Source organism: Pseudomonas sp. FH4 (assembly GCF_000510915.2).
In the GTDB taxonomy this organism is placed as follows: domain Bacteria; phylum Pseudomonadota; class Gammaproteobacteria; order Pseudomonadales; family Pseudomonadaceae; genus Aquipseudomonas; species Aquipseudomonas brenneri.
The window spans coordinates 1-56,421 of sequence record NZ_AOHN01000006.1; the positions used below are offsets into that span (position 1 = coordinate 1).

The 56,421-nt window shown below is 60.7% G+C and carries 56 protein-coding genes and 2 pseudogenes (1 of these 58 only partly in view); 31 read left to right on the plus strand and 27 right to left on the minus strand.

Annotation, left to right across the window (positions count from 1 at the left end; all coding sequences use genetic code 11):
• The first annotated feature begins 223 nt into the window (after positions 1-223).
• The 3 genes from H097_RS04070 (at position 224) to H097_RS04080 (ending at position 1,973) form a co-directional block, all read left to right on the plus strand.
• Positions 224-1,093, plus strand: coding sequence for an AraC family transcriptional regulator (locus tag H097_RS04070; protein ID WP_032857576.1), 870 nt, complete (start codon positions 224-226; stop codon positions 1,091-1,093).
• Positions 1,094-1,242: 149 nt separating this feature from the next.
• The gene (locus H097_RS04075; protein ID WP_032857579.1) at positions 1,243-1,572 is read left to right on the plus strand and encodes a hypothetical protein; all 330 of its coding nucleotides are present in this window, start codon (positions 1,243-1,245) and stop codon (positions 1,570-1,572) included.
• 29 nt (positions 1,573-1,601) lie between these two features.
• Positions 1,602-1,973 carry a PH domain-containing protein gene (locus tag H097_RS04080; protein ID WP_029300265.1) on the plus strand — a complete coding sequence of 124 codons (372 nt, stop codon included), beginning with the start codon at positions 1,602-1,604 and terminating at the stop codon, positions 1,971-1,973.
• 94 nt (positions 1,974-2,067) lie between these two features.
• Here H097_RS04080 and H097_RS04085 read toward each other — a convergent pair whose 3' ends face one another.
• Both H097_RS04085 and H097_RS04090 read right to left on the minus strand, forming a co-directional pair.
• Complete coding sequence (locus H097_RS04085; RefSeq protein WP_032857580.1) at positions 2,068-2,295, minus strand: hypothetical protein; 228 nt, start codon at positions 2,293-2,295, stop codon at positions 2,068-2,070.
• On the minus strand, positions 2,292-2,804 hold the full coding sequence (locus tag H097_RS04090; RefSeq protein WP_032857583.1) for a type VI secretion system amidase effector protein Tae4: 513 nt from the start codon (positions 2,802-2,804) through the stop codon (positions 2,292-2,294). Before H097_RS04090 ends, H097_RS04085 begins: the two co-directional genes overlap by 4 nt.
• A 281-nt stretch (positions 2,805-3,085) precedes the next feature.
• Here H097_RS04090 and psrA point away from each other — a divergent pair, with 281 nt between their 5' ends.
• From psrA to phnX, 4 genes are all read left to right on the plus strand, one after another.
• On the plus strand, positions 3,086-4,177 hold the full coding sequence (gene psrA / locus H097_RS04095; protein ID WP_032857585.1) for an iron-containing alcohol dehydrogenase PsrA: 1,092 nt from the start codon (positions 3,086-3,088) through the stop codon (positions 4,175-4,177).
• A 92-nt stretch (positions 4,178-4,269) separates the two neighbouring features.
• Positions 4,270-5,565 (plus strand): MFS transporter, encoded by a 1,296-nt coding sequence (locus H097_RS04100; protein WP_032857588.1) that lies wholly within the window; start codon positions 4,270-4,272, stop codon positions 5,563-5,565.
• A 37-nt stretch (positions 5,566-5,602) separates the two neighbouring features.
• Positions 5,603-6,475: a LysR substrate-binding domain-containing protein gene (locus H097_RS04105; RefSeq protein WP_032857589.1), complete on the plus strand. Its 873-nt coding sequence runs from the start codon at positions 5,603-5,605 to the stop codon at positions 6,473-6,475.
• An 82-nt stretch (positions 6,476-6,557) separates the two neighbouring features.
• Positions 6,558-7,385: a phosphonoacetaldehyde hydrolase gene (gene phnX / locus H097_RS04110; RefSeq protein WP_032857591.1), complete on the plus strand. Its 828-nt coding sequence runs from the start codon at positions 6,558-6,560 to the stop codon at positions 7,383-7,385.
• A gap of 63 nt (positions 7,386-7,448) precedes the next feature.
• On the opposite strand, the gene H097_RS04115 is transcribed toward phnX, so the two are convergent.
• Both H097_RS04115 and H097_RS04120 read right to left on the minus strand, forming a co-directional pair.
• A complete protein-coding gene (locus H097_RS04115; protein WP_032857595.1) occupies positions 7,449-7,832 on the minus strand; it encodes a cytochrome c family protein in 384 nt (127 codons plus the stop codon).
• A gap of 55 nt (positions 7,833-7,887) precedes the next feature.
• Positions 7,888-8,448: a hypothetical protein gene (locus tag H097_RS04120; protein ID WP_191982817.1), complete on the minus strand. Its 561-nt coding sequence runs from the start codon at positions 8,446-8,448 to the stop codon at positions 7,888-7,890.
• Between the two features lie 174 nt (positions 8,449-8,622).
• Between H097_RS04120 and H097_RS04125 the strand changes: the two genes are divergently transcribed.
• Both H097_RS04125 and H097_RS04130 read left to right on the plus strand, forming a co-directional pair.
• Positions 8,623-9,342, plus strand: coding sequence for an SDR family oxidoreductase (locus H097_RS04125; RefSeq protein ID WP_032857596.1), 720 nt, complete (start codon positions 8,623-8,625; stop codon positions 9,340-9,342).
• A 108-nt stretch (positions 9,343-9,450) separates the two neighbouring features.
• On the plus strand, positions 9,451-9,828 hold the full coding sequence (locus H097_RS04130; RefSeq protein ID WP_032857597.1) for a response regulator: 378 nt from the start codon (positions 9,451-9,453) through the stop codon (positions 9,826-9,828).
• Between the two features lie 35 nt (positions 9,829-9,863).
• Here the strand turns inward: H097_RS04130 and H097_RS04135 are convergent, their stop codons facing one another.
• Both H097_RS04135 and H097_RS04140 read right to left on the minus strand, forming a co-directional pair.
• Positions 9,864-11,180, minus strand: a complete 1,317-nt coding sequence (locus H097_RS04135; RefSeq protein WP_032857598.1) for an ATP-binding protein — start codon at positions 11,178-11,180, stop codon at positions 9,864-9,866.
• Positions 11,177-11,887, minus strand: coding sequence for a response regulator (locus H097_RS04140; protein WP_032857599.1), 711 nt, complete (start codon positions 11,885-11,887; stop codon positions 11,177-11,179). The genes H097_RS04135 and H097_RS04140 overlap by 4 nt, the downstream gene beginning before the upstream one ends.
• A gap of 164 nt (positions 11,888-12,051) precedes the next feature.
• On the opposite strand from H097_RS04140, the gene H097_RS04145 reads away from it, so the two are divergent.
• The 4 genes from H097_RS04145 (at position 12,052) to H097_RS04160 (ending at position 16,262) form a co-directional block, all read left to right on the plus strand.
• Complete coding sequence (locus H097_RS04145) at positions 12,052-12,837, plus strand: VacJ family lipoprotein (protein ID WP_032857600.1); 786 nt, start codon at positions 12,052-12,054, stop codon at positions 12,835-12,837.
• Positions 12,827-13,090, plus strand: coding sequence for a hypothetical protein (locus tag H097_RS04150; protein ID WP_032857601.1), 264 nt, complete (start codon positions 12,827-12,829; stop codon positions 13,088-13,090). Before H097_RS04145 ends, H097_RS04150 begins: the two co-directional genes overlap by 11 nt.
• Positions 13,091-13,184: 94 nt before the next feature.
• Complete coding sequence (locus tag H097_RS04155) at positions 13,185-15,104, plus strand: alkaline phosphatase D family protein (protein WP_032857602.1); 1,920 nt, start codon at positions 13,185-13,187, stop codon at positions 15,102-15,104.
• Between the two features lie 153 nt (positions 15,105-15,257).
• Positions 15,258-16,262 carry a diguanylate cyclase gene (locus H097_RS04160; RefSeq protein WP_032857603.1) on the plus strand — a complete coding sequence of 335 codons (1,005 nt, stop codon included), beginning with the start codon at positions 15,258-15,260 and terminating at the stop codon, positions 16,260-16,262.
• A 3-nt stretch (positions 16,263-16,265) separates the two neighbouring features.
• Here H097_RS04160 and H097_RS04165 read toward each other — a convergent pair whose 3' ends face one another.
• Entirely contained in the window at positions 16,266-17,294 is a 1,029-nt protein-coding gene (locus H097_RS04165) for an amino acid ABC transporter substrate-binding protein (protein ID WP_032857604.1), read from the minus strand.
• 148 nt (positions 17,295-17,442) lie between these two features.
• On the opposite strand from H097_RS04165, the gene H097_RS04170 reads away from it, so the two are divergent.
• The 4 genes from H097_RS04170 to H097_RS04185 all read left to right on the plus strand — a co-directional run bounded on the left by H097_RS04170 (position 17,443) and on the right by H097_RS04185 (position 21,576).
• Positions 17,443-18,339, plus strand: coding sequence for a LysR substrate-binding domain-containing protein (locus tag H097_RS04170; RefSeq protein WP_032857605.1), 897 nt, complete (start codon positions 17,443-17,445; stop codon positions 18,337-18,339).
• Between the two features lie 154 nt (positions 18,340-18,493).
• Complete coding sequence (locus tag H097_RS04175) at positions 18,494-19,744, plus strand: aspartate aminotransferase family protein (protein ID WP_032857606.1); 1,251 nt, start codon at positions 18,494-18,496, stop codon at positions 19,742-19,744.
• A 132-nt stretch (positions 19,745-19,876) separates the two neighbouring features.
• Entirely contained in the window at positions 19,877-20,311 is a 435-nt protein-coding gene (locus H097_RS04180) for a helix-turn-helix transcriptional regulator (RefSeq protein ID WP_082445521.1), read from the plus strand.
• Entirely contained in the window at positions 20,308-21,576 is a 1,269-nt protein-coding gene (locus H097_RS04185) for a HipA domain-containing protein (RefSeq protein ID WP_032857608.1), read from the plus strand. The genes H097_RS04180 and H097_RS04185 overlap by 4 nt, the downstream gene beginning before the upstream one ends.
• 32 nt (positions 21,577-21,608) lie before the next feature.
• Here the strand turns inward: H097_RS04185 and H097_RS04190 are convergent, their stop codons facing one another.
• The 3 genes from H097_RS04190 to H097_RS04200 all read right to left on the minus strand — a co-directional run bounded on the left by H097_RS04190 (position 21,609) and on the right by H097_RS04200 (position 26,419).
• Positions 21,609-23,642, minus strand: a complete 2,034-nt coding sequence (locus H097_RS04190) for a c-type cytochrome (protein ID WP_032857610.1) — start codon at positions 23,640-23,642, stop codon at positions 21,609-21,611.
• A 166-nt stretch (positions 23,643-23,808) separates the two neighbouring features.
• Positions 23,809-25,416, minus strand: coding sequence for a 5-guanidino-2-oxopentanoate decarboxylase (locus H097_RS04195; protein ID WP_032857612.1), 1,608 nt, complete (start codon positions 25,414-25,416; stop codon positions 23,809-23,811).
• Positions 25,417-25,534: 118 nt separating this feature from the next.
• On the minus strand, positions 25,535-26,419 hold the full coding sequence (locus H097_RS04200) for a LysR substrate-binding domain-containing protein (protein WP_032857614.1): 885 nt from the start codon (positions 26,417-26,419) through the stop codon (positions 25,535-25,537).
• Between the two features lie 305 nt (positions 26,420-26,724).
• Here H097_RS04200 and H097_RS04205 point away from each other — a divergent pair, with 305 nt between their 5' ends.
• From H097_RS04205 to H097_RS04240, 8 genes are all read left to right on the plus strand, one after another.
• Entirely contained in the window at positions 26,725-27,507 is a 783-nt protein-coding gene (locus tag H097_RS04205) for an ATP-binding cassette domain-containing protein (RefSeq protein ID WP_029300232.1), read from the plus strand.
• A gap of 47 nt (positions 27,508-27,554) precedes the next feature.
• A complete protein-coding gene (locus H097_RS04210; protein WP_032857617.1) occupies positions 27,555-28,328 on the plus strand; it encodes a transporter substrate-binding domain-containing protein in 774 nt (257 codons plus the stop codon).
• Between the two features lie 18 nt (positions 28,329-28,346).
• Entirely contained in the window at positions 28,347-29,060 is a 714-nt protein-coding gene (locus H097_RS04215; RefSeq protein ID WP_032857618.1) for an ABC transporter permease subunit, read from the plus strand.
• A gap of 12 nt (positions 29,061-29,072) precedes the next feature.
• A complete protein-coding gene (locus H097_RS04220; RefSeq protein ID WP_032857620.1) occupies positions 29,073-29,762 on the plus strand; it encodes an ABC transporter permease subunit in 690 nt (229 codons plus the stop codon).
• A 21-nt stretch (positions 29,763-29,783) separates the two neighbouring features.
• Complete coding sequence (locus H097_RS04225; RefSeq protein ID WP_032857621.1) at positions 29,784-30,965, plus strand: aminotransferase class I/II-fold pyridoxal phosphate-dependent enzyme; 1,182 nt, start codon at positions 29,784-29,786, stop codon at positions 30,963-30,965.
• Between the two features lie 87 nt (positions 30,966-31,052).
• A complete protein-coding gene (locus H097_RS04230) occupies positions 31,053-32,789 on the plus strand; it encodes an amidohydrolase (RefSeq protein WP_032857623.1) in 1,737 nt (578 codons plus the stop codon).
• Entirely contained in the window at positions 32,786-33,703 is a 918-nt protein-coding gene (locus H097_RS04235; RefSeq protein WP_032857624.1) for a GTP-binding protein, read from the plus strand. The genes H097_RS04230 and H097_RS04235 overlap by 4 nt, the downstream gene beginning before the upstream one ends.
• Positions 33,704-33,811: 108 nt before the next feature.
• Positions 33,812-34,516: a hypothetical protein gene (locus H097_RS04240; protein WP_032857625.1), complete on the plus strand. Its 705-nt coding sequence runs from the start codon at positions 33,812-33,814 to the stop codon at positions 34,514-34,516.
• Positions 34,517-35,041: 525 nt separating this feature from the next.
• Here the strand turns inward: H097_RS04240 and cyoE are convergent.
• The 5 genes from cyoE to cyoA are packed head-to-tail and all read right to left on the minus strand — an operon-like array spanning position 35,042 to position 39,863.
• Positions 35,042-35,929, minus strand: a complete 888-nt coding sequence (cyoE, locus tag H097_RS04245) for a heme o synthase (RefSeq protein WP_029300217.1) — start codon at positions 35,927-35,929, stop codon at positions 35,042-35,044.
• Positions 35,930-35,940: 11 nt separating this feature from the next.
• Positions 35,941-36,276: a cytochrome o ubiquinol oxidase subunit IV gene (gene cyoD, locus H097_RS04250; RefSeq protein ID WP_032857627.1), complete on the minus strand. Its 336-nt coding sequence runs from the start codon at positions 36,274-36,276 to the stop codon at positions 35,941-35,943.
• On the minus strand, positions 36,276-36,899 hold the full coding sequence (gene cyoC / locus H097_RS04255) for a cytochrome o ubiquinol oxidase subunit III (RefSeq protein ID WP_029300213.1): 624 nt from the start codon (positions 36,897-36,899) through the stop codon (positions 36,276-36,278). Before cyoC ends, cyoD begins: the two co-directional genes overlap by 1 nt.
• 3 nt (positions 36,900-36,902) lie before the next feature.
• Positions 36,903-38,921, minus strand: a complete 2,019-nt coding sequence (cyoB, locus tag H097_RS04260; RefSeq protein ID WP_032857630.1) for a cytochrome o ubiquinol oxidase subunit I — start codon at positions 38,919-38,921, stop codon at positions 36,903-36,905.
• A gap of 3 nt (positions 38,922-38,924) precedes the next feature.
• Positions 38,925-39,863 (minus strand): ubiquinol oxidase subunit II, encoded by a 939-nt coding sequence (cyoA, locus tag H097_RS04265; protein WP_032857631.1) that lies wholly within the window; start codon positions 39,861-39,863, stop codon positions 38,925-38,927.
• A gap of 27 nt (positions 39,864-39,890) precedes the next feature.
• Here cyoA and H097_RS29085 point away from each other — a divergent pair.
• A pseudogene (locus H097_RS29085) lies at positions 39,891-40,105 on the plus strand (hypothetical protein).
• Positions 40,106-40,658: 553 nt separating this feature from the next.
• Here H097_RS29085 and H097_RS04270 read toward each other — a convergent pair.
• Positions 40,659-41,165 carry a disulfide bond formation protein B gene (locus tag H097_RS04270; RefSeq protein WP_032857633.1) on the minus strand — a complete coding sequence of 169 codons (507 nt, stop codon included), beginning with the start codon at positions 41,163-41,165 and terminating at the stop codon, positions 40,659-40,661.
• Positions 41,166-41,402: 237 nt separating this feature from the next.
• Positions 41,403-42,584, minus strand: coding sequence for an NO-inducible flavohemoprotein (gene hmpA / locus H097_RS04275; protein WP_032857635.1), 1,182 nt, complete (start codon positions 42,582-42,584; stop codon positions 41,403-41,405).
• Between the two features lie 155 nt (positions 42,585-42,739).
• On the opposite strand from hmpA, the gene norR reads away from it, so the two are divergent.
• Positions 42,740-44,281 (plus strand): nitric oxide reductase transcriptional regulator NorR, encoded by a 1,542-nt coding sequence (gene norR / locus H097_RS04280; protein ID WP_032857637.1) that lies wholly within the window; start codon positions 42,740-42,742, stop codon positions 44,279-44,281.
• Positions 44,282-44,383: 102 nt separating this feature from the next.
• On the opposite strand, the gene H097_RS04285 is transcribed toward norR, so the two are convergent.
• Positions 44,384-45,295 (minus strand): DMT family transporter, encoded by a 912-nt coding sequence (locus H097_RS04285; RefSeq protein ID WP_032857640.1) that lies wholly within the window; start codon positions 45,293-45,295, stop codon positions 44,384-44,386.
• A 138-nt stretch (positions 45,296-45,433) separates the two neighbouring features.
• On the opposite strand from H097_RS04285, the gene H097_RS04290 reads away from it, so the two are divergent.
• Positions 45,434-46,309, plus strand: coding sequence for an AraC family transcriptional regulator (locus H097_RS04290; RefSeq protein ID WP_032857641.1), 876 nt, complete (start codon positions 45,434-45,436; stop codon positions 46,307-46,309).
• Positions 46,310-46,330: 21 nt separating this feature from the next.
• Here the strand turns inward: H097_RS04290 and H097_RS28595 are convergent.
• The 9 genes and pseudogenes from H097_RS28595 to H097_RS04330 form a co-directional block, all read right to left on the minus strand.
• Positions 46,331-46,417, minus strand: a pseudogene (locus H097_RS28595) (outer membrane lipoprotein carrier protein LolA); the annotation flags it as partial.
• A complete protein-coding gene (dacB, locus tag H097_RS04295) occupies positions 46,398-47,867 on the minus strand; it encodes a D-alanyl-D-alanine carboxypeptidase/D-alanyl-D-alanine-endopeptidase (protein WP_032857642.1) in 1,470 nt (489 codons plus the stop codon). The gene dacB and the pseudogene H097_RS28595, both read right to left, overlap by 20 nt.
• A 69-nt stretch (positions 47,868-47,936) precedes the next feature.
• The gene (locus H097_RS04300; protein WP_032857644.1) at positions 47,937-50,366 is read right to left on the minus strand and encodes a TonB-dependent receptor; all 2,430 of its coding nucleotides are present in this window, start codon (positions 50,364-50,366) and stop codon (positions 47,937-47,939) included.
• A gap of 110 nt (positions 50,367-50,476) precedes the next feature.
• Complete coding sequence (gene ykgO, locus H097_RS04305) at positions 50,477-50,626, minus strand: type B 50S ribosomal protein L36 (RefSeq protein WP_020297337.1); 150 nt, start codon at positions 50,624-50,626, stop codon at positions 50,477-50,479.
• Positions 50,627-50,734: 108 nt separating this feature from the next.
• Entirely contained in the window at positions 50,735-51,712 is a 978-nt protein-coding gene (locus H097_RS04310; RefSeq protein WP_032857648.1) for a FecR family protein, read from the minus strand.
• Positions 51,709-52,287, minus strand: coding sequence for an RNA polymerase sigma factor (locus H097_RS04315; protein WP_032857649.1), 579 nt, complete (start codon positions 52,285-52,287; stop codon positions 51,709-51,711). Before H097_RS04315 ends, H097_RS04310 begins: the two co-directional genes overlap by 4 nt.
• 6 nt (positions 52,288-52,293) lie before the next feature.
• Complete coding sequence (locus H097_RS04320; RefSeq protein ID WP_032857652.1) at positions 52,294-52,620, minus strand: DUF3325 domain-containing protein; 327 nt, start codon at positions 52,618-52,620, stop codon at positions 52,294-52,296.
• Complete coding sequence (locus H097_RS04325) at positions 52,620-54,194, minus strand: PepSY-associated TM helix domain-containing protein (protein WP_032857654.1); 1,575 nt, start codon at positions 54,192-54,194, stop codon at positions 52,620-52,622. The genes H097_RS04320 and H097_RS04325 overlap by 1 nt, the downstream gene beginning before the upstream one ends.
• The gene (locus tag H097_RS04330; RefSeq protein WP_032857655.1) at positions 54,191-54,493 is read right to left on the minus strand and encodes a DUF3649 domain-containing protein; all 303 of its coding nucleotides are present in this window, start codon (positions 54,491-54,493) and stop codon (positions 54,191-54,193) included. The genes H097_RS04325 and H097_RS04330 overlap by 4 nt, the downstream gene beginning before the upstream one ends.
• 245 nt (positions 54,494-54,738) lie before the next feature.
• On the opposite strand from H097_RS04330, the gene H097_RS04335 reads away from it, so the two are divergent.
• The 3 genes from H097_RS04335 to fecA all read left to right on the plus strand — a co-directional run.
• A complete protein-coding gene (locus H097_RS04335) occupies positions 54,739-55,227 on the plus strand; it encodes a sigma-70 family RNA polymerase sigma factor (RefSeq protein ID WP_032857658.1) in 489 nt (162 codons plus the stop codon).
• Positions 55,224-56,168, plus strand: a complete 945-nt coding sequence (locus tag H097_RS04340; RefSeq protein ID WP_032857660.1) for a FecR family protein — start codon at positions 55,224-55,226, stop codon at positions 56,166-56,168. Before H097_RS04335 ends, H097_RS04340 begins: the two co-directional genes overlap by 4 nt.
• 90 nt (positions 56,169-56,258) lie before the next feature.
• On the plus strand, positions 56,259-56,421 hold the start of the coding sequence (gene fecA / locus H097_RS04345; protein WP_032857662.1) for a TonB-dependent Fe(3+) dicitrate receptor FecA. It continues 2,183 nt past the right edge of the window; the window shows 163 of its 2,346 coding nt (coding positions 1-163); the start codon lies at positions 56,259-56,261; its stop codon lies beyond the right edge, outside the window.

Here is a 56,421-nt window from a genome sequence, read left to right on the forward strand (position 1 = left end):
ACTTCAACCACTTGCGCTTTCGATCTCTCGTCAGCGGGAGGCGAATAGTACAGGATTAAAATACGTGGTCAACCCCCGCCTGAAAATTCTTTCCAAAGCGCCTGGGTTGCCATTATGAAACGTCCAAGACAACCCCATCACTACCTCAGCAAGCACGGCTAGGCGCAGGCAAGCCGGGATGGCTGACTCTGATGCCTACCGAAATCCCAGGAGCCTCCATCCAGTGCCTGACTTGTCGAGCAACGCCGCGTACACACAACGCTTCAATGCAGTCCTCACCTATATAGAAGCCAATCTAGAAGGTGACCTGTCCGTGAAGGCGTTGAGCCAAGTGGCGAATTTTTCGGCATTTCACTTCCATCGGCAATTCACCGCCTTCGTCGGCGTACCTGTTTCACGCTATGTGCAGTTAATGCGGCTACGACGCGCGGCGCATTGCCTGGCCTCCACCCGGGGTTATTCGGTACTGGAAGCAGCGTTCGGTGCAGGTTTCGAAAGCCCCGAGGCTTTTTCCAGGGCATTCAGGCGAGCGTTCGGTATGGCACCGAGTGCGTTCAGGAAGCAGCCCAGTTGGCAGGTCTGGAGTTCGGTGTTCACCATCCCTCACTTCTCAAGGAGCATCATCATGCACGTACGAATCGTAGAGTTTCACCCCGTCAGAGTGGCAGCACTCGAACACTGTGGCGCTCCAGGGCTCGTCAGCGAGAGTGTGCGCAAGTTTTCCGAGTGGCGCAGACAGAGCGGACAGTCGCCCGTGCAATCAAGTCGCAGCTTTGGTATTCCTTTCGGCAACCCCGATACAACCCCGCCCGAAGCATTCCGGTTTGCACTCTGCGGCGAAATTAACGAGGCCGTGGCCACAAATGAGTTCGGCGTAACCGAGCGCGTTATCCCAGGAGGACGTTGCGTTGTCGTGCGCCACGTGGGCTCGACGGACCACATTGGCGAGACGATCTACCCGATCTACCGCGATTGGCTACCCACCAGCGGCGAGGAACTGCGGGACCACCCCCTGTTCTTCGATTATCTGAGCGTTTATCCCGAGACCCCGCAGGATCAATGGCAGACTGATATATATGTACCGCTGCAATAACACGACACCCACCTACCGCGATATCCAATTTAATCTATACAAATCAAGCCATTAATGCTTTAAAGAAAGACCTTGAAACTCAAGGTCTTTTTTTCGCCTGCAGAAAAATGATCCCCCCCGCCGCGCCCGATAGAAGAGGACCCAGGACCATGGAATTGACGCTCGAAGCCGTTGCTCTATTCGCCCTCAAACTGGTACATGAGACCGAAGATGGCAGCCCGATTCTGCGCGATGATCTGGTCATGGACGGGTATGAGCGGGAGGTATTTGGGTTGCTGGTGCGCAGTGGCGACCTGCCAACCATCCAGCGCAAGGTAGATGAATGCACCAAGCTGGCCCTGGCGACCTTGGGTGGTGCCAACACGGTGTTGGGCCGCGAGCTGCAAAAGCTTATGACTGACGTCCAGCAAGCCTCGACACTAGAGGAACTGAAGCTCCCACTCGAAGCACTCAAGGACTACCTCAAGGCAATCCTGTAGCCCCTTCCCAGACACACAAGGACCGTCCAATGATCGACTTCAACAACAAAGGCTTCTTCAAACTCAAGCAAAACAACGAGTATGCCGAACGCGTTGCCTCGCTGTTGCTCGATGACGAACAAGTAGTCGATGCCTACAAAGCCATGCGCGACGGCGTAGTGTTCACCACCAAGCGCATCATCGCCGTGAACGTGCAAGGCATCACCGGCAGCAAGAAAGACTTCACCTCCCTGCCCTACAAGAACATCGTCGCGTACTCGGTGGAAACCTCCGGCACGTTCGACCTGGATTCAGAGTTGGAGATTTACTTTTCATCACTGGGCAAAGTGAAATTCGAGTTCACCGGCAAGACCTCGATTGTCGAAATTTCCAGGCTGATTTCCAAACACCTGTTGGGATGATTGGCAGGCAAAAAGACCTTGGAACACCAAGGTCTTTTTACTGCATGCATTACTGATTCAATGGGTGTGCGCAATAAAATGCCAGAACGGCTACCTACCCTCGACGCAAATACCTGCGATACCAAACAACGCCAACGAACGCTGAAGCCACAACCACCACTCCATTCCCCAACAACCAAATCCCAAAGTTGCGACTCTGCTGCGCATCCCCCTCATAAAAAGGCCCAAAGTAAGCCGAAACCGCCACAACCACGCCGTTGAACACCCCCACCGTCACCGCAACCACCAAAACCACAAATAGCGCGCCCTTAAAAGCCTTCATAAAACCTTCCAAAACCAAATCTCCCTGGACTCGTGATAATCCGAGAATGATCCTTCAATCGAGAAACCCAGTTGAATACGCGGATAGCTCAACCAATCCGTCAATCGCCACCCATTCCACAGGTCGATGTGATCACCACTGCGATTGCCAAACGTCTCGTTCCCCCGGCGCCAAAAGTCTTTGAAGAAAATGATGCCTCGCTGCCCGTCTAACACATCCTCAAAGTCTTCAGGGGATACTTTCTTCATCCGTTGCAAGCCGGGAACATTCGCGTTGCTCAACGCCTTGGCCATTTCTTCTGCTGCCAGTACATGCCCCTCACTTTTAGGATGCTGCCAACAATAGCGCATCCCCCTTAACCTGCTGAGATCTACGCCCGACCTACGCAGTGCAACACCGAGATTGATTGCGCATTGATCACTAAAGTTCTTGGCACCGTTAGTTCTGCAAGGTGCTGCATCTCCGAAAATTTGCGGGTGATTTTTCCATAGGGTATTGAACGTAAACATTCAGCGCTTCCATCGCAGATTTTTCACGCGAACTTAGCAAACGCACTGCGCCTAAAGATGGGTCTACATAAAAACCAGAAAAACCCTACTCACGTGTAGGTTCTGAGTGCAGGGCAAATAGGACACACCTGTCACACGTAGATGCAAGCTCGCCCAAGCAAACCGTCTTACCCCCACTATCGGCCCAACCAATCCATCCCCCCAATCTATCGATTTGAGCTCTTTCCCACCCTCCCCGACTATTGGCGCCACTTCCAACAACAAAAAACCAGGAACACGCCATGACTGCCCGATTCCATAACCCGGTAGACACCCGCTTCGGCTGGGGTTGCCTGCAAGACCTGGCCAGTATCACCGCGCAGCAGACCGTCACGCTCGTCACCTTTCCGGAAGCCCGTGCGCTGGGCTTGGTGGAGCGGATCCAGGCACTGCTGGGCGAGCGTCTGGTATATGTGGTCGAGGATGTGCAGCCCAATCCCGATGTTGCGCAATTGCGTGGCACCTACGAGCGTTTCTGGCAACAAGCCGGGAGCTGTGATGTGGTGCTGGCCGTCGGTGGCGGTAGTGCGATTGATACAGCCAAGGCATTGATTGTCGGCACCGAGTCCGGGCAGTTCGATGAGTTGCTGGCGTTGCTGGCGACCGGCCAACCGTTTGTGCCGGCCCATTGCAAGACGTTGATCGCGGCGCCGACCACCGCGGGTACCGGCAGCGAGGTGACGCCCTGGGCGACGATCTGGGATTCAGCCAGCCACAAGAAGTATTCCCTGCACCTGGACTGCACCTGGCCGAAGGTAGCGATTGTTGATCCACAGTTGATGCTCACGGTGCCAGCCGGGGTCACCGTGTCGACAGGGCTCGATGCTTTATCCCACGCACTGGAGTCGATCTGGAATATCAACGCCAACCCGGTTTCTGACACTTTTGCGGTGTCGGCCATCGAGGACATCCTGGAATGCCTGCCGCAGCTGCGGCGCGACCTTGGCAATCCGGAGTTACGCTCGCGCATGGCACTGGCAGCGCTCAAGGCCGGCCTGGCCTTTTCCAATACCAAGACGGCCCTGGCTCACTCCATTTCCTATGAGATGACCTTGCACCACGGTCTGCCCCATGGCATCGCCTGCTCCTTTACCTTGCCGTTGGTGCTGGGGTTGGCGTGGGGGCATGACGCCGCGCGCGATCGCACATTGCAGCGGGTGTTTGGCGATGACCTGGACAAAGCCCAGGCCCAACTGCGCACGTTCCTGCATAGCCTGGACGTGAAAACCGAATTTACCGACTACGGCGTCACGCCCACCGAGGCCGCCGCAATGATCCGCTTCGCCCTGCAAGGTGCGCGCGGCAAGAACTTTATCGGTTCCAGGGCCGCCTAGGCCCAACGCAATTCAGTCTTTCCTCTTGCACCTGTAAAGCGTGCCACCCCGTAGCTGCGGTTTCGGGGGCGAATAACAATAAGGAAAACATCATGAATCGTGCACACACCCTGCCTGTCCCTGCCGTTCGCTCGGCATCGTTCCGTGTTGCCCAGTGGCGCATGCTGCTGGCGGCGATGTTTTGTTACCTGTTTTTCTACACCGGACGCCAGACCTTCGGCTTCGCCATCCCGGGGATACAGGCCGAGTTCGGTCTGACCAAGGAGGTGCTGGGCTGGATCTCGGCCGCCATGCTCTGGGCCTATGCCATTGGCCAGGCAATCAACGGCAACCTGGCCGACAAGTTCGGTGGCCGGCGCATCATGACCCTGGGCGCGGTGCTGTCCTGTGGCGCCAACTGGGTCACCAGTTTTGCCAGTGGCTTTGCCGGGTTGATCCTGCCGTGGGGTATCAACGGCTACTTCCAGGCCTTGGGCTGGGCGCCGGGCAGCCGCTTGATCTCCAATTGGTGGAGCGCCAGCGAGCGTGGCAGGGTCTATGGCTTCTATGTATTCGCCGCCGGCTGTGCGTCGGTGCTGTCCTATGTGACCTCCATCGTGGTGCTGGAGGTGCTGCATCTGGAATGGCGCTGGATCTTCCGTCTGCCGGTCCTGCTGATGTTGGCCGGGGGCATCCTGTTTTATCTGGTGGCCCGTGAGCGCCCACAGGACCTGGGCTTCGAGCCCCTGGCCGATACCGGTGTGGCCAACGCCGAAGACAAGGGCCATGAAGTGGCCCACGGCACAGAAGAAACCTCGGCGCAGCGCTACAAGGCCGTGTTGAAAAACGCGCGCCTGATCATCGCTGCCGTGTCCCTGGGCTTCCAGAACGCGGCGCGCTACGGTTTGATCGTGTGGGTCCCGGTGCATTTCCTCGGCGCCAACTGGAAAAGCGGCGACAGCATGATCGATCCCAAGTGGATCACCGTCGCCCTGCCCGTCGGCATGGCCGTCGGCACCCTGAGCAATGGCTGGGTGTCCGACAAGCTGTTCGGCTCCAAGCGCTACCTGGCGATCATGCTCTATATGTTCCTCGGCGCCGCCACCAGCCTGTGGATGTGGAGCCTGCCGCCCCACAGCGCGGTCGGCCTGGTCGCGCTGTTTCTGTGCGGGTTCTTTGTCTACGGCCCGGCATCCAGCTTCTGGGCACTGTGCCCGGACTTGGTAGGCGCCAAGCGCGCAGGCACGGCCACGGGTGTGATGAACTTCTCGTCTTATCTGTTTGCTGGCCTGGCGGAACCGCTGATCGGCAGTATGCTCGACAGTACCGGCAATACGTCGCTGATCTTCATCGTCGTCACCTCGGCCTGCCTGTGCAGCGCAGTGGTAGCCCTGTTTATCCGCCGTTGATCAACCGGCTCGGCTGAGCCCTGGAACAGGATGGGTTATGTACCAGTACCACAAGTGGCTGCGTTCCTTTCATGCGGTGGCGAAGACCGGCAGCTTCACCCTCGCCGCCGAGTACTTGAGCGTCGGCCAGCCAACGGTCAGCGAGCAGGTGAACGCCCTGGAAAAGCAGTTCTCGGTGGAGTTGTTCCACCGTCGTGGGCGCTTTATCGAGATGAGTTCGGCCGGGCACGCGCTCTACGGGATCACCCAGGGCCTGTTCGGCCAGGAGGATGAAGCCATGCAATTGCTGCACAGCTTCAAGCAGCGCAAGACCGGGATGCTGCGCCTGGGCGCGGTGTCGCCGCCGATTGCAATGAACCTGACGTACGAGCTGATGCAACGCCACCCGGATATCGAGCTGGAGACCTCGTTTTCCCCGGAGAGGGAAACCCTCGACCGCCTGTTCAACTTTGATATCGATGTGGCAATCCTGGCCCTCTCGGAGTTTGACCAACGCTTCGATACGCAGCTGTATCGGCGTTACCCGATCATCGCGGTGGTGCGCGATGACCATCCCTGGGCGGCGCAGAAAGAGGTCCACGTCGAACAGATCAGCCAGGAGCGCTGGGTCATGCGCGAACGCAGCTCACGCACCCGCCAACTGGTGGAAGAGAGCTGCAAGCGCCTGAGTGTGGACCTGAACTGCGTGATGCAGCTCAATAGTCGCGAGGCAATCGTGCATGCCATCGCCAAGGGTATCGGCATTGGTTTTGTGTCGGCGGTGGAATACGCCGAAACACCGGGCACCACGCCGATCACTTTTGTCGACCACCCGTTTTCCATCGACTACCACCTGTGTTGCCTGGGCATCCGGCGCAACCGCCCGATGATCGCCGAACTGTTCGAGGCCAGCCCCATACCGGCTACCTGATTCGCTTCACCCTTTTGCACTCAACCGGCTTACCTCATTTATCGAGGGACGGCCTGCTCATACCCGAAAATGGAGATTGACCATGAACTACCAACCACCTTCCAAGCTGCAAGCCGTGGTCCTGGACTGGGCCGGCACCGTCGTCGACTTCGGCTCCTTCGCACCCACGCAGATTTTCGTCGAGGCCTTTGCCGAGTTCGGCGTCGCCGTTTCCCTGGAGGAAGCGCGCGGACCGATGGGCATGGGCAAGTGGGATCACATCCGCACCCTGTGTAATCAGCCGCAGATTGCCGAACGTTATCGCGCCGTATTCAACCGCCAGCCGAGCGACGAGGACGTCACCGCCCTGTATGAGCGTTTCATGCCGTTGCAGATCGAGAAAATCGCCCTGCACTCGGCGGTGATTCCCGGTGCGCTGGAGGCGATTGAAACCCTGCGTGGCAAGGGCTTGAAGATCGGCTCCTGCTCGGGCTATCCGGCCGTGGTAATGGCCAAGGTGGTCGAGCTGGCGCGACAAAACGGCTACGTGGCCGATCATGTGGTGGCGACTGATGAAGTGCCCAACGGGCGCCCGCATCCGGCCCAGGCCCTGGCCAATGTGATAGCCCTGGGCATCAGCGATGTGGCGGCGTGCGTCAAGGTCGATGACACCTGGCCGGGGATTCTGGAAGGACGCAGTGCCGGGATGTGGACGGTGGCACTGACCTGCTCCGGCAACGCGCTGGGCCTTACCTACGCGCAATTCAAGGCGCTGCCGGCCGAGGAACTGGCGCAGGAGCGCGAGCGCATTACCCAGATGCTTGAGGGTTCACGCCCGCACTACCTGATCGATACCATCGTCGACCTGCCGGCGGTGATCGACGACATCAATGCGCGGCTGGCACGCGGGGAAACACCACAGGGCAGTTGAAATCAGTGCCTATCCTGCAGGAGCCGGCAAGCCGGCTCCTGCAATGGATTTGGTTGTATCCGGCTATTGCGCCTGAAAGGTCTCAAGATACGCCAGCAGATTCTCGATCTTCTCCTGATCGCTGATCCCCCAGAAAATCATGCGGGTACCGCTCACCACTTTCTTCGGGTTCTCGATATAGGCCGCGAGTGTTTCCCGCGTCCACACCACACCTGAGTTTTTCATCGCGTCGGAATACTGATAGTCCGCCGTAGCGCCCGCCAGCCGCCCGATCACCCCATTGAGCTGCGGCCCGAAGCCGCCACGGGCGTTCAGCCCGACACTGTGGCAACCGCCACACGTCTTGGTGAACAACCTGCCACCCGCCTCGGCATCACCCGCTGCCGTCGCCGAAGTGTTGAAGAGCGTGGCCGTGAGTAAAAGGGGCAGCAAGGCAACGAGTTTCATCAGGGGCTCCAGATCGAGGGCTTCAGTCGGCAAAGGCGGCAATTATGCCTGCTGTTTACTTGTCCTCGTCCAGGTTGTTGAAGCGTGCCCGGTCGATCTGCCAAGGCAGGGCAGGCTGTATACGGATATTCTTGTATTTGCCGCGGCTGAAAACGTATGTATGCAGCTCCAGAAAATGTCGGTCGCGCCCAACCTGCTTGAAGGTCACGATAAAGAAAATCAGCGGCTTGCTGGCATCAGCCCAGAGCCGGGAAGCTCTCTCGATGGCAGCAGGCAAATGGCTGTTGGTGCTGTAGGACACGAAGGTGGAGAACACCGCAGGTTCAGATTGTTTTAACAGCTTGGTGATTTCCTTCACCTTTTCGTTATGGGGCTCATCCCACTCCCATTCGACATGGGACAGGACACTTTTGTCAGGGAATCTCAAAACGGCATCGGTGCGCCCGCTCTGTTCGAAATAGGCACGCGCACCGAGCAGCTTGGCACACTGGCGTATCACCACCCCCACATGAATCGTCCAGCCTGCACGGTTGGTGACGGCATCGACCTCCACCGGAAAGTCCTGGTACCACAGGCAATTGAACAGGGTGATGAAGTCGCGTTCGATCCGTTTCATTTTTCGTCCTTGGCTACAGCCGGATAAATATCAAAAGGCCATCACTCTAAATCAATCGGAGGCAGATCGCGCCCTGCCCCGGCAAAACATTTGGATACAGCCATTCAATTGCCATCACTCGCCCCCTCTGTTTGCATGCGCCCTCCCATCAGCACGTCAGTTCAGGAGAAATCGATGAGAACCATGGTGGTCGGTGCAAGCAAGGGGCTGGGCAGGGCATTTATGGAAGGTCTGGGTGGTGTGGGGGATACCGTGGTCGGTGTCTCGCGCAGCCGTCCTGCCAACCTGGTATCCGCGACCGGCGCCGAAGTGCTGTGGGTGGAAGCCGACCTTGGCCAGCCAGCACAGGCCGCGCAACTCATCGAACAAGCGGTGGTGCAGGACGGCCTGGACACGCTGATCTATAACCTAGGCATCTGGGAAGAACGGGCGTTCGACGAGGCCTACAGTTTTCTCAAGGACGAGGATACGCAGCTGGAAGCCATTGTCAGTTGCAACGTCACCGCGCCGCTGCTGCTGATCAAGCGCCTGCTGCCCGTGCTGCTGAAGAGCCCGAACCCACGCATCATCCTTACCGGCTCGACCTCGGGCCTGCCCCAGAGCGGTCGTCCGGAAGTCACGTTCGGCGCATCGAAATTCGCCTTGCGTGGCATGGCCGATGCTCTGCGCGAAGGTTATCGGCACCAGCGCCTGGGTGTGACCTGCCTGAACCTGGGCTACCTGAATACCGAAGATCCGTTGAGCACATCCAGGCAAGAGGCCGAACAACGCGGCGACGGGCAGTTGATCCCGGTACACGATGTGGTGCAGGTGGTGCGTATGGCCTTGAGCCTGTCATCGGCCAGCTTCGTCAAGGAACTGACCTTGCCGGCCCTGCTGGATGAGCGCTTCTGAGGGGGAAAACCAGCCAAATGACCACCCATCGAATATAAAATATCCAATCGAACCTATCCATTCATCGCCCACTCCACCTTACTGACTTCTGATGGTGGAGTAGTGATCATGGCTCAGCCATCGATATTGGTATTGGAAGACGACGAAATCATTCGCTCACTCATGGTGGATGTGCTGGAAGAATTCGGCGCACAGGTCATTTCGTTTCCATCGGCGGATGAGGGGATGATTTTTCTGGAACGCTCCAGTGATCCGGTGGACTTGATTGTCAGTGATATCCAGATGCCTGGACTGCTCAACGGGTATGACCTGAGCCGAGTAGTGGCGCACCGTTGGCCTTCATTGCCCGTGGTCCTGACCTCGGGCAACACAGCGATGGCGGCGCAATTGGGCAGCACCGTGAGATTCCTGCCCAAGCCATGGAGCACTGAGCGTTTGCTCGACTGTGTACAACAAGCCTTGGGGCCGGATTCATCCCTGCATTGAATACGGCTCACATCTGCAATGGATCACCCTCCTCACTACACCGGCAGTATCACCACCACCTCCAACCCGCCGCCCAGGCGGTCCCGCAGGGTCAGGGTGCCGCCATGCTCCAGGACAATCGCCCGGGCGCTGGAAAGCCCCAGGCCGACACCCCCCGTACTTTTGTTGCGTGAACCTTCCAGGCGGAAAAACGGCAGGAAGACCTGTTCGTGAAGTCCGCTGGGAATCCCCGGCCCACGGTCCAGCACGCGAATCACCATTTGCCCCGGCTGTTGCTGCAATTGGATTTCGGGCGCGTGGCCGTAGTGGATCGCATTGTCCACCAGGTTGGTCATCACCCGCTTGAGCCCCAGGGGCCGGCCGAAATACACCAGGCGCGGCGGACCGCTGAAGGCGATATCGATGGACTGGTCACGATAATCATCCACCAGGGTTTGCAGCAACTCGGACAAGTCCAGCGCCGTGGCCTGCTCCAGGCGTGCATCGTCGCGAAAGAACTCCAGGGCGGTATTGATCATCGCCTGCATTTCATCGACATCGCGAAACAGTTTCTGCTGCTGATCGCGGTCCTCAATGAACTCACCGCGTAGCCGCAGCCGCGTCAAGGGCGCGCGCAGGTCATGGGAAATGGCCGCGAGCATCTGGGTGCGGTCCTGGATAAAGTGCTGCAACTGCGCCTGCATGCCGTTGAATGCCAGGATCGCCTGGCGAATTTCCTCCGGGCCCACCGGCTCGATCGGCGGCGCCCGGAAGTCGGCACCAAAACGCCGGACACCCAGGGCGAAATGTTGCAAGGGCCTCGCCAGGCGCCGGGTGGCAATCAGGGTCACCAGCGCGGTGGAAATCAGCACCAGCACCAACACGATGACGCTACGCGGTCCTTCGGCAAGCCCCCAACTGCGCGACGCGGCGCTGAACATCAGCCACGAGTGATCGGTCAATTCCACCAGCAACGCATAGTGCCCACCGGGACCTGCCCAGTCAGCCGGCTCAAAGCCCTCGGCCCGGCGCTCTGGCCAGGCCAGCGCATTCACGAACAGCTCTTTTCCCGTGCTGTAATCATCGTTCTTGACCTGGGGCAAGCCGAAACGCTTGGCATCCACCGCCCAATGCACGCTGAACATACTGTCGCCTGCCGAGCGGGCCAGGCTGGGGCGCTGGGCAGGATCCGCCGTCTCGATCATCCGGACAATCACCGCCACCTTGTCCAGCAGGCCGGTTTCACTCAAGGGTGGTCGGGCCCAGACGCCGGCGAGTAGCGAAAACAGAGTATTGAGCGCCAGGGCGGTGAACATGGCGATCAGGATGGTCAGGGCAATCCAGCGGGCCACCGTGTCGCGAGGACGCTTCATGAGCGACTCACACTGGCGGTAAATTGATAGCCGCCATTGCGCACCGTGCGAATCATCGCCGGGCGTTTGGTATCGAACTCCAGCTTGCGCCGCAGACGGCTGACCTGCACGTCGATACTGCGATCAAACGCATCGTGGCTGTGGCCACGGGCCAGGTTCAACAGCTGCTCGCGCGACAACACCCGCTGAGGATGCTCGACGAACACCAACAGCAGGTCGAACTCCCCGGACGACAAGGGGATCATCACCTGGTCCGGCGAGCGCAATTCGCGCCGGGTAAGGTCCAGTTGCCAGCCGGCGAAGCGAATCAACGGCCGTGAACTGTCGCCCGAGGGGCCCCGGCTTTCACCGGCACGGCGCAACACTGCGCGCACCCGGGCCAGCAACTCACGCGCATCGAAGGGTTTGCTCAGGTAGTCATCAGCGCCCATTTCCAGGCCCACCACCCGGTCGCTGAGTTCGCCCATGGCGGTCAGCATGATCACCGGCGTGGCGTATTGCTGGCGCAGGCGCTGGCACAGTAACAGGCCGTTGTCGCCCGGCAGCATCAGGTCGAGGATGATCAGGTCTGCAACCTGCTGTTCCATGGCCGCCCACAGTGCTGTGCCATTGGCTGCGGTCCGTACCGCGTAGCCATGTTGCAGGAAAAATTTCTTCAGCAGTGCGAGGACCTCAAGGTCATCGTCCACGATTAAAAGGTTGCTCACCGGCTGGCATCACTTGGCTTGGTCGAGGCGACATTCAAAACCATTCGCAGCGACTCGTCACATATTTCAATCCTGCAACAAAGCGTCATCGCAGTCATAAAGCAGACATCTTCAGGCAAGCTGCGAATGCCAGCATCGGCCTCCCTTTTTCGGAGACTGTGTTTATGCGTGCGCTGACGTATCCCCGCCACCTGGCTCGCCAGGCTGCACTGTTGATGACTGTTTCGTACCTGACAGGCTGTGCCAGCCCCGCGCCACAGGCGAACGTGCGCTGTGCGCAGGTTGATTACCCGGTGTACGACCCCGTCGAGCCGTTCAATCGCGGGGTCTTTGCGTTCAACCGGACCGTCGATGACTATGCCTTGGCACCTGTCGCCCGTGGCTATCAACACCTGCCGGATTTTTTCCAGCAGGGTGTGCATAACTTCTCCAGCAACTTCAGTGAACCCAAGGTGTTTATCAACGACCTGCTGCAAGGCAACCCACAGCGCTCCGTCAACACGCTGGGACGATTCGCGGTCAACACCACCGTGGGTCTGGTGGGCCTGTTGAATGTCTCCGACTCGCTGGGCATTCCCCGCCACACGGCCGACTTCGGCCAGACATTCGGTGTATGGGGCATCGGTAACGGGCCAATCGTCGAACTGCCGTTACTGGGTACCGGCAACAGTCGAGATGCTGCCGGTAAAGTGCTGAGTTTCCTGGTGGCGCCACTGGGCGACAGCGACACGGTGCAAACCCTGGGCACCATCAGCCTGGTCGGCGACACCGTAGACACCCGGGCAGCCCTGCTGCCACTGACCGACAGCCTGCAACAGTTGCCCGATTACTACAGCGCATTGCGTAACGTCGTGGCTGAACACCGCGCAGCCTATGTGCTGGAAGGCAAGGAAGGGGCGACAACACCCACCGCAACCTCATGCACACAAGGCCCAGGCGATGATTTCTGATGCCAGCTCCATGCTCCTGCAGCAGAAGATACACAAACGGGGTGATCGCGCGCTGATTTGTCGGGAAACCCGTTTGCAATTGTCTGCCGACCAACATCAACTGGTGCTCAGCCGGTATGTGGAACAGTACACCCCACAAGGCGTACGCTGGATCGAACGCCAACACCGCGTGGCGGTGAGCGATGTGCTGCGCTGGCTGATTGCCCAGGGAGAGTCGTCGGTCAGCAGCCTAGAGCGGGCAAACATGCTGTAGTGATCAAGGCTGCCCGCCCCTGTTACTTTGACAAAACGCCGACATCCATTGCGCTATCCTCTGCCGTCCTTTCCCGCATAGAGCCGTGTTCTTCATGTTGCAAGCCGCTTCACTACCCGCCGTCCTCGCCGGCCCCTTGCTGCGTCGCCTGGAGCCGGGGCGCCTGGTGTTGTGGCTGGTGGGCAGCCGGGCACTGGCCTTGACCTTGCGGCTGCAGTTTCGCCAGGACGAGTGCCAGCAGTCCCTGGAGATCGATCTCGACGCCACCCGCTGCCGGGTCATTCCCGTGGGCCGCGCAGCCTTTATCCACCTGATCGATGTACCGCTGGCCACGCCGCTCCCCCAGGACGTGCCCATCAGCTATGACTTGCTGCTCAACGATGGAACCGGCATCGCCCAATGGGCGCCGCACCTGCTGTATGCCAATGCCCGGTGCCCGGATTTCATCCTGCACAGCCGTATTCGCCAGTTGCTGCACGGTTCTTGCCGCAAACCCCACCATTACGCCGATGAAGGCCTGCTGTGCGCGGATCGCCTGTTGGCCGAAGACCGCAGCCTGGAACAGCGTCCCGCCCTGTTGATGATGAGTGGCGACCAGGTGTATGCCGACGACGTAGCCGGGCCGATGCTGCGTGCCATTCATGGGCTGATTGCCCGTCTGGGTCTGTTCGATGAACACCTCGATGGCGCGGTGGTGGACGACAGCACCAGGCTCTACGATCACCCCGCCAGCTACTACCATCGCGCCGATCTGTTGCCGGCCCTGGAAAGCAACGAGACCTTGCGCGAACGCTTTTTTGGCGGGGTGAAGAAACCGATCTTCACCAGCAGCACCGCCGACAACCACCTGGTGACCTTCGCCGAAGTCATGGCGATGTACCTGCTGGCCTGGTCGCCGACACCCTGGACCCTGATCACCCCGCAACCGCCCGCACGGCTGGCACCTGAGGAACAGGCCCGCTACGCCCGCGAGCAGGTGCCTGTGGATAAGTTTCGCGACGGCCTGGACGGTGTCGCCCGGGTGTTCGCCCACGTTCCGTGCCTGATGATCTTCGATGATCATGACATCACCGATGACTGGAACCTCAGCGCCCAGTGGGAACAGACCGCCTACGGCAACCCATTCTCCAAGCGCATCATCGGCAACGCCTTGCTGGCCTACATGCTCTGCCAGGGCTGGGGCAACAACCCCGATGCCTTCGCTCAACTGGTGGAAAAAACCCTGGCCCTGGCCGCGACGGTCCAGGACCACGACAATCACCTGCACGCACCCACCCAGGACCAATTGCTGGAAGATCTGCTGCAGTTCCAGCAATGGCACTACGTGCTGCCCACCACTCCCGCGCTGGTCGTCATCGACACCCGCACGCGGCGCTGGCGCAGTGAGTTCACCCTCAAACAACCGTCCGGCCTGCTGGACTGGGAAGCCTTGAGCGAACTGCAACAGGAACTGCTCGACCATCCGTCAGCCATCATCGTTTCGCCCGCGCCGATCTTCGGCGTCAAGCTGATCGAGACGGTGCAGAAAGTCTTCAGTTGGTGCGGCTACCCGCTGTTGGTCGATGCGGAAAACTGGATGGCTCACCGTGGCGCCGCGCAAGTGATCCTGAATATCTTCCGCCACTCACGCACCCCGGGTAACTACGTGATCTTGTCGGGGGATGTGCATTACTCGTTCGTCTACAAAGTGCTGATCCGCCATCGCAATGCCGGGCCGCAGATCTGGCAGATCACCAGCAGTGGCATCAAGAACCAATTCCCACCCCGCCTGCTGGAGTGGTTTGACCGCCTCAACCGCTGGCTCTACTCGCCACGCTCGCCCTTGAACTGGCTGACTCGGCGCCGCCGCATGCAAGTGGTGCCGTATATCCCGGCACACGCCGAAGCCGGCGAACGGCTCTGGAACAGTGCGGGCATCGGCCAGGTATTCTTCAACGAGCAAGGGCAGCCCGAGGCAATCTACCAGCACAATGCCAATGGCTTGCCACCCACCCGCATGATGGAGCCGCAATAGCCTTGAGCCCCCGGAAATAGTGGCTTTTAGCCACAAGCCTGTAGGCTCTTTCTATGCGGCCAAACCTCGTTGTACAGTACGTCCAGCCACGGAGTATCGGCGTTAACACCTGACTGGCCAGAATGAGCCAGCATCCTCGCAGGGAGCGCGCAGATGGTCGATATGGATCCGTTGAAGAATGAGCTTTTCGACGTCAATGCTGACTTGGCCCATGCCATCATGGAACTGGTCAGCGATGGCGTTTGGGACTGGAATGCCAACACTGGGTTCGTCTATCGCAACCCCGGCTGGTACGAGATGCTCGGCTACGACCACCACTCCCTGGAAAACACGGTCTTCACCTGGGAAAGCGTGATCCACCCCGACGATTATCCCCATGTGATGAAAGTCTTCGACGACTACATCTGCAGCCGCACCACCCACTATCAAGCCGAATACCGCTGCCGCAAGAAGAACGGCACCTGGCTGTGGATCGAAGACCGTGGCTACGTGATCGCCCGCAATGCCGACGGCTCGGTGTGGCGCATGGTCGGCGCCCACCGCAGTATTCATGAGCGCAAACGTTCCATGGAACAGCTTGAGCGGCGCAATCAATCCCTTGAAGCACTGGTGGCCGAACGCACTCGCGAACTGTCGCGGGTCAACCAGCAATTGCGGTTGCAACTGGACGAAAACCGCTCCCTGGCCGAGCGCGATACCTTGACCCGTATCGCCAACCGCTACCGCCTGGAAAAAGCCCTGCTGGAAGAATGTGAGCGCGCCCAGCGGTTTCGCCTGCCATTGGCGGTGATTGCCATGGATGTCGATGACTTCAAGTCGATCAACGACCAGCACGGACACGCCGTAGGCGACAGCACCCTGTTACAGGTAGTCGAGCGCCTGGAACAGTGCGTGCGCCAGGGCGACCTCCTGGCGCGCTGGGGAGGCGATGAATTTATGGTGATCCTGCCCAAAAGCACGGTGGAGACCGCCAGGATCCTGGCCGAGCGCATCCGCCTGGCCATCCTCGACTTACCCAGCGTGGGCGAGTTCAAGGTGACCTTGAGTCTGGGCGTGGTACAGCGCCTCAATGACGAGACACCCACCAACCTGATGGCCAGGGCAGACCAGGCGCTGTACCGGTCCAAGGCCGCGGGCAAGAACCGGGTGTCACCATGACCGCTAGCGCACCGGTGGCGCGTACTGGATGCCACCGTTGTTCCACAGGGCGTTGAGGCCGCGCGGGATCTTCAGCACGCTGCCCTGGCCGATATTGCGCTCGAACACCTCGCCATAATTGCCCACTTGCTTGACGATCTGCACCACCCAGTCCTTGCGCAACTTCAAGTCCTTGCCGTACTCACCGTCGGCACCCAACAGACGGGCGATATCAGGGTTTCTGGTGGTCTTGGCCTGTTCTTCGACGTTTTGCGCAGTGATGCCCATCTCTTCGGCATTGAGCATGGCAAATAGCGTCCACTTGACGATGCTGAACCAGTCATCGTCGCCCTTGCGCACCAACGGGCCCAGGGGTTCCTTGGAGATCACTTCCGGCAGCACGATGAACTCAGCCGGATGCGCCATCTTGATCCGCTGGGCGTACAAGCCCGACTGGTCAGTGGTCAGCACATCGCAGCGTCCGGCTTCCAGGCCCTTGGCGCTTTCATCGGCGGTGTCGAAGGTGATCGGGGTGTATTTCATGCCATTGGCGCGAAAGTAATCAGAGACGTTCAGCTCGGTGGTGGTGCCGGCCTGGATGCAGATGGTCGCGCCATCCAGTTCCTTGGCATGGGCCACCCCCAGCTTGGTGTTCACCAGAAAACCGATGCCGTCGTAATAGGTCACGCCGGTAAACACCAACCCCATTCCGGAATCCCGGGAGCTGGTCCAGGTGGTGTTGCGCGATATCAGGTCGATTTCCCCTGACTGCAACGCAGTGAAACGCTCCTTGGCAGTCAGTTGGGTGAATTTCACCTTCGAGGCATCGCCGAACACGGCTGCGGCGACGGCGTGGCACACATCAACGTCGATGCCGGTCATCTTGCCCTGGGCGTCCGGCACGCCGAAGCCTGGCAAACCATCGCTGACGCCACATTGGATAAAGCCCTTTTTCTGGATCGCGTCCAGGGTCGCGCCCGCATAAGCTACGCCGGCCAAGCTCATGACGGCAGCAGCGGTGAGTGCCGCCAGGGTGGATTTAAGATGCTTCATGCAAGGCTCTCCGTGTCGGTCGTTCTTATTTGGCGCCGCAAACCCGGGCCAGTTTATTTATAGTGTTGCCGGTCAGTATCAACGGCTTTACACCTGGGTCACAAACGACGTTTAGGCAAAGGCTCCTTCCTGTTTGGAATGAACTCCCATGATTTCAAAACGCTTGACCCCTTCGATGACAGCCCTGCAATGCTTCGACGCTGCGGCCCGTCACCTGAGCTTCACCCGTGCCGCCGAGGAACTGCACCTGACCCAAAGTGCGGTGAGCAAGCAAGTGGCGCAACTGGAGGAAATGCTCTGCCACAAGCTGTTCGAGCGGGTGCGCCAGCGTCTGTACCTGTCGCCGGCGGGCTCGTTGTACCTGGCGGAAGTACACAAGATCCTGACCCAGGTGGACATTTCCAGCCGTTACATCCTCACCTACGGCGGCGAGACCGAAGTGCTGCGCATCGCCACTCAACCGACTTTCGGCGATCGTTGGCTGGTGCCCAAGCTCAAGGACTTTGCTGCCCGCCACCCGAACATCCATCTGGATATCCGCAACGAGCTGGAACCCTTCGACGTGCTGCAGGCCAAGGCCGACATCGCCTTCTTCTTCGGCCAGGGCTCCTGGCCGGGCGCCACCTGCATCGAGCTGTTTCGCGAAGCAGTGGTGCCGGTGTGTGCGCCGGGATTTGTCGCCCAGGGCAGTGATGCTTCATCGAGCCACACCCTGTTGCAATGCACCTCACGACCCGAGGCCTGGCACGAGTGGTTCCTGGGACAGGGCCTGCACTCACAGAACAGCTATCACGGGCCGCGCTTCGACACGTTCTACATGTGCATTCGTGCAGCGCAATCCGGCTATGGCGTGGCATTGGTGCCGCACTACCTGGTGGCCGACGAACTGGCCCAGGGCAGTCTGGTGGTGCCATGGGACTACGCGATGCCCAGCAGCGGCGCACACTTTATCGCCCATGCCGAACATGCCGGGGAGATCCCCAAGGTGAAGGCATTTTTGCAGTGGATCGTGGAGTACATGGCGCAGCAGACCGCCAAGACCTGAATGTGCAAGCCCGCACATTGGATCTGTGTCATGGCTTGCAATGCATTGGCACATCCCGATTTTTGCGAATGACCCGGCGACTTTATTTCGTTTGCGGGGCCATGGGGCACGCAGCTTAGATAGGCGCACACCGCCCTTTCCGAGCCCGTGATCCATGAGCCACGCAAGCATCAGCCAGTCGATTGCCATCGTCCACCCCATCTGCCTGAGCCACGGGCGCAATGCCGAGGTCTGGGACACCGCGGGCAAGCGCTATATAGACTTTGTCGGCGGCATTGGTGTGCTCAACCTCGGCCATTGCCACCCCGGCGTGGTGGAAGCCATTCGCGAACAAGCCACCCGACTCACCCATTACGCGTTCAACGCCGCGCCACACGCGCCTTATGTCGAGTTGATGGAGCGGCTCAGCGCCTTTATCCCGGTGAGTTACCCGGTCAGCGGCATGCTGACCAACAGCGGCGCCGAAGCTTGCGAAAATGCGCTGAAAATCGCACGTGGCGTCACCGGCCGTACTGCAGTGATTGCCTTTGACGGCGGCTTCCACGGGCGCACCCTGGCCACCCTCAACCTCAATGGCAAGGTGGCGCCCTACAAGCAAAAAGTCGGGATCCTGCCCGGCCCGGTCTACCACCTGCCCTACCCCAGCGCAGACAATGGGGTGACCACAGGTGATGCGCTAAAGGCCATGGAGCGCTTGTTCAGCGTCGAAATCGACATCGCCGACGTCGCCTGTTTCATCATCGAGCCAGTACAGGGTGAAGCCGGGTTCCTCGCCCTCGACCCCCCATTTGCCAAAGCCCTGCGCCACCTGTGCGATGAACACGGCATCCTGCTGATCGCCGACGAAATCCAATCCGGCTTTGGCCGCACTGGCCAGCGTTTCGCCTTCTCGCGCCTGGGCATCGAACCCGACCTGATCCTGCTGGGCAAAAGCATCGCTGGCGGCGTGCCACTGGGCGCCGTGGTCGGGCGCAAGGCCTTGCTGGACAACCTGCCCAAAGGCGGACTGGGCGGCACCTACTCGGGCAACCCCATTGCCTGCGCAGCCGCACTGGCCACCCTGGATGCAATGAGCGATGCAAACCTGCAAGCGTGGGGCGAACAACAGGAGGCCGCAATCACCAGGCGCCATGCCGCCTGGCAGGCGAAAAAACGCTCGCCCTACCTCGGCCGCCTGACCGGGGTCGGCGCCATGCGGGGAATCGAGCTGATAAAACCCGACGGCACCCCAGCCACCGCGCAACTCAACCAACTATTGAACCTGGCCCGCGATGCCGGCCTGCTACTGATGCCCAGCGGCAAGGCCCGACACATCATCCGCCTGTTGGCACCGCTGACCATCGAGCCGGTGGTGCTGGAGCAAGGGTTGGATATTTTTGAAGCATGCCTGGCACAACTCGACTAAAAGCCAGGTAAGAACAATAAAGTGCAATTATTCTAGCGAAAAAACAATTTAAAACACTAAAATAATTGCACTCAGATTGAAGTGCTAGTATTCCTTCATCTTTAAGATTAAAGCGCTGGAATAATTGCACTCATGGCCAACAAAACTGCTCCGCTCCTTCCAATGACCCAGCAACTGCTGGTGGATCTCGGTGAGCGCCTGCGCCTGGCCCGCTTGCGACGCAAGCTGACTGCCAAACAAGTGGCGGAACGGGCCGGCATGTCGCAGATGACCCTGCGGGCACTGGAGCGTGGCGCTGCCGGTGTCACCATCGGCGCCTACCTGTCCGTGCTGCAGGTATTGGGCTTGGAACAGGATATTGCCCTAATTGCCGAAAGCGACGAATTGGGCCGGCATCTGCAAGACTCACAGCTACTGAACAAAACACGCAGAACCCCCAAATCATCCTTCGGCATCGTCGCCGCGCCTGACGCGCCCCCCTACCTCCAACCTCATGAGCCAGTAACCGCGGCCTCCAAACTTTCCGGGTTAATCGTGAACCCCGTCAACAAGAGCTCCAAACCATGACCCGGATTGCTGTGTATGCCGACTGGGCGCAACTTGGCACAGCACGCCGCCTGGGCTTTTTGCATGCTCGCCGGGGAGGTGCCGGCGAGCTGTTTGAGTTTGAGTATGAGCAGGCGGCACTGGCCGACCCACTGCTGGCCCTGGCTCCGATCGATCCTCGTATAGGTCTGTTTGACGGCCCTCAATACCCCGCGCAAGGCCGGGATACCTTCGGTGTTTTCAGCGACTCCAGCCCGGACCGATGGGGGCGTATGTTGATGAACCGTCGACTGGATCGCGACAAGCGAGCAGCACGGGTCCCCTCTCATACCCGCCTCTTTGAATCGGACTACTTGCTGGGCGTTCACGATGCCTTTCGTGTGGGCGCCCTGCGCTTCAAGCGGGATGACCTGGGTCCGTTCCTTGATGAACGCGAAGGGTTGGCGGCTCCCCCGCTGGTGCAACTGCGTCAACTGGAGGCTGCAAGTCGGGCACTGGAAAACGATCACGACAATACCGCCATCGAAGGCGTCGAGTGGTTACGCATGCTGATTGCTCCGGGCGGTTCATTGGGCGGCGCACGTCCAAAAGCCAGCGTGGTCGACCCCGACGGTCACCTGTGGATCGCCAAGTTCCCCAGCCTTCGCGATGAACACAATGTCGGTGCCTGGGAGTACATCATCGGATCGCTCGCCGAAGGATGCGGACTGCGTGTCGCCGCCATGGAAGCTGAACGCTACGCCAGTGAACATCACTGCTTCAGGGTCAAGCGCTTTGATCGAACCGCTCAAGGGCAACGCATTCACTTTGCCAGCGCGATGACGTTGACTGGCCATACCGACGGAGAGGACGGCTCGACTGGCGTCAGCTACCTGGAATTGGCCCGGGTGCTGATCAACCAGGGCGCCAGCACCCAGGCTGACCTACGGGAACTGTGGTGCAGAATCGTATTCAACCTGTTGGTTTCCAATACCGACGATCACCTGCGTAACCATGGCTTCCTGTTAGAACCCGGTCGCGGCTGGCATCTTTCCCCGGCCTACGATATGAACCCGGATCACTACGGGCAAGGCCTGAAGCTCAACATCAGTGAGCATGACAACGCCCTGGAACTGGAACTGGCACGTTCGGTGGCGGGCTATTTCAGGGTACCTCTCAATGAGGCGGATAGGCTTATCGAGGCGTTCAAGGGTGTAGTTCGCCAATGGCCGACACTGGCCAACGCCATGGGCATATCCCGTCAAGAACAGGAACGTATGAGCCGGGCGTTCCGACTGGCGTTGTAGGAACCGGCTTGCCGGCTCCTACAGGGCGGGGGTCAGTAGCGTGCATCCACCGGCTTACCGCCGTTCGGCCAGTCCTTCACCTTGTCCGGGAAGTCCGGGCGTGGTTTTTGCGAGAAGTAGGCGGCAACGTCCACCGCTTCCTGGTCCGACAAGCCGCCCTGGCCCAGCGGGAACTTCTCGTGGAAACCGATCGGCATGTTGCGTTTGACGAACGCAGCAGCCGTGTAGGTGCGGGCCATGCCGGCGCCGATGTTGAAGGACTGTTCGCCCCACAGCGGCGGGTACACCAGGGTGCCGTCAGCACGGGCCAGGCCCTCGCCATCATTGCCGTGGCACACCGCGCATTGCTTGGCGTAGACCTGCTCGCCATTGGCCATGTCCGGCTTGATGGCCGGGTCGATCTTGCCGACGCCACGGCCGGGGACTTTGTCCTCGGGCTTGGTGTTGTTTTTCATCCAGTCGAAGTACGCCACCATCGCCTGCATGTCCGCCGATTGTGGCGACACTGGTTTGCCATTCATCGAACGGCGGAAGCAACCGTTGATGCGCTCTTCCAGGCTCACCACCTTGCCAGCACGCGGGGCGTAGCTGGGGAAGAACGCCGAGACGCCCACAAACGGCGAGCCATCGGCCACGGTGCCGGCGTTGAGATGGCAACTGGTGCAGTTCAGCGAGTTGCCGACGTTATCAGGCAGCAGTTCCTTGGTTTGCAGGTGCAAGCGCATGCCGCGCACCACTTGATCGGCATTCGACGCCGCCAGCAGGTTGGCCAGGCGCGGCGTTTCGAAGGCCGAGGAATCAGTGCTGACCGGGTTGAGCTGGTCACGCATTTTCTTCACCTGCGCGGTGCTGATCGGCGAGCCCTCGTTGCCCCAGCGCGTGCGCACAAAGGTGAGGATTTCCGCCACTTCGTTGTTCCCCAGGCGTGCAAAGCCCGGCATGGTGTAGACCCGTGGATGGGCTGCGGTCTCGGCGGTTTCCCAACCGGTAAGGGTGATGTGCAGCAACGAGGTCGGGTTGCTGGCAACCACGCCGGCGTTGCCGGCCAATGCCGGGAACAGCCCTTTCACACCTGCGCCGTCGCTGCGGTGGCAATCGCTGCAGAACTGCATATAACCCAGGCCGCCACGGCTGGTGAACAAGTCCTTGGGCAACTCGGCAGGACCTTTGGCGACAGCCGGCATTGGCAGGTCGTCCTTGCCCGGTGGCAGGGATTTGAGATACGTCGCAATGGCCGTCAGGTCGGCATCCGTGAAGTGCTGGGTACTGTGACGGATCACGTCCACCATGTTGCCCGACACCGTGGCAAAACGGTTCTGCCCGGTCTTGAGCAGTTGCACGGTGTCTTGCACCGTCCATAGGTTGCGCAGGCTCAAGGCACGCCAGTGTTCGACGGTTTCCCCGCCCAGGTAGTGCTCGCCGCCACTGCCGGCGTCGCTCATGGCTTTTTCCTGGAAGGCGATCCCGCGCGGGGTGTGACACGAACCGCAATGGCCGAGGCCCTGGACCAGATAGGCGCCACGGTTGAGCACTGCATCGCGGGCCGGGTCGGCCTGGAACGGTTGTTTGTCGAGGAACATGAAGTTCCACAACACCAGGCCCCAGCGCTGGTTGAATGGGAAGCCCATGTCGGCTTCGAGGTTGGCCTGGCTGACCGGTTTGACCTCATGCATCAGGTAGGCGAACAAGGCACGCATGTCCTCTTCGCTCATCTTCGCGTAAGACGGATACGGCATGGCCGGGTAAAGGTTCATACCGGCCGGCGTGACACCTTCGCGCATCACGCGGTCGAACTGTTCGAAGCTGTAGTTACCAATCCCGGTCTCGCGGTCCGGGGTGATGTTGCTGGAATAGATGGTGCCCATGGGCGTGCTCAGTTCCAGGCCGCCGGCCATCTGTGGGCCTTGCTTGGCGGTGTGGCAGGCGATGCAGTCACCGAGCTGGGCCACGTATTTGCCCTGGGCGATCAGTTCGGTATCCGGTTTGACGGGTTCGTTGGCGTGCAGGGGAAGCGCCAGACACAGCGTCGCCCCCATCAAGGCCAGACGTGACAGAGAAAGGGCCATCGCATTATTCCTTTAATCACCTGGCCTGGGGGTTGGCCCCTGGGTACAGGTTTATTTACGTTTTTATGAGGTCATCAGGCGGATAACCGGGGCTTTGTAAGCCCCGGTTTTGTTGTAGCGGATTTTCAGAGGTGGCCCGTTGATATGGATCAGGGCCGGGGGAGGTTCAGGCGTTTTGCAGGTATTGCGCGGCGTCGAGTTCAATCATCACCGGTTGGCGAATGTCACCCAGGGTGTGCAGCAAGGCGTGCAAGTCCTGCGGTGTGTCGACCCGATGGTGGGCGACATGGAAACTGCGGGCCATGGCGGCAAAATCCGGGGTCATGATATCCACGCCCAGCGGGGCGATTTCACGGGCCTGCATATAGTCACGGATCTCGCCGTAGCACTGGTTGTTCCACACCACCAGGATCACGCCGACGCCTGCCTCACGGGCCGCGATCAGTTCGTTGCTGGCAAACTGCAGGCCGCCATCGCCGACCAGCGCCACCACCGGTCGCTCGGGCTTGGCCAGCTTGGCGCCGATAGCGGCCGGCAACCCGTAGCCGAGGGTGCCGTAGCCAGTGCCGGCGTTGAACCAACTGTTGGCCGCCGGCGCCTGGTAACCCACCGCGCCCTGGTACACCGGCTGGGTCGAGTCGCCGACGATCAGCGGGGCGACCAGGCTGTCGCGCAGCAGGTCCAGCAGACCTTGCAGACCTTGTTGCTTGGCAGTCCAGCTCTCGCGCTCCAGACGGTTGACCCGCTGTACGCTGTCCAGTGCCCAACGCCCGCTCGGAGCGGGTGGGTTGACTGCATCCAGCAGCGCCTGCAACCCTTCGCGGGCGTCGCCCACCAGCCCGACATGGGCGCGCTGCACGCCCATGACTTGCATGGGGTCGATGTCCAGGCGAATCAGCGGCGCCTTGAATTTCAGTGGTCCGAGGCCGAAGAAGTCGTAGTCGGTTTCCCCCAGCTCCGTACCCACGGCGAGGATCACATCGGCTTCGTCAAACAACGAGCGGCCATGGCGCGACGACTGCACACCGTCCAGCAACAACGGGTGCTCCATCGGCAACAAGCCACGGGCATTGGTGGTCAGGGCCACCGGCGCTTGCAGGCGCTCGGCCAGTTGCTGCAACACCTCGGCACAATCGCGGGCACCACCACCGGCGAGGATCAGCGGCCGCCGTGCTTCATTGAGCAGCTTCAGCGCTGCCCCCAGCGAAGCCGGGGCCGGGGCCGGTGCGCCTGGCAGGCTGCGGGGCATCAGGTTGAGATCGATGGCCGGCATGTCGAGCACATCCAGAGGAATTTCCAGGTGCACCGGGCGCGGGCGCGCACATTTGAACACGGCGAAAGCGCGGGCCAGCAGCTCGGGCAATTGCTCAGGCGATTGCAACGTGTGGCTGAACGCACACACCCCCGCGACCATCGCGCGCTGATCGGGCAACTCGTGCAAATGCCCGTGGCCCAGGCGCAGATGCTCACGGCGGTTGGTGGTGGAAATCACCAGCATCGGCACCGAGTCGGCATAAGCCTGGCCCATCGCGGTAAGAATATTGGTCATGCCCGGGCCGGTAATGATGAAACAGACGCCCGGCTTGCCGCTGGCGCGGGCATAACCGTCGGCCATAAAGCCGGCGCCCTGTTCATGGCGCGGGCTGATATGGCGCAGGCGGCTGCCATGCAGGCCGCGATAGAGCTCGACGGTATGCACGCCGGGGATACCGAAGACGGTATCTACCCCATAACCTTCCAGCAGGCGAACCAGGGACTGGGCGCAGGTGGTCATTGCTCATTTCCTTCTTATTGTTCTGTGTCGATTGGCCAGACCTTAGGCGGCACTCCGAGGGCGGACAAGCAAAAATTTTGCCGGCCATTGGCAAAAAAAATTCACGGATCGCCTGAAACTAAAGCCCGCCGCCCAACTGCGACTTCACCCACTCACCAAACGCCTGCACCACCGGGCGCTCGACTTTCTGGTGATCGGCCACCAGGTAATAACCGCGATTGGATTCGATCTCGGTTTCGAACGGCCGCACCAGCAAGCCCCTGGCCAGGGCCTCGCCACTGATCAAGTTGTCGCCCATGGCGATGCCTTGGCTGGCGATGCACGCCGACTGCACAAAATGCGCATCGGCAAACACGATGCCGCGTTGCACATCGACATTCGGCGCCCCGGCGGCGGCCAGCCACACGCGCCAGTCGGAGTAGTCGATCATGTGCAGCAACGGCGCGCCCGCCAGGTGTTCCGGGGTCTTCAGGCCGCCCATGGTGTTGACCAGGCGCGGGCTGCACACCGGAAAATAACGCAGCGAAACGATCTTCTGCACATGCTGGTTGGGCCAGTCGCCCATACCGTAGGCAATAAACAGGTCGGCGCCGTGGTCGCTGGTGTCATCTGGCGTGCGCGGTGAAATCAGGTGCAATTCGACCTGTGGATAAAGCGCCTGGAAGTCGGCGATATGGGTACACAACCAATAAGTGGCAAACCCCGCCGGGCTGCTGATACACAGGCGCCCGCTGACCTGCTGGCCATCGAACCGCTGCCCGGCCTCAAGGATATTGGCCAGCAGCCCATGGATATCACGGGCATAGCGCTCGCCCTGCCAGGTGATGCGGATATTGCGCCCGGTGCGCTCGGTCAGGGCAAAACCCAGGGTCTGCTCCAGGCTCTTGATCTGGTGGCTGATGGCACTGGGGGTGAGGTTCAGCTCGGTGGCAGCCTCGGACACGCTGCCCAGCCGGGCCACCGCGTCCAGCGCCCGCAAGGCGGTCATGGAGGGGTAACGCATGGGTGTTCACCTGCTCAAAGTTACCCGCACCATAGCCGTAATCGACCGTCAGACATAGCCACTCGTAAAGCGGACAGTTGAATTAAATTTCAAGATCGACGGAAAAATGCTCGATTGACCTCAAATGGCCAGTGGCTATTCTCGATCTTCAGCACGGCACTCCCAAACTTGCCGGCGCGGGTAGTCAACGATGACGTGGGCACGCTGGATAAACGTGGTGTTCTTGCGTTTTTCGCTGGCAAGCCAGCTCCTACAGGGGGCGGTGTCCAGGTTGATCAATTTACAAAAATAAAGAGGGATAACCCTTGAACCCAGTCACCCCGGTGGTCGCCATTGATGCTCTGCACAAGAGCTACGCCGCGCACCATGTTCTCAAAGGCATTTCCCTGCGCGCCAACGAAGGCGATGTGGTGTCGTTGATCGGTTCCAGCGGCTCGGGCAAAAGCACCCTGCTGCGTTGCATCAACCTGTTGGAAATCCCGTGCAGCGGCAGCCTGCGCATCAACGGCGAAGAAGTGCGCCTGAAAAAGGACCGCGCCGGCAACCCGCTGATTGCCGACCCGGATCAAGTCGCTCGTCTGCGCACGCAACTGGGCATGGTGTTCCAGAGCTTCAACCTGTGGCCCCACCGCACCGTGCTGGAAAATGTCATCGAAGCACCGGTCTATGTGCTGGGTGAAGACCGCAAGGACGCCATCGCCCACGCCGAACACCTGCTGGAAAAAGTCGGCCTGGCCAGTAAGCGCGATGCCTTCCCCGCCTTCCTGTCCGGCGGCCAGCAACAGCGCGTGGCCATCGCCCGCGCCCTGGCCATGCGCCCGCGCGTCTTGCTGATGGATGAGCCCACCTCGGCCCTCGACCCGGAGCTGGTCGGCGAAGTACTGAAGGTGATCCAGGGCATCGCCGAAGAAGGCCGCACCATGATCCTCGTCACCCACGAAATGGCGTTTGCCCGCGACGTATCGAGCAAAGTCATGTTTCTACACCAAGGATTGGTTGAAGAAGAAGGCACGCCACAGCAAGTCTTCCAGAACCCCACCAGCGAGCGTTGCCGCCAGTTCGTCATGGCCCAGGACAATCGCGTTTGAACTGCCGCTTCCATCCTTCAAAACAATAACTTCGAAAGGGTCAAGCCATGCACAACTCTCTGAAATCCCTCGCCGCCGGCTGCGTGCTCGCCGTGCTGTCCCACAGTGCCGTTGCCGCCGACAAAATCGTCTTCGGCATCGCCCTGGAACCCTACCCGCCATTCTCCGAAAAAGCCGGCAATGGCGCCTGGAGCGGTTTCGAGCCGGACCTGATCAAGGCCCTGTGCGAGCGCATGCAGGCCCAATGCCCGCTCAAGGAAGTGTCCTGGGACGGCTTGATTCCCGCCCTGCAATCGAGCCAGATCGACGTGATCCTCAACTCCCTGAGCATCACCGAGGAGCGCGAAAAGGTCATCGACTTCACCGCGCCTTACTACCAGACCCCGGCCATGTGGGTCGCCGACAAGAGCCTGGAGCTGGTCACCACGCCCGAGGGCCTCAAAGGCAAGCTGATCGGCGTGCAGGGCTCGACCTCCAACGCCACCTACCTCAAGGCCTACTACGCCAAGGGTTCGACCTTGCGCTACTACAACACCCAGGACGACATGACCGCCGACCTGCAAAGCGGGCGGATCGACGTGATGCTGGCCGACGCCCTGACCATCGAACCGATCTTCAAGTCCGCCGCCGGCAGCGGCCTGGCCGACAAGGGCCTGGCGCCGAAAGACCCGCTGTTCGGGTCGGGCATCGGGGCCGCCGTGCGCAAGGGTGACACCCCGTTGCGCGAGCAGCTCAACACGGCGCTGGCGGCAATCAAGGCCGATGGCACCTACGACAAAATTCGCAGCCGCTATTTCAGCGTCGATATTTCCGCGCAATAACGTCCAACGGAAAGCGCCATGATTTCTTTGTCCGAACTCACCCAGCTGTTCGTCGCCGACGGCTGGCTCAACGCCCTGCTCCAAGGGGCGGTGGTGACCTTGCAGATCTCCGCCGGGGCTTTTGTGCTGGGCCTGGGCATCGGCCTGCTGGTGGCCATGATCAAACTCAAGGGCCCGCGCTGGCTGGTACGCCTGGCCAACCTCTACACCACGCTGTACCGCGCGGTGCCGGAGTTGCTGCTGATTTTGCTGCTGTATTACGCCGGCACGGACCTGCTGAACATGGCGATGGCGGCGATGGGCCGCGACAGCGTGACCGTCAACGGCTTTATCGCTGCGGTGCTGGTGTTGGGCATCGTCCAGGGCGCCTATTCGGCGGAGATCATTCGTGGCGCGATCCAGGCCATTCCCGTCGGCCAACTGGAAGCCGCGCGGGCCTTTGGCATCGAGCGCTGGCTGCTGGTGCGCCGGGTGCTGCTGCCGAGCATGCTGCCGTTTGCCATGGCCGGCCTGTCGAACCTGTGGCTGGTGTTGGTCAAGGACAGCGCGTTGATCAGCATCGTCGGCTACAGCGAGTTGCTCTCGGTGGGCAAGCAGGCTGCCGGCTCTACCAAGCATTACCTGGTGTTCTACCTGGCAGTGGCAGCGGTGTATTTCATCATCACCCTGGTTTCCAACGGCGCCTTCCGGGTGTTCGAACGCCGGATCAACCGCTGGATGCCGCAGCACTAAGGAGCGCAGCTGATGGACTTTTCATGGATCAACAGTTTTGCCAACGAGCTGCTGCACGGCCTGGGTATCACCCTGAAGTTGCTGGCCTTGTCCGGGGTGTTCGGCTTCTTGCTGGCGGTGCTGGTGGCATTGGGGCGCTTGTCGTCCAACCCACTGATCAGTGCGCCGCTGCGCGCCTACACCGCGGTATTCCGGGGCACGCCGCTACTGGTGCAGATCTACATCCTGTACTACGGCGTGGGCAGTGTGTTTGCCAGTTACCCGCTGATTCGCGGCAGTTTTCTCTGGCCGTACCTGCGTGAAGGTTTCTGGTACGTGGCCCTGGCCCTGATTCTGTGTGTCGGCGCCTATGTCGGCGAAGTGCTGCGCGGCGCGCTGCGGGCCGTGCCACGGGGCGAACTCGAAGCCGCGCGGGCCTTTGGCATGAAGCGCCTGATGGTGCTGCGCCGGGTCTGGCTGCCACGGGCCCTGGAGCTGGTGAAGCCGACATTGGTCGGCGAGACCGTGTTGCTGCTCAAGGCCACCGCGCTGGCCTCCACCGTGGCCGTCACCGACTTGCTCGGCGCCGCCAACCTGGTGCGGGCGCAGACGCTGCGGGTGTACGAACCCCTGCTGGCCGTGGCGGTGATCTACATTGTCCTGGCGTTCGTGATCGAACACGTCTTCTCGCGCTGGGGCAAAGTCCCGCAGCGCCAGGCTTGAATCAATTTTAGGAGAACAAGGATGCGTTATTCACCGTTTGTCGAGCGCATTAGTGGCGAGTCCGTCAGCGCCTGGGATATTCACTACGCGGCCGTCGAAGCCCGTGGTCGTGGCGAAGATGTGATCGTGTTGAGCGTGGGCGATCCAGACTTCGCCACCGCCAGCGCCATTTGCGAAACCGCCGTCGACGCCCTGCGCGCCGGCGACACTCACTACACCCACGTCCTCGGCCGGCCGGCCCTGCGCGAAGCGATTGCCGCCAAGCAAAGCCGCCTGCAAGGGATTGCCGTACACGCCAATAACGTGGCCCTGGTGGCCGGCGCGCAAAACGGCCTGTTCGCCACCTCGCTGTGCCTGTTCAGCCAGGGCGACGAAGTGCTGGTGCCGGAACCGATGTACCTGACGTACGAAGCGTGCATCCACGCTTCCGGTGCACGCATCGCAACCATCGAGCAACCGGCGGCCAACGGGTTTCGCCTGACCCGCGCGGCGCTGGAAAAAGCCATTACCGCCAAGACCCGGGGCATTGCCCTGGCCACGCCGTGTAACCCCACCGGTAATGTCTACAGCCGCGAAGAGCTGGAGCTGGTGGCCGAAGTCGCCCGTGAGCATGACCTGTGGGTGATTTCCGATGAGGTCTACGGGCAAATCACGTACGACCAGCCACACCTGAGCATCGCCTCGCTGCCGGGCATGGCCGAGCGTACCGTGGTGCTCAACAGCCTGTCGAAAACCCACGCCATGACCGGCTGGCGCGTGGGTTGGGTAGTAGCGCCAACCGCACTGGTGGGCCACCTGGATAACCTGCTGCTGTGCATGCTCTATGGCTTGCCCGGGTTTATCCAGGAAGCGGCGGTCAAGGCCCTGGAACTGGATGACGAAGTGGTCAGCGATGCGCGCACGGTGTATCGCCGTCGGCGTGACCTGGTGGTAGCGGGCCTCGGTGGTATTACCGACCTCGATTGCCGGGTGCCGCAAGCCGGGATGTTCATGCTGGTAGACGTGCGCCGCACGGGGCTGTCGAGCATGGACTTTGCCTGGCAGCTGTTCCGCGCCACCGGCGTCTCGGTGCTCGATGCCCAGGCGTTTGGCGCCAGTGCCGAGGGCTTTGTGCGCATCTCCTTTACCGTCGCCGACGACACCCTCAAAGACGCCTGCCAGCGCATTGCCGGGTTTGTCGAGGGCCTGAGAGCCAACCGCTGATTATGTGAACACTGGGATTGATGTGGGAGCTGGCTTGCCTGCTCCCACATTTGATCTTTGTTCGTCTTGAATATTGAGGTTTCCCCCGTGACCGCTTCCGACCAATTCACTTCCACCCACTCCGTTGTCGGCGAGCACGCTGACCTGGTGCTGCACAACGGCCGCCTCTACACCCTCGACCCGGCCCAGCCGTGGGCCGAAGCGGTGGCGATTCGCGGGGGACGTTTTATCGCGGTGGGCACGTTCGCCGACCTGCAACACCTGATCGGCCCGCAGACCCGCCAACATGATCTGCAAGGTGCATTTTGCATGCCCGGCCTGCACGACATGCACACCCACCCCGACCTCGCCCTGGCCCCGCGCTACAGCGATGACCTGGATGTGGGTATCGAAGACCCCACCCCCGAACAACTGGCGGCGGCGATCCACGCCTATGCCGACGCCCACCCCGGTGATGGCTGGATCTACGGCCAATATTGGGTGCGCTACACCTTCCGCGAAGATGGCCTGACCCCAGGTCGCGAATGGCTCGACAGCATCATGCCCGACCGCCCGGTGGCGCTGCTGGACCGGATGTGGGGCACCATGATGGTCAACTCCAAGGCCCTGCAACTGGCCGGCATCGACCGCCACACCGCCGACCCGCGCAACGGCTATATGGAGCGCGACGAACTCAGCGGCGAGCCCAACGGCCTGCTGATCGACGGCGCCTACGCACTGATCCATGCAGCCATGCCGCCGACCCCGGTGGCAGTGCTGCGCCGGGCCTATCGCGACGGCGTGCATTTCCAGAGTTCGCGCGGTGTCACCGCGACCAAGTACGTACACGTCTGCGAACGGCGCCTGGACGCCCTCAAGGAACTGGACGACGCCGGCGAATTGAGCGTACGTGTAGAAGCGGCGATCAGTTGGCAGGACGATATCTTCCCAGTGCGCCGGCGCTGGGAACTGCTCGGCGGCGAACGTCACTACTATCGCAGCGCGCGGCTGAATGCCAACGCGGTGAAATTCCACTTCGACGGCACCGTGGAGCCCAAGTCTTCGTACCTGATGACCCCATGGGCAGCGGATTCCACCTGGCGCGGCAAGCTCAACCTGACCCCGGAACACATCACCGACATGGTGGTAGACATGGACCGTCGCGGCCTGCGGGTGATCGCCCACTGCACCGGCGACGGCGCCTCCGATGTATTCCTCGATGCGGTGGCCGAGGCGCGGCGGGTCAATGGCGACAGCGGCATCCGGCACCAGTGCGCCCACAGCACGCTGCTGCATCCGGGCAACCTCAAGCGCTTCAAGGCGCTGAACGTGATCGCCGAGTTTTCCCCGGCCGCCTGGTACCCGACACCGTTTGCCAGCGGCGCCCGTTCCGGTTATGGCGCCGAGCGCCTCAAGCGCATCTATGATTTCAAAGGCGTACTGGCCGAAGGCGGCCTGGCGGTGATGGGCACCGATTGGCCGGTGGCCTCGATTGACCCATGGCTGGCCCTGGAAACCATGGTCACCCGGCAGAACCCGTGGAACCAGGAACCGGACTGCTTCGGCGAACCGATCACCCTGGAGCAGGCACTGCAAGTGGCGACCCTCAACGGCGCCCACGCCATGGGCCTGGAGCATTCCACCGGCAGCCTGGAAGTGGGCAAGTGCGCCGACCTGATCGTGATCGACCGCGACCTGTTCGCCCAGCCGGCGCGCAACTACATCCACCAGACCCAGGTGCTGCTGACCTTTGTCGATGGCCGTCCGGTCTACGACCGTCTCAACGCGTTTGCAGATACGGCGTTGCAAGCCGTGTGGCAAGGCCTGCCGCCGGTGATCGAATGAATAACGACAGCATTGCCGTCACGCTGGTCTCGGGCTTTCTCGGCGCAGGCAAGACCACCCTGCTCAACCGCATCGCGCAGCAGCCGCAACACGGACGGATGGCGGTGATCGTCAATGACTTTGGCGAGCTGAATATCGATGCGGCGATCATCGCCGAAGTCACCGATGCGGTATTCAGCCTGCAGAACGGCTGCATCTGCTGCACGGTGCAGGAGGATCTGCTGGCGCAACTGGTGAGCCTGAGCCAGCTGCACCCACGCCTGGATCGCATCGTGATCGAATGCAGCGGTGTCTCCGACCCGCAGCGCATTGTGCAGACCCTGGGTTATCCACAGCTCAAGGCGCACCTGCACCTGGATACCGTGATCACCCTGGTGGACGCCAGCGGTTATAGCCACCTGGAAGGCGAGTTCGCCCGGCTGTCCCGCGCCCAGGTGGCCTGCGCCGACCTGGTGCTGCTGAACAAGGCCGATCTGGTCAGCGCCGCCGAACTGCAAAGCCTGCGTGCAACTATCGGCGCGCGCACGCGGGTGATCAGCACCGTTCAGGCGCAGATCCCCGACGCCCTGCTGCTGGGCGAACGCAGCCCGCGCAACGGCTTCACTCCCGTGCCCGCGCCGCACCATGAACTGTTTGAAAGCTGGACCTGGCAAGGCACCCAGGCCCTACCGGCCAAGACCCTGCGCGATTGGCTGGGGCAACTGCCCAAGGACGTGTTCCGCCTAAAAGGCCTGGTGCATTTGCAGGGCAACGAGCAACCGTTCTGGCTGCAACACGTGGGCAATCGCAGCCAGTTCACCCTGGCCAGCGGCGAACATGCGCAGAACTCGGCGCAACTGGTGTTTATCGCCCGACGCGGCAGTGGCTTGCGGGCAGCGCTGGAAGCGCAACTGCAGGAGATGCAGGGCCTGTAGACGCGGATGACGATGAAGGCAGAGTGCCGCCTTGACCTTGCTACCCTGGCCCTTGAAAATGCCCGACGCTTTTTTCGTCTCCCCGCTTACAGAAGTAGTGAAATTTCAATGTCCGATTCCCGCACCGAAGAATCCGTAGTCACCTTGCAATCCAAAGCTGAATACGAAAACGCCATCAATCTTTCACAGCATGTGCCAGCGGCCAAGAACATCAGTGAAATGGTGCTGGACGCCTTCCATACCTCCAAGGAAAGCGACCAGATCCGCGAATTGCGCATCGCCATCCGCCAGGCCCACGACGCCTTTGACGATGACCAGGCCTACGACCTGATGGGCCAGCTCAAGCAGCTCAAGGACGCCGAAGCCGCCGACAACGCCGCCCTCGAAGACTTGAGCTGCAAGTTCTCGATCAGCCGCATCCTTTCCAGCTTCAAGGACGACCCAGAGTTCCAGGAACTGGTCTACGGCCTGGCCCTCAAGGTGCTGAACCAGACCCACCAGGCCATCAGCAATCCGAGCGCCGGCAAAGGCAAGGCTGCACGGGCGAAGAAGGAAGTGGAAGTGTTTGTGATCAGCAAGGATGGCATCAGCGTCACCCTGCCCTTGCGCACGCCGCGCTCCAAACTCAATGTTGACCGCGAGGCGCTGGAATTCCTCGGTTTCAGCTTTGTGGGTGAAGGCGATGAGGCCGAGCTTGAGAGCGAGACCTTTGTGGATAACGCCGGTGCCGAGCAGCCGTTGACGCGCAAGAGCATCGTTACCGCGTTGCAGCAGCAGACGGCGTTTGACGGTTACAGCATCGCCCAGCAATAAGCCCTACCCCACCTCTAAATGTGGGAGCGGGCTTGCTCGCGAATGCGCAGTGTCAGTCACTTTATTTGTTGATTGATACACCGCTTTCGCGAGCAAGCCCGCTCCCACAGGTAAGCAGCTCCGCGCTCTGGTTTTGCTGTTGCTCTGCTTTTGATCTTGATCTTGATCTTGCCTTTGATCTTAGGCGCCCCGTTAAACCACGATGGCCGCAGGCAGGTATTGCGCAGTGGGCACCCCGGCATGAATGCCGGGGTAGCCGCGACACGGCCATGGATGGCCGATCGCGGCGGGCCCACGGAGCAATGCCTGACTGTGGGCATGCCGAGCCTAGGCGAGGCACCGAGTGGTGGGGCGAGGACCTTTTGGTTACTTTTGGGTCCCTCCAAAAGTGACCCGCTGTAAGAGCGGAACCAATAGCCGCCGTGACCGCAAAAATGGATATGTACTCATACCAAACCATCCCCAACACCCCACAAAAAAGCCCCGCTCTTCTCTCGAAGGCGGGGCTTTTCATTGCATCCCAACTCAGTGGGCGTAAGTCAGCAGCAACTCTTTCGGCACCTGGAAATCCAGGGACATCATCACGCTCAAGGCGGTGATGGTGAAGATCGAGAAGACGAACAACTTGCGCGCCCAGACGGTGTCATCCACCGCCTTGTAGCCAGTCCAGGCCATGTACAACCAGTACATGCCCATGGCTGCGGCCACGGCGAGGTAGCTCATGCCGGCGTAGCCACTGAAGGTCAACATCAAGGTCGCCACAAGGAAGGCCAGGATGTAGAGCAGGATGTGCTTCTTCGCCACCTGGATGCCACGCTTGACCGGCAGTACCGGAATCGAAGCCGCCAGGTAGTCGTTGAAACGGAAGATCGCAATGGCGTAAGAGTGCGGCATCTGCCACAGGCTGAACATCACCAGTAGCACCAGCGCAGCCATGTCGAAGCTATTGGTCACAGCCACATAACCAATCACCGGCGGCATCGCCCCCGACAGACTGCCCACCAGCGTGCCGTGAACCGACTTGCGCTTGAGGTACAGGCTGTAGAGGCCGACGTAGATGACAAAACCGATCACGGCAAACAACGCCGCCAGCGGGTTGGCCACCGTGTACAGCAACGCAACGCCGGCAACACCGAGGACGGTCGCGAAGATCAGTGCCAGTTTCAGGGAGATGAGGCCCTGGACCAGCACGCGATTCTTGGTGCGCTCCATCTTGATATCGATGTCACGGTCAATGCAGTTGTTGAACACGCAACCGGACGCCACAACAAGGGAAGTGCCGATCATTGCCGCCAGGAAAATGGCCAGATCGACATGCCCCTTGGAGGCCAGGAAGAAACCGCCTGCCACAGAAAGCACGTTACCGAAAATGATCCCCGGTTTGGTGATTTGGATAAAGTGCTTAAGCGACATCGGGTCTTACCTCACTTCGCCATCATGTAGGTGTGGATGCTGAACATGATCCACAACGACAGGCCAACCAGCAGCACGATCACAATGGCCGTGAACACAAACGCAACCACGTTGTTGCGCTGGGCCTGGGAGCGATCCAGGTGCAGGAAGTAATACAGGTGAACAACCACCTGGATCACCGCGAACAACAGCACGATGGCCAGTGTCGTGGCCTTCGGCAAGGTTGGGTACATCACCAGGCCGAACGGGATGACAGTCAGGATCACCGACAGGATGAAGCCAATGGCGTACGACTTTACGCTGCCGTGGCTCGCATCATGGCTGTCATGGGAGTGTGCGTTAGCCATTACAGAGTCCCCATCAAGTAGACAACGGTGAAGACGCAGATCCAGACCACGTCCAGGAAGTGCCAGAACAGGCTCAGGCAGCTCAGGCGGGTCTTGTTGGTCGACGTCAGGCCATGCTTGTTGACCTGGTACATCATGATCGCCATCCAGATCAGACCGGCGGTTACGTGCAGACCGTGGGTACCGACCAGGGTGAAGAACGCCGACAGGAAGCCGCTGCGGCTAGGGCCGTAGCCTTCGGAGATCAGCAGGTGGAACTCGTTGATCTCCATGGCGATAAAGCCGAGGCCGAGCAGGAAGGTCAGGCCCAGCCACTTCAGCACGCCTGCCTTGTTGCCACGGAAGAACGCCAGCATGGCGAAGCCGTAGGTGATCGAACTGAACAGCAGCAAGGCGGTTTCGCCCAGTACGTAATTCAACTCGAAGATGTCGTGGCCCGACGGGCCACCCGCTACGTTGTTTACCAGTACCGCGTACACCGCGAAGATCGACGCAAACAGGATGCAGTCGGTCATCAGGTAGAGCCAGAAACCGTAGACGGTCATCTCGCCCGCGTCGTGGTGGTCATCGTGCCCATGGTCATCGACATGGGCGTGTCCAGCATTGGTCACTAAGTTCGACATGGTTTAAGCCTGTTCCAACGAGGTTTCAACACGGTTGGCCGGAATCTTCTTCTCGGCAACCAGGCGAGCGTGCTGCTCGGCTTCGATGCGTTCGATCACGTCGACCGGCACCATGTAGCCTTGATCATCACGAGCCGCGTGGATCACGAAATAGATCACGGTGCCAGCCAGGCTAGCGATGGCCAGCCACCAGATGTGCCAGATCATCGCGAAACCGAATACCGTCAACAGCGCGCCCATCACCACGCCAGTGGCGGTGTTGTTCGGCATGTGGATCGGCGAGTAGCGCACAGGTCGCTGGTACGCAGTACCGTTTTCCTTGGCTTCGGTGAACGGATCGATCGTCTCGGCCTTAGGCAGCACGGCAAAGTTGTAGAACGGCGGTGGCGACGAGGTCGACCATTCCAGGGTGTGTGCATTCCATGGGTCGCCGGAGTCGCAGGCGTTCTGCTTGCGGTCACGGATACTCACGTACAGCTGGATCAACTGGCAGGCGATACCCACAGCGATCATCACCGCACCGAACATGGCGACGTACAGGTACGGCACCCACTCAGGGTTGGTGCTGGCGTTCAGACGACGGGTCATGCCCATGAAGCCCAGTGCATAGAGCGGCATGAACGCGACGAAGAAGCCGGTGATCCAGAACCAGAATGCAGCCTTGCCCCAGCCTTCGTGCAGCTTGAAGCCGAACGCTTTCGGGAAGTAGAAGCTGAAACCTGCGATGTAGCCGAATACCGCGCCGCCGATGATCACGTTGTGGAAGTGAGCGATCACGAACAGGCTGTTGTGCAGTACGAAGTCAGCACCCGGGATGGCCAGCAGTACGCCGGTCATGCCGCCGATAGCGAAGGTCACCATAAAGCCCAGGGTCCACAGAACCTGGCTGGTGAAGCGCAGACGGCCGTGGTAGATGGTGAACAGCCAGTTGAATAGCTTCACCCCCGTCGGGATCGAAATCAGCATCGTCGCCAGGCCGAAGAAGGCGTTGACGCTGGCCCCCGACCCCATGGTGAAGAAGTGGTGCAGCCAGACCATGAAGCCCAGTACAGAGATCGCGCCCGATGCGTAGACCATCGAGTGGTGACCGAACAGGCGCTTGCCGGTAAAGGTCGAGATCACTTCGGAGAAGATACCGAACGCTGGCAGGATCAGGATGTACACCTCAGGGTGACCCCATGCCCAGAACAGGTTCACGTACATCATTGGATTGCCACCAAGTTCATTGGTGAAAATGTGGAAATCCATGTAACGGTCAAGCGTCAGCAGTGCCAGGGTAGCGGTCAGGATCGGGAACGAAGCCACGATCAGGACGTTGGCCCAGGTACAGGTCCAGGTGAAGATCGGCATGTCCATCAGTTTCATGCCTGGGGTACGCATTTTCAGCACGGTGGCCAGGAAGTTGACCCCCGTCAGTGTCGTACCCAACCCGGATAGCTGTAGCGCCCAGATGTAGTAATCCATCCCCACGCCCGGACTGTATTGCAGCCCCGACAACGGCGGATAGGCAACCCAACCGGTCTTGGCGAATTCGCCGACGCCCAGGGACAGGTTGATCAGCACGACGCCGGAAACCAGCAGCCAGAAGCTCAGGGAGTTGAGGAACGGGAACGCAACGTCACGCGCACCGATCTGCAGCGGCACTGCCAGGTTCATCAGGCCGGTGAAGAAAGGCATCGCCATGAAGATGATCATGATCACACCGTGGGCGGTGAAGATCTGGTCATAGTGTTCAGGCGGCAAGTAGCCAGGCGAACCCTCGGTGGCCATGGCCAACTGGGTCCGCATCATGATGGCGTCGGCAAAACCACGCAGCAGCATGACCATGGCGACGATGATGTACATCACGCCGATTTTCTTGTGGTCGACCGACGTCAACCACTCGGTCCACAGGTAGGTCCACTTCTTGAAGTAGGTGATTGCCGCAAACAGTCCCAGACCACCCAGCGCGATCATGGCGATGGTCACCATCACGATCGGCTCGTGGAACGGCACCGCTTCCCAACTTAATTTACCAAACATCGTTTACTCCTCTGCCCCGGCAGCTGAATGCGAATTTGCGTCCGTCCCTTCCACAGCAGCCACTTCTTTCTTCTCGTGCTTGACCGGCTTGCCTGGCTTCATCGCTTCATACTTATCGATGATTTTGTCAAACAGGTCCGGCGTGTACGAGGAGTACAGCTCTACAGGGTTGTTCTGGCTTGGCTTGGCAAGGGCTTCGTATTCAGCTTTTTCCAGCTGTTTTGGTGAGCTCTTGGCTTCTTGTACCCAGGCATTGAAATCTTCCTGAGTGGTGGCGATTGCTTTGAATTTCATACCGGTAAAGCCCGCGCCACTGTAGTTGGCGGAGATACCGTCGAGCTCGGCGTTCTGGTTGGCAATCAGGTGCAGCTTGGTCTGCATGCCCGCCATTGCGTAGATCTGGCCACCCAGGCCCGGAATGAAGAACGAATTCATCACCGAGTCAGAAGTCACTTTGAAGTTGATCGGGGTGTTAGCCGGGAACACGATCTTGTTGACGGTGGCGATCCCTTGCTCGGGATAGATGAACAGCCACTTCCAGTCCAGCGCGACCACTTCGATAGTGATTGGCGGCACGTCGGATTCCAGCGGACGGTAAGGGTCCAGCTCGTGGGTCGACTTATAGGTGATGTAACCCAGGGCGATGATGATGAGTACAGGTACCAGCCACACCGCGATCTCGATCTTGGTGGAGTGCGACCACTTCGGCGCGTAGGTCGCCTTGGTGTTGGACGCGCGGTATTTCCAGGCGAACGCGAAGGTCATCACGATCACCGGCACCACGACCAACAGCATCAGCAGCGTAGCGGTGATGATCAGGTTACGTTGCTCCACGCCGACCTGACCCACAGGGTCGAGCAGCGTCCAGTTGCAGCCTCCCAGCAATAACATGCCGAAAAGCGGCACTATGCCTAGTAATCGGGTGTACCTGTTTTTACTCATCTCACGACCTCTAAAGCAGCTTGCGCAATGCAGTTGGGTTTTGATCGCCAACACTTCACCCTGCCAAGGGTTGGCATTTCTCTTCGATTGAATAAGGGCCTGCCCGGCGCTTCATGCGCTGATCGACACGTCCAGGTCTGGCGGTGAATTCTTATTCGATTTCGTTGGTCAAAGGCCTTGTTACAGACCAATTCCATTTGGTGCGGATAGTTGAAAGGCTGCCGGCACCTGGGGTCGCATGAAGCAATGTTTTCGCCTCTCGACCGCCCTATTTGCTCAGGGTTGAGCAGCACCGGACATTCAGTGCGGGCGATTGTAGTTAGCTAGCGATGTATAAACCATGACTTATAAAGAAATTATTTTTATCGATTACAGCAATAATCCTGCGCCATTGTTGCAAAGGTCCGGGATCGTATCGCGTTTGATTCTCAACAAAAACCACAAAAAATGCCGTGCTATTGCCCATTTTGTCGCATTCAGCGCCCTCTCCTGCCCCCCGTAAACCCTAGGCAAGCCCGCTAAAAACAAGGCATTCACAGCTCACTGGAAGTTCTGTACCGCACGCCGTGCGCGGGGTCGGCCTGGATGGAAAGTGACAGGCAAAAACGCCTGGTCAACGGCTGATCAAGCATCGGGGCACGGGGTGGGAAACGTCCTGCGGCGCCTTCAGTGTGACAACGTGTCGCACGTTGCGCGCTGCCATTCTTGTCCAGCGTCACGGTCCTTTCACAAAATGCCCGCACACAAAAACGCCCCGGCCTGCATCAGCAGGGCCGGGGCGTTTTGTAGGACGATTTAAGCGCTGTGCTTGCGGTTACGGTAAATGCCCAGGGGCACCAGGATCACCGTCAACACGAACGCCACCAGCGCCCATTGAGCCAGGGACAAGCCCAGGACCGGCGGGTACGGCGTGCTGCAGAAACCGTCGACCTGGAAGCCCAGCGGGAAGATCTTCGCCAGGGGCAGGTCATCGACAATCGGTTGCAACACGTCGATACCGCAACTGATGGCCGGATAGAACTGGGTATACACATGGTGCCCGGCGGCAGCGACACCCCCCAGGGCACTGAGCACCACCAGCACTTCAAAGACCGTGACACTGCGTTGGGTGCGCATCGCCGCGCCGATAAAGGCAAAGAGCGCAATCAGCAACAAGGCATAGCGCTGCAGGATGCACAGTGGGCATGGCGCTTCGCCCAACACTATTTGCATATAGAGCGCGCCACCGATCAGCGCCAGGCAGATGATCCCCAACAACACCAGGAAGCGCCGTTCACGCCCTAACCGCATTTCGTCAATCATCCCCGTTTCCCTTTGCCTAATGATGGTTGTGCCAATGGCCGCAAGTTTACACACAGGAGGTGAAAATTTAGCAGTAGGCAGCGGGAGGGTAGGCAAAATGGGTTAACGGCGCATTAATGTGGTGGTCTTTCGGGCCTCTTCGCGAGCAAGTCGAATCGTCGCACCGCCGCTCCCACATTTTGAATGTATTCACAGATCAAATGTTGGAGCGGCGGTGCGGTGTTGAAGAGCGGCCGCTTATTCCAGCGCCGCCGCCGGCCCAAAGAACTCATACCGGCTCTGCTTCTCAGGCACACCCAGTGCCTTGAGGTGACGCTTGATCGCACTCATAAAGCCCTTTGGCCCCAGGAAGTAGGCATCCACATCACGCTCCTCAGGCAACCACGCCGCCAGTTGCTCCTGAGTCAACATCCCCAGCTTGTCCGCCGCCGGGCTGATGCCATCATCCTCGGCATAGCAATAGAAGCGTTGCAGTTGCGGATGCTGCACGGCCAACGCATCGACCCAGTCACGGAACGCATGCACACCACCATTACGCGCACAGTGGATAAAGTGCACCGGGCGCTCGGTCGCCAAAGCCGCTTCCAGCATCGGCAGGGTTGGCGTGATGCCCACCCCGCCACTGATCAGCACCAGGGGTTTGTCGCTGGGCACCAGGGTGAATTCTCCCGATGGCGGGAACAGGTCGAGGGTCGCACCCACGTGCATCTGGTCATGCAGGTAGTTGGAGACCCGCCCGCCCGCTTCGCGTTTGACGCTGATGCGGTACAGGCCCGAATCGGTGCGTGCCGACAACGAATAGTTGCGGCGCACTTCTTCGCCATCGAGCAGCAGTTTCAGGCCGATGTACTGGCCAGGCTCAGCCGCGAGGATCGGGCCGTCATCCACCGGGGCAAAGTACAGGGAAATGATTTCGCTGCTCTCCTCCACACGCTTGACCAGCAGAAACGGCCGGGCACCACGCCAGCCACCAACGGCCTGGGCTTTTTCGTCGTAGATCGCACTTTCGGCACCGATCAGGATATCGGCCAGTTGCCCATAGGCGGCGCCCCACGCACCCATCACTTCAGGGGTGGCGATTTCATCACCCAGCACCTCGGAAATCGCCCGCAGCAGGCAGTTGCCGACAATCGGGTAATGCTCCGGCAGAATTTGCAGGGCCACGTGCTTGTTGATGATCTTGGCCACCAGGTCGCCCAACTGATCCAACTGGTCGATATGCCGCGCATACATCAGCACACCATTGGCCAAGGCGCGAGGCTGGTCGCCGCTGGCCTGGTGGGCCTGGTTGAACAGCGGGCGCACTTCGGGGTATTCGGACAACATCATGCGGTAGAAGTGGGTGATCAGGGCTTCACCACCGCTTTCGAGCAGTGGCACAGTGGACTTGACGATGGCACGGTCTTGAACGCTAAGCATGGGGAGACTCCTGAGCTTTTAGGCTTCTGAATGATTACCTTGTGATACTCAGTATTCGTGCCAACTAATAATTCGTTATTTATCAATAGCTTAATTTAAATATAGTCAATATGACTTCCTACACCTTATAGTCATTAGGACTACAAGGAGTCATTATGACTGCACACTCCCTGCTCACCACCCTGTTGCCATTGGTCGCCGACCTCTCCCGCGAACTGCCCGAAGGCGAGCGCTACCGACGCCTGCTGCAAGCCATGCGCACCCTGCTGCCCTGCGATGCCGCCGCGCTGCTGCGCCTGGACGGTGAATGGCTGGTGCCACTGGCGGTGGACGGCTTGAGCCCGGACACCTTGGGCCGACGCTTCAAGATCAGCGAACACCCGCGCTTCGAAGTGCTATTGAGCAGCCCCGGCCCGACCCGCTTCGACAGCGACAGCGAACTGCCCGACCCCTATGACGGCTTGGTCGATGGCCTGCACGGTCATCTGGAAGTCCACGACTGCATGGGCTGCCCGCTGTTTGTCGACGACCGCCCCTGGGGCCTGCTGACCCTGGATGCCCTGGACACCGAGCGCTTCGAGCGTGTCGAACTGGACGCCTTGCAAGCCTTTGCCAGCCTCGCCGCCGCCACGGTCAATGTCGCCGAACGTATCGAGCACCTGGCATTGCGCGCCGAGGATGAACACCAGCGCGCGGAAATCTATCGCCAGGCCAGCGGCCAGCAGCACAAGGAAATGATCGGCCAGAGCAAGACCCACAAGCGCCTGGTAGAGGAAATCAAGCTGGTGGGCGGCAGCGACCTGACCGTGCTGATCACCGGCGAAACCGGGGTCGGCAAGGAACTGGTGGCCCAGGCCATCCACGCGGCCTCATCGCGCAGCGAAAAACCGCTGATCAGCCTCAACTGCGCCGCCCTCCCGGAAACCCTGGTGGAGAGCGAACTGTTTGGCCACGTTCGCGGCGCGTTTACCGGCGCGCTAAATGAACGGCGGGGCAAGTTCGAGCTGGCCAATGGCGGCACGTTGTTCCTTGATGAGGTGGGCGAATTGTCGCTGACCGTGCAGGCCAAGCTGCTGCGGGTCCTGCAAAGCGGGCAGTTGCAACGGTTGGGCTCGGACAAGGAGCATCAAGTGGACGTGCGCCTGATCGCCGCCACCAACCGCGACCTGGCCGAAGAGGTGCGCAATGGCCGTTACCGTGCCGACTTCTATCACCGCCTGAGCGTATACCCGCTGCAAGTCCCGGCCTTGCGTGAACGCGGGCGCGACGTGTTGCTGCTGGCGGGTTTCTTCCTTGAGCAGAACCGTTCGCGCATGGGCCTGGGTAGCCTGCGCCTGACCAGCGATGCCCAGGCGGCGTTGCTGGCTTATGGCTGGCCCGGCAATGTGCGGGAGCTGGAACACTTGATTGGTCGCAGTGCCCTGAAAGCCTTGGGCAACCACCGGGAGCGGCCGAAAATTCTCAGCCTCAGCGCCAAGGACCTGGACTTGCCCAGTGAATCGGCGCCGCTGATTGAGGAACAGGCCGAGCTACCCGTGGTGACCGGTGACTTGCGCCAGGCCACCGAGCACTACCAAAGGCAAGTCATCGGCGCCTGCCTGGAACGCCACCAGCACAACTGGGCCAGCGCCGCCCGAGAGCTGGGGCTGGACCGCGCCAACCTGGGGCGCATGGCCAAGCGCCTGGGCCTGAAGTAACACCGATCAAACTGTGGGAGCTGGCTTGCCTGCGATGACAGTGGGTCAGCCAGCGTAGATTTTGGCTGCTCCACCGCCATCGCAGGCAAGCCAGCTCCCACATCAGATTTGCTTCGATTCCAAAAGCGGACTCACAGGCGTAATCGCTCGGGGCTTACGAAACACCAACACATTCCCCAGCATCACCAGCACCAACCCCACCAGTGCCGGGGCCGTCCACTGGTAGCCCTCGACCAGCGCCGAGACGTTCAGCGCCACCACCGGGAACAACACCGTGCAATACGCCGCCCGCTCCGGGCCCATACGGCCGACCAAGGTCAGGTAGGCGGTAAAGCCGATCACCGAGCCCGGGATCACCAGGTACAGCAACGAACCGATATAGCGGGTGTTCCATTCCAGTTCAAAAGGAATGCCCTGGATCACGCAGTACAGCGCCAGCATCGACGCGCCGTAAGCCATGCCCCAGGCGTTGGTGGTCAACGGCTTGAGCCCGGCTTTCTGTTGCAGGCTCGACAGCATGTTGCCCGCCGAGAAACACATCGTCCCCAGCAACGCCAGGCCCAAGCCCAATAGCGTCTCGGGGCTGGCGGTATGCCCGGCCAGTTCCGGCCAGAACAACAAGCCCAGGCCGAGCAACCCAAGGCCGCCGCCCAGCAACACATTGCGCGCGACTTTCTGGCCGAAGAACACTCGGGCATTCAACGCATTCCACAGCGTCGCGGTGGAGAACACCACCGCCACCAGGCCACTGGGGATCCACTGGCTGGCCGTGAGGAAGCACATGAAGTTCACGCAAAACAGACACAAACCCTGGGCCAGGCAGATCAAGTGCCCGCGCCGGTTCATCACCTGCAATTTGCGACTGAGCAGCAGCAACACAAACAGCACCAGCGCTGCCAGGCCGAAGCGATAGACGATGGAAACCGGAATTTCCACCACGCCCAATTGCCACTTGAGGGCGATCCAGGTGGTGCCCCAGATCAGCACAGTCAGTAAATACAGGGAAAGGTTCATGGCGCACTCCGGTGGTTGAGCCACAGTGTCGCCCTGCCCTGATGCTGCGCACTTGCAGATTCTTGCGCTTTTGTCAGGCCGAGGGATCACAGCACCAACTGCCGGGAGTAGGATGCAAGGCGTCCCAGAGAACGAATTATGCCTACCCTGGAAACCCTGCAAGTCTTTCAAGCCCTCAACCGCTCGCCCAACGCTCGCCTTGAGCTCAGCGCCGAGCTTGGGGACGGCTTGTCTGCGGCTTTGTGGAGCAACCACCATGATGCCCAGGACTACGAGGCGCCCAGCCATCACACCCTGTCCTGCTACGTGGGCGGTGGCACCGAGACATTTCGGCGCGGCCAGCCCGGCACCAAGGGTGGCCCTGACAAATTGTGCATCCTGCCCGCCGAGCATCAGTCGGCCTGGGTGATCAACGGCGAGATCCGCCTGGCCCATGTGTATTTCAGCGCGGAGCAATTTGCCCTGGGTTGCGTCACCCTGCTGGACCGCGAGCCCCGGGCGCTGCAACTGCGCGAAAGTACGTTCCTGGAAGACCCGCAGCAAGCCCGGCGCTTTCACCAGTTGATTGGCCTGAACTGGCAGGAACCTGCCGAACGCCTGCTGACCAGTAGCCTGGCCCATGAAATGCTCAGCCACACCCTGCTCAGCCAGGTCGGCCTGCGTGAAGGCTTGCGCCTCAAGGGTGGCCTTGCTGCGCATCAACGCCGGCAGTTGGTGGACTACATTGAGCAGCAACTGGCCGAGCCGATCAGCCTGGGGCAACTGGCCGGATTGTGCGCGTTGTCGGAGTACCACTTTGCGCGGATGTTTCGCGAAAGCTTCGGCTTGCCGCCTCACCAATATGTACTGGCCCGCCGCCTGGCTCGGGCGCAGGTGATGTTGCGCAGCGGGTTACTGCCGTTGGGGGAGATCGCCCTGGCGTGCGGATTTTCCAGTGCCAGCCACTTTACCAACCGGTTTCGCCAGGCGATGGGGGCGACACCGGGGGAGTATCGGCAGGCGTTCCAACCCTAACCCTGAACATACACGCATCCCTGTAGGAGCGAGCTTGCTCGCGAAAAACCTGAGGGCAATGCGGGGAGTCAGGTTCCCCGCGTTATCGTTAACGACCTTCGCGAGCAAGCTCGCTCCTACAAAGGATCGTCGCCAGTCGATCCTCCAGAGCCTTGATCCGACTGCCCTCCACCACATAGTTATTGGTCAGCATCGAAAACACCAACCGCCGCCCACCCGCATCGGTGATGTAGCCCGTCAACGAAGACACCCCACCCATCGAGCCCGTCTTGGCCTGCAGGTTGTCTTGCGCCGCTGTCCCGCGCAGGCGGTAACGCAGGCTGCCGCCATTCAGGCGATCCGGGTTGCCGGCAATCGGCAGCGCGTCGTACCAGGCGTTGAACCACGGCTGTTTGCCCATGGCCAGCAGCAGGTCGGTGAAGTTCTGCGCCGACACCAGGTTACGTCGCGACAAACCCGAGCCGTCCACCTGATTCAACGTCGCCGGATCCATGCCCTGGCGGCGCAGAAAATCCGCAACCGCCACCACACCCGCAGCCGCCGTGCCGGCATTCGCCTGTTTGCGCCCCATGGCCTTGAGCAGCGCTTCGGCCATGCTGTTGTTGGACAGTTTGAGCAAGGGCCTGATCAGTTCCTGCAACGGCGCCGACTCATGTACCGCCAACACGGTTGCCACCTCTGGACTCACGCCGCCGATCACCCGCCGGCCCTGCACAGTGATCCCCTGCTCCGCCAAGGCCCGCTCAAACAGATTGGCCACCAGTTGCGTCGGCTCCCAGACGCTGACCCATTGACGGCTTTGCGTCCCCGGCTGCAAGGCGCCGCTCAGGCGCAGCAGGTTGCTGCCGTGCTGGCGATTGAGCCCATAGCTGTTACCCGGGCCGCTGACCGCCAGGTTGCTCAGTTGCACATAATCAGTGGCCGGACTAAGGCTGACACTCACTGCTTGGCCGATTGCCGCGGGCGCCCTGGCCGTGACGATCAAGGTGCCCGCATCAAAATCGGCATTGGGCGACACCGTCAACGCGGAGATCTGCGCGCCGTAATATTTGTCTTCATCGTCATGGGCCCAATCGACGCCCAGGCGCTCGGCGTCGAACCAGCTGTCATCGAACACCAGATCCCCCGTCACCTGCCGGATGCCCTTCCCGGCCAGCTTCGCCGCCAGCGCCTGGTAGTCCGCCCACTGGATCGTCGGGTCGCCCAGGCCACGCAGGTACAGATTGCCCATCAGGCGCGCGCCTTGTTGGCGGCCATTACTCAGCAACTGTGTGGAAAACCGATACTGCGGGCTCAGTACATCCATGGCCGCCGCCGTGGTCAGCAGCTTCAGGCTGGAGGCCGGCACCAGCCGTGTCCGTGGGTTGTGCTGGTACAGCGTGCTGCCACTGCGGGCATCGCGCACCATCAATGAAACGCTGGCGCCCGCCAGGGCCGGATCGGCCAGTAACCGGTCCAGCGCCTGCTCGCGGGTTGTCGAAGGCGTGGCACAGCCCCCCAACAACAGGCTCATGCCCACCAGCATGGCGCGGGTGTGTATCCATCGTCCCAACTGCATCAACACGTCCTGGCGATCAACAAAGAGCGCAACGCTAGCAGCTCAGGCCGCCAGCGTCATCGCCGATGGTCAGAACTCCAGGGTGCTGGACAACGACACCTGGCGTGCATCGCCCATGGACACAAACAAACGGCTGACGGCCGAGGTGTAGTAGGTACGGTCAAACAGGTTCTTCACGTTGAGCTGGAACTTGACCTTCTGCCCGTCGACCCGGGTGTCATAGGTGGCAAATGCATCGGCCACGGTGTAGCCCGGCAGGTCGAAGCTGTTGAGGGCATCACCGGCACGTTCGCCCACGTAACGGGCACCCGCACCGACGCGCAGTTGATCGCCACCCACGATCGTGCCGAAGTCATACACGGCGGATAAAGCCGCCGTATTTTTCGCCACGTTTTGCAGGTTCTTGCCCTTGTAGGTCAGGTCTTCGGTGACTTCTGCATCGGTGTAGGCATAACTGCCGATGAGGCTCCACTGGTCAGTCAATTGCCCGCTCAGGTCCATCTCCAGGCCACGGGAGCGCACTTTGCCGGCGACACTGTAGATCGAGGTCGCACCCTCGGTGATCGACACCAGCACGTTGCGCTTGTGGATATCAAACAACGCGACGTTGGCGGTGATGCGCCCCGGCATATCGAGCTTGGCTCCCAGTTCCCAGGACTTGGACTGTTCCGGGGCGATGCTGCCGTCAATCACCATCTTATTATCCAACGGCGCGATGGTGGAGTTGGGCTTGAACGATTCGGTGTAGCTGCCATAGAACGACAACTCATCGGTGTAGCGGTACACCAGGCCGGCGCGGGGCACCCACTTCTGGCCGTTGCTGTCGGTGTTGGCGGTAAACGGGCGGCCCTTGCCGGCGTACTGGTCGTACGCCTGGAAGCGTGCGCCACCGACCAAGATCCACTGGTCGGTCAGGTGGATCGCGTCCTGAAAAAACACGGAGTCGCTGCGCAGCAGGTCGGTCTGGTTGCTGTCCGGCGCACTGACGGTAGTGCCCGCCACTTCGCGGCCATACACCGGGTCGTTGTAATTGAACACGCTGCGGCTGGCCTGGCGGATCAGGTCGGCGCGGTAGATCTTGCGGTACTCGTCATCCAGGCCGAACACCAGGTCATGGCGCATGCCGGCCACGTCCACCTTACCTTCGAGGCTGACGGTGGTGAAGCGGTCGGTGGTCAGCGCGCCCTGGGTGCCGTCCATATTGCGATTCAAGGTGCCATTGGCGTTGACCTTGCTCACGCGCACCTGGCTGGCGTCGTAGGTTTCGCGGTTCCAGCTATAGCCGAAATGGGCCTTCCAGTCGTCGTTCAGATCGTGGTCGACCTCGAAGCGATACAGGTCGGAACGGCCTTCCATATTGTTGAACGGCTCGTCCAGGCGACGCGTGGCCGGGATGTCCAGCGGGTGATTGGTCTTGGGGTCGATGGCCGTACCACGGTCGAACGGCGAGAGGAACTCACGGTGCTCGTAGGCCAGCAATACCTTGGTGTTGTCGCCGTACCAGGCCAGGGAGGGGGCGATCACGCTTTCACGGTAAGTGCCGAAGTTGCGCCAGTAATCTTCGTCCTGATGGTCGACGATCAACCGGTAAGCCAGGCCGCTGTCGCCAATCGGGCCGGTGGTGTCGAGGGTGCCGCCGCTGCCGTTCTTGCCGCTGCCATAGGTCGAGCCACGCACGGTCAGCGCGGTGGATGGGGTCAACTCGGGTTTCTTGCTGACAATATTGATCACGCCGCCCGGGTCCTGGATGCCATACAGCAACGACGCCGGGCCCTTGAGCACTTCGACACGCTCGGCGGTTTCGTTCAGCGCCCGGCCCTGCACCACGGGCATACCGTCGCGCATGACCGAACCGTTACGGTTGTCGCCAAAACCGCGCAACATCACCGCATCCTGGGTACTGCCCAACGTATTGGCCTGGGTGATGCCACTGATATTGCCCAAGGCATCATCGAGGTTGCGCGGCACCTGGTCGCGCATCACCTGGGCCGGCACCATGTTCACGGTTTGCGGGGTTTCCAACAGCAATCCCTGGGAACGCATCACCGAACTGGTGGGCGGCGGCTGGTAGCTGTTGGTTTGCTGCGGGTTGACGCCACTGATGGTGGTGGCCCCCAGGTTCAATGCGCCTTCGGTGGGTGCCGGCTCCAGCGCCAGGGTGCGCGCGTCGATCTGGCGCAAGGTCAAGCCGGTATTGCCCAGCAAGCGCTGCAGGGCCTGGGCCGCACTCATCCGCCCGCTGACAGCCGGGGCGTTGAGGGTGTAGGGGGCTTCGTCGGTATAAACCACGCTGATGCCGGTCACGCGGCTGAAATCGCTCAGGGCCTGGGGCAACGGTTTGGCCTGGAGCGCGAAGTTGAAGAGCGTGCTTTGCTGCTGCGCATCTGCCGCCTGCGCCAGGCTCAAGGGCAATATTGCCAGACTTGAAGCGACCAGAAAGGAGGCTCCCAGCCACTGTTTAACCGAACCGCCTGCCGCCGACTTTGCCCTGGACTTCATGCTTGAGCACCCGTGTAGAAAACGCCGTTAATGCGAATTGATCGCAGTTTCAAGCACTACACGGATGGCGCGGGGTTTTACCTCAGGTGAAATTGAAAATAATTTCACCGTCAGCCTTTGTTCTTGTTTTTCGCCCCGCCCTGACGGGCCTTGAAGCGCGGGTTGGACTTGCAGATCACATAGATCCGCCCCCGACGCTTGACGATCTGGCAGTCACGATGACGGTTCTTGGCTTCTTTGAGTGAGGACAGCACTTTCATGGGGGAGGCTCCTGGATATGAATGTAATAACATATCATAAATACAAATAAGAACCGTTATCAACTTTCTTTCAGTTATCCGCTATTCCTGTGGGAGGAGGCGTTTTTGTTAGCGGACGACGATCAGACGGCCCAGCACGCTGTGCTGCTCAAAACCCAGCACCGCCTGCAAGGCCTTGAGCACCGCCTCGGGGTCGTTGCTCGGGAAGCTGCCGCTGACCCGGCGGGCGCCGAGTGCGTCGTTGAGCAGCAGGATACGGCCGGGGTAATAGCGGGAAAGGTCTTTGACCACATCGGCCAAAGGGGTCTTGTAGTAATTGAGCCAGCCATCACGCCAGGCCATGCGCGCTTCGCTGTTCACCGCATGCATCTCGTCGGCCACACCCTCGCTGTAGGCCACTTGCTGGTCGGCCGTCAGAATCTGCTGAGTACCCTGCGCCGACGGTTTGACCCCCACCCGCCCCGACAACACGGTCACCTGGGCGCCCGCCGGTTGCAGGCGCACTTCAAACTGCGTGCCCAGTACCCGCGCTTCGCCGCTGCCGGCGTGCACCACAAAAGGCTGGCCGGTGTGGGTGACGCTGAAAAAACCGGCGCCACGGCGCAGTTGGATCTGCCGCTCGCCGTGGCGAAAATCCACGGCAATCGCACTGTCGGCATCCAGGGTGACCTGGCTTTGATCGGCCAGGATCACGGTTTTGACTTGCCCAGGCAAGCTGACGTAATCGGCGCCCAGGTCATCGACCCAGCGCTGCGGCTGCCAGCCCGCGCCCATCGACACCATCAACAACAGACATGCCGCCAGGGCCAAGGCCCCCGACCAGCGGCGCACACGGGAGCGCTTCGCGGCGTCCATGGCCTTCAGGTAACGCTGCAAAGCCAAGGCGTCTTCGTCGGCCAGGGTGCTCGCCGGCACCTCGCTCAATTCCCACAACACCTGCGCCTGGGCATACGCCTCGACGTGGGCCGGGTCGGCACGCAGCCAGCGGCTGAACGTGGCCTGGTCGCCACTGCTGGGCGCATCGTGCAGCAGGCTGAGCCAGGCCAGGGCGGCCTGTTCCTGGGCGGGTGTCGGGGTGGTGGTCACGGTGCTTTCCCTGGCGAACGTGGCGGATGGGCTTCCCGAAGGCTGGCTTTGCAGGCTTCGAGAGCGCGCATCATATGTTTTTCCACAGCGCTTTGGGACAGGCCCATGGCCTTGGCGATTTCGGCGTACTTGCGCCCGTGGATCCGGTTGAGCAAAAAAATCTGCCGCGTGCGTTCCGGCAAACGGCGCAGCGCCGCTTCGACATGGCGCAGGTCGTTACCGGCCTCCAGCGCGGCCTGGGGCTCGCAGCCAGAATGATCCTGCTGCTCCGGCAGCCAGCCTTCATTGCCGCGCACCCGCGCGCCTTCGCTGCGCAGGTGGTCGATGGCGATATTGCCGGCGCAGCGCAGCAGGTAGGTGCTCAGTTCCTCAACCTGCACCAGGGGCCGGCGCCAGAAACGCAGGAACAAATCCTGCACCAGGTCCGCTGCCGTCGCACGGCAGCCTACCCGGCGGCTGACCAAGGCCTCCATCTGTGAACGCTGGGACAAAAACACCTGCAGGAAATGTGCGCGCCCGCCCGACGATTCGGCGCGGGGGTGATCCTGGGATTCGGGCGGCGTGGTGATCATCAAGGCGGCTCAGAGGGTCGCGAAGGCCGCAACGGGGCTGGCCAGCAGGCCGACGCCCGCCAGGATCAGGGCCAGCCTTGGCCGATAGGGCATCAACAACACCAGCAACAGCGCACTGAGCATCAGCACCGCACACCAGTCCACCAGCCCGCGACTCCAACCAGCCGCCTGCACTGCCGGCCAGATCGACACCAGCAACAGCAGCCAACCGCCCAAGCGCAAACCCAGGCGCCGGCGTGGCGAAGGTTTGCTGTGCAGCAACTCGCCGTGATGGCGATCCAGGGACAGGCACAGCGCGGTGAAGCCCGCATAGCACAACAACAAGGCCAACAACATCAGTTCACCTCGCCTTTGAGCGTCAACGGCCGGGCGCGCTCGGCCTTGGGCTGCGCGGCGCTGCGGAGTTGCATCTTCCAGGCCGCCCAAGCCAGGAACAGGCCACTGCCCAGGCAGGTCAGGTCAAAGCCGGCCATCGCCCAATCGCCCTTGGCCAGCGACACGCCCAAGTGTTCGGAGGTAGTCAGCGCGTTAAGCAGCGGCACGCCGATAAACAGCAAGGCACCCACCGCCAATTGTTCGACCCAGGCCCGGCGGCCACGGCGCAGCATGGCGTGCAGCAGGGTCAGGCCCCAGGCAATAAAGAAGCCCTGCACTTCCCAGTCCGAACGTTCGGCGAAGTTCGCAGGCAGCAAGCGATTGGCCCAGAAAAACACGGCGATGGCGATGACCAGCCCGGACATGCTGGCAACGTTCAGCACCTCCACCAGGCGCAGCTCAAACGGCATCACTCCGGTTTTTGCGTGCTTGAGCTGACGCTTGCCCAGCCAGATCACCAGGCCGGTGCCGATCATCGCCGTACCCGCCAGGCCACAGATAAAGTACAGCCAGCGCAGCACCGGGCCGGCGAAGTGGCCCATGTGCAAGCCGTAGAAACTGCCACCAATCGCCATCGGCAGCGACTGTTCGGCACTGACGCGCAGCACCTCACCGGTGGTGCCATTAAAGGACACGGTGCTGCCGAACTCATGCACCACCCGGTCAGAGCCGGCGCGGGAAACATTGACCGAGGCATTCACATCGCCTGGGTTGTTCACCGCCAAGCGCCCTACATGCCCACCGTCCCACTGCGCCCGAGCCTGCTCCACCAACGGCGCCAACGGCAGCAGTTTGCCCGGTTGGCCGAGAGCCGGCGCGTTGTTGGTGGCCGGGAACAGTTCATTGAAGAATGCACGGGTGTTGCCGTCATAAGAGGCAAGAATGCTGGCCGGCATGACCATCGTCATGAAAATCACCAGGCTGCTGTAGGTGATCATCAGGTGGAACGGCAGCACCAGCACACCGACCGCGTTGTGCCCGTCGAGCCAGGAGCGCTGGCCCTTGCGCGGGCGGAAGGTGAAGAAGTCCTTGAAGATTTTCTTGTGGGTGATGATCCCGGTGATCAGCGCGACAAACATCACCATCGCCGCGATGGTCGACAGCCAGCGGCCCCAGGGATGGGGCATCTGCAACTGGAAATGGAACCGATAGAAGAATTCGCCGCCCATGGTTTCACGGGCCTGGAGTTGCTCGCCGGAAACCGGGTCGAGCAGTTTTTCGATGAAGTTACCGCGTCGGCCTGGGTCGATCTTGTCTTGCCACATCACCGATAAACCAGGCTCGCGACCGTTGGGCAGGTTGATAAACCAACGCGCGGCCGTGGGTGCGTGCTGTTCCAGATAGCTTTGCGCCACGGCCAGGCTGCGGGCATCGTCCACCGCATGGGCCGGCACTTCCGGCTGCATCCAGTGGGTGATTTCATCCTTGAAGTAAGCGAGGGTGCCGGTGAGGAAAATCGCGAACAGCAACCAGCCGAAAATCAACCCGGCCCAGGTGTGTAACCAGGCCATTGCCTGACGGAAACCCTCTTTCATGGGTGCGCCATCCAATAAGCCAGGCCAGCCAGGGTGGCCAATATCGCGCTGGGCACCAGCACACCAAACCAGGCACGGGCGGCTGTGCGGCAGGCAAAACACCAGATCACCGCCAGCAGGTAGAACACAAAGGAACTGAGCATGCCGCTGACCACCGCATCGGCACGGGAAATGGGCAGCCATAAGGTCAGGCAGACACTGGCCAGGGACGCCAGCATGTAGCCGCCGACGACAGCGGCCAACAGCCGCGAGGTCACAGCAAGACGATAAGAAAGAGGAAGTGAGGCTTTGCGTTTCATGCCGAAGGCGCCTGGTTCATCAGGGCTGCGAGTTTAATGATAAATATTCTCATAAGCAAAAGAGAACGGATTAACAGAGCGACGAACATCAAATGTGGGAGCTGGCTTGCCTGCTCCCACAGGGTTCTGTTGCGGCTATAAAGCCCCCATCGGTCTCCTGCTGATTGCCGAATGCCACCTCGCAACCCTACAATGCGAACAATTCTCGTTACCTACAGCATGCAGATGCTGCCGGAGTGTTCGCGTTGCGGCCGTCCAATACCGTCGAAGTCCTGTATCACGACCATCACCTCTGGCTGACCGGCTGGTTGCGACGCAAGCTCGGCTGCCCGCAAAGCGCCGCCGACCTGACCCAGGACACGTTCATCCGTGTACTGACGGCACGTGACACACCGACGCTGATCGAACCGCGTGCCTTCCTGACGACCATCGCCAAACGCGTGCTGTTCAACCATTACCGCCGCCAGGACCTGGAACGCGCCTACCTCGACGCCCTGGCGCAGATGCCCGAGCACGTTGCGCCTTCGGAAGAAGACCGGGCCATCATCCTGCAAACCCTGATGGAGCTGGACCAGTTACTCGACGGTTTGCCAGTGCTGGTCAAGCGCGCCTTCCTGCTGGCCCAACTCGACGGCCTGACTTATCCACAGATCGCTGCCGAACTGGGGATCTCCATCGCCACCGTCAAACGTCATCTGAATAAAGCCGCCATGCGCTGCTACTTTGCCCTATGAACCCCGCCGCGAACTTCTCGACCCAGGTCGCCGAACAGGCGGTGCAGTGGCTGATGCAAATGCAGCAAGGCCCGCTCAACCCGCGCCAGCAGGCCAATTGGCAACGTTGGCTGGACGCCCACAGCGAACATCAACGGGCATGGGAGCATATCCAGCGGGTCAACCAGCGCCTGCGCGGGATGCCATCGCCCTTGGCCCATGCGGCGTTGAACGCACCGAAATCCAGCAGCCGGCGCCAGGCGCTGAAACTCCTGCTGATCCTCGGTGTCGGCTCCGCCGCGACCTGGGGCCTGCGCCAGCAACACCTGATCCCGCCGCTGAGCGCCGACTACCGCAGCCCCCTCGGCCAGCGGCGCAAGGTGCAACTGGCCGAAGGCAGCCAATTGCAACTCAATACCGCCAGTGCGGTGGACGTGCAGTTCGATGGCCCACAACGCCTGATCCGCCTGCTCGAAGGCGAGATATTACTGCGCGCCAACACCCCGTTGCAGATCATCACCGGCCAGGGCATCGTCACCACCCAGGCGGCACAGGTGAATGTGCGCCAGTTCAACGATCACACCCAAGTGGCAGTGCTGGACGGCCAGGTGGAGATTGCACCCAGGTCCTACAGCGGCCTGCCCCTGACCCTGGAAAAATCCCGCCAGGCCAACCTCACCCGCAAAGGCTGGGATACGCCGCGCCTGACCGATGCCAACACTGGCGCCTGGGCCGACGGCATGCTGGTGGCGTCGCACATGCGCCTGGCCGATTTCCTCGAAGAACTGAGCCGTTATCGCCGCGGCCAATTGCAGTGTGACCCGCTGGTGGCCAACCTGCTGATCTCCGGCAGCTACCCGCTGGACGACAGCGAACGCATTCTGGACCTGCTGCAAATCAGCCTGCCGGTCAAAGTCCGGCGCTTTACCCGTTACTGGGTCAGCGTCGAAGCCCGTGCATGAATTATTTTCTGCAAACGTGAGCCGTTTTCCCGATCTCGCGTGACAGACAAGGAAAGCCACCCGGATTCCCTTCTCTCAGGAACGTTCTTCATGCCCCAGCAACCGACTCGCCTGACGCCACTTGCCCGTACCCTGCGCCATTTGTTGCTGGGCGCCAGCCTCAGTTTCAGCGCCCTGCCCTACGCCATGGCGGCCGAGGCCAAGCCTTATCACATCGCCCCGTCATCCCTGGAGGCGGCGCTGAATCAATTTG

Coding starts and splice junctions, on each gene's coding strand:
- H097_RS04075 (WP_032857579.1), top strand. CDS start 1,243: ATGGAATTGACGCTCGAAGCCGTTGCTCTATTCGCCCTCAAACTGGTA.
- H097_RS04080 (WP_029300265.1), top strand. CDS start 1,602: ATGATCGACTTCAACAACAAAGGCTTCTTCAAACTCAAGCAAAACAAC.
- H097_RS04085 (WP_032857580.1), bottom strand. CDS start 2,295: ATGAAGGCTTTTAAGGGCGCGCTATTTGTGGTTTTGGTGGTTGCGGTG.
- H097_RS04090 (WP_032857583.1), bottom strand. CDS start 2,804: ATGTTTACGTTCAATACCCTATGGAAAAATCACCCGCAAATTTTCGGA.
- psrA (WP_032857585.1), top strand. CDS start 3,086: ATGACTGCCCGATTCCATAACCCGGTAGACACCCGCTTCGGCTGGGGT.
- H097_RS04100 (WP_032857588.1), top strand. CDS start 4,270: ATGAATCGTGCACACACCCTGCCTGTCCCTGCCGTTCGCTCGGCATCG.
- H097_RS04105 (WP_032857589.1), top strand. CDS start 5,603: ATGTACCAGTACCACAAGTGGCTGCGTTCCTTTCATGCGGTGGCGAAG.
- phnX (WP_032857591.1), top strand. CDS start 6,558: ATGAACTACCAACCACCTTCCAAGCTGCAAGCCGTGGTCCTGGACTGG.
- H097_RS04115 (WP_032857595.1), bottom strand. CDS start 7,832: ATGAAACTCGTTGCCTTGCTGCCCCTTTTACTCACGGCCACGCTCTTC.
- H097_RS04120 (WP_191982817.1), bottom strand. CDS start 8,448: ATGAAACGGATCGAACGCGACTTCATCACCCTGTTCAATTGCCTGTGG.
- H097_RS04125 (WP_032857596.1), top strand. CDS start 8,623: ATGAGAACCATGGTGGTCGGTGCAAGCAAGGGGCTGGGCAGGGCATTT.
- H097_RS04130 (WP_032857597.1), top strand. CDS start 9,451: ATGGCTCAGCCATCGATATTGGTATTGGAAGACGACGAAATCATTCGC.
- H097_RS04135 (WP_032857598.1), bottom strand. CDS start 11,180: ATGAAGCGTCCTCGCGACACGGTGGCCCGCTGGATTGCCCTGACCATC.
- H097_RS04145 (WP_032857600.1), top strand. CDS start 12,052: ATGCGTGCGCTGACGTATCCCCGCCACCTGGCTCGCCAGGCTGCACTG.
- H097_RS04150 (WP_032857601.1), top strand. CDS start 12,827: ATGATTTCTGATGCCAGCTCCATGCTCCTGCAGCAGAAGATACACAAA.
- H097_RS04155 (WP_032857602.1), top strand. CDS start 13,185: ATGTTGCAAGCCGCTTCACTACCCGCCGTCCTCGCCGGCCCCTTGCTG.
- H097_RS04160 (WP_032857603.1), top strand. CDS start 15,258: ATGGTCGATATGGATCCGTTGAAGAATGAGCTTTTCGACGTCAATGCT.
- H097_RS04165 (WP_032857604.1), bottom strand. CDS start 17,294: ATGAAGCATCTTAAATCCACCCTGGCGGCACTCACCGCTGCTGCCGTC.
- H097_RS04170 (WP_032857605.1), top strand. CDS start 17,443: ATGATTTCAAAACGCTTGACCCCTTCGATGACAGCCCTGCAATGCTTC.
- H097_RS04175 (WP_032857606.1), top strand. CDS start 18,494: ATGAGCCACGCAAGCATCAGCCAGTCGATTGCCATCGTCCACCCCATC.
- H097_RS04180 (WP_082445521.1), top strand. CDS start 19,877: ATGGCCAACAAAACTGCTCCGCTCCTTCCAATGACCCAGCAACTGCTG.
- H097_RS04185 (WP_032857608.1), top strand. CDS start 20,308: ATGACCCGGATTGCTGTGTATGCCGACTGGGCGCAACTTGGCACAGCA.
- H097_RS04190 (WP_032857610.1), bottom strand. CDS start 23,642: ATGGCCCTTTCTCTGTCACGTCTGGCCTTGATGGGGGCGACGCTGTGT.
- H097_RS04195 (WP_032857612.1), bottom strand. CDS start 25,416: ATGACCACCTGCGCCCAGTCCCTGGTTCGCCTGCTGGAAGGTTATGGG.
- H097_RS04200 (WP_032857614.1), bottom strand. CDS start 26,419: ATGCGTTACCCCTCCATGACCGCCTTGCGGGCGCTGGACGCGGTGGCC.
- H097_RS04210 (WP_032857617.1), top strand. CDS start 27,555: ATGCACAACTCTCTGAAATCCCTCGCCGCCGGCTGCGTGCTCGCCGTG.
- H097_RS04215 (WP_032857618.1), top strand. CDS start 28,347: ATGATTTCTTTGTCCGAACTCACCCAGCTGTTCGTCGCCGACGGCTGG.
- H097_RS04220 (WP_032857620.1), top strand. CDS start 29,073: ATGGACTTTTCATGGATCAACAGTTTTGCCAACGAGCTGCTGCACGGC.
- H097_RS04225 (WP_032857621.1), top strand. CDS start 29,784: ATGCGTTATTCACCGTTTGTCGAGCGCATTAGTGGCGAGTCCGTCAGC.
- H097_RS04235 (WP_032857624.1), top strand. CDS start 32,786: ATGAATAACGACAGCATTGCCGTCACGCTGGTCTCGGGCTTTCTCGGC.
- H097_RS04240 (WP_032857625.1), top strand. CDS start 33,812: ATGTCCGATTCCCGCACCGAAGAATCCGTAGTCACCTTGCAATCCAAA.
- cyoE (WP_029300217.1), bottom strand. CDS start 35,929: ATGTCGCTTAAGCACTTTATCCAAATCACCAAACCGGGGATCATTTTC.
- cyoD (WP_032857627.1), bottom strand. CDS start 36,276: ATGGCTAACGCACACTCCCATGACAGCCATGATGCGAGCCACGGCAGC.
- cyoC (WP_029300213.1), bottom strand. CDS start 36,899: ATGTCGAACTTAGTGACCAATGCTGGACACGCCCATGTCGATGACCAT.
- cyoB (WP_032857630.1), bottom strand. CDS start 38,921: ATGTTTGGTAAATTAAGTTGGGAAGCGGTGCCGTTCCACGAGCCGATC.
- cyoA (WP_032857631.1), bottom strand. CDS start 39,863: ATGAGTAAAAACAGGTACACCCGATTACTAGGCATAGTGCCGCTTTTC.
- H097_RS04270 (WP_032857633.1), bottom strand. CDS start 41,165: ATGATTGACGAAATGCGGTTAGGGCGTGAACGGCGCTTCCTGGTGTTG.
- hmpA (WP_032857635.1), bottom strand. CDS start 42,584: ATGCTTAGCGTTCAAGACCGTGCCATCGTCAAGTCCACTGTGCCACTG.
- norR (WP_032857637.1), top strand. CDS start 42,740: ATGACTGCACACTCCCTGCTCACCACCCTGTTGCCATTGGTCGCCGAC.
- H097_RS04285 (WP_032857640.1), bottom strand. CDS start 45,295: ATGAACCTTTCCCTGTATTTACTGACTGTGCTGATCTGGGGCACCACC.
- H097_RS04290 (WP_032857641.1), top strand. CDS start 45,434: ATGCCTACCCTGGAAACCCTGCAAGTCTTTCAAGCCCTCAACCGCTCG.
- dacB (WP_032857642.1), bottom strand. CDS start 47,867: ATGCAGTTGGGACGATGGATACACACCCGCGCCATGCTGGTGGGCATG.
- H097_RS04300 (WP_032857644.1), bottom strand. CDS start 50,366: ATGAAGTCCAGGGCAAAGTCGGCGGCAGGCGGTTCGGTTAAACAGTGG.
- ykgO (WP_020297337.1), bottom strand. CDS start 50,626: ATGAAAGTGCTGTCCTCACTCAAAGAAGCCAAGAACCGTCATCGTGAC.
- H097_RS04320 (WP_032857652.1), bottom strand. CDS start 52,620: ATGTTGTTGGCCTTGTTGTTGTGCTATGCGGGCTTCACCGCGCTGTGC.
- H097_RS04325 (WP_032857654.1), bottom strand. CDS start 54,194: ATGAAAGAGGGTTTCCGTCAGGCAATGGCCTGGTTACACACCTGGGCC.
- H097_RS04330 (WP_032857655.1), bottom strand. CDS start 54,493: ATGAAACGCAAAGCCTCACTTCCTCTTTCTTATCGTCTTGCTGTGACC.
- H097_RS04340 (WP_032857660.1), top strand. CDS start 55,224: ATGAACCCCGCCGCGAACTTCTCGACCCAGGTCGCCGAACAGGCGGTG.